The 57,671-nt window shown below is 69.7% G+C and carries 51 protein-coding genes and 2 pseudogenes (2 of these 53 running past the window's edge); 24 read left to right on the top strand and 29 right to left on the bottom strand.

Going from position 1 to position 57,671, the window contains the following annotated elements; all coding sequences use genetic code 11:
• The 4 genes in view from Q343_RS0108465 to mtrA are tightly spaced (each overlapping or abutting the next) and all read right to left on the bottom strand, a layout consistent with a single transcriptional unit that may run on beyond the window.
• Positions 1-88 carry the 5' portion of a ComF family protein gene (locus tag Q343_RS0108465; protein WP_081829726.1) on the bottom strand. Its footprint begins 671 nt before the window's first position, so only the first 88 of its 759 coding nucleotides appear in the window; it begins with the start codon at positions 86-88; its stop codon lies off the left edge, out of view.
• Entirely contained in the window at positions 85-1,815 is a 1,731-nt protein-coding gene (locus tag Q343_RS0108460; protein WP_029253147.1) for an LpqB family beta-propeller domain-containing protein, read from the bottom strand. The genes Q343_RS0108465 and Q343_RS0108460 overlap by 4 nt, the downstream gene beginning before the upstream one ends.
• A complete protein-coding gene (mtrB, locus tag Q343_RS0108455) occupies positions 1,812-3,566 on the bottom strand; it encodes an MtrAB system histidine kinase MtrB (protein WP_052367024.1) in 1,755 nt (584 codons plus the stop codon). The genes Q343_RS0108460 and mtrB overlap by 4 nt, the downstream gene beginning before the upstream one ends.
• Positions 3,563-4,246 (bottom strand): MtrAB system response regulator MtrA, encoded by a 684-nt coding sequence (gene mtrA, locus Q343_RS0108450; RefSeq protein ID WP_029253145.1) that lies wholly within the window; start codon positions 4,244-4,246, stop codon positions 3,563-3,565. The genes mtrB and mtrA overlap by 4 nt, the downstream gene beginning before the upstream one ends.
• Positions 4,247-4,416: 170 nt before the next feature.
• Between mtrA and Q343_RS0108445 the strand changes: the two genes are divergently transcribed.
• The 6 genes from Q343_RS0108445 to Q343_RS15695 all read left to right on the top strand — a co-directional run bounded on the left by Q343_RS0108445 (position 4,417) and on the right by Q343_RS15695 (position 9,958).
• The gene (locus Q343_RS0108445) at positions 4,417-5,613 is read left to right on the top strand and encodes a DUF7847 domain-containing protein (RefSeq protein WP_029253144.1); all 1,197 of its coding nucleotides are present in this window, start codon (positions 4,417-4,419) and stop codon (positions 5,611-5,613) included.
• Positions 5,610-6,275: a DUF4129 domain-containing protein gene (locus tag Q343_RS0108440; protein ID WP_029253143.1), complete on the top strand. Its 666-nt coding sequence runs from the start codon at positions 5,610-5,612 to the stop codon at positions 6,273-6,275. The genes Q343_RS0108445 and Q343_RS0108440 overlap by 4 nt, the downstream gene beginning before the upstream one ends.
• Positions 6,272-7,459 carry a DUF4350 domain-containing protein gene (locus Q343_RS0108435; RefSeq protein WP_052367023.1) on the top strand — a complete coding sequence of 396 codons (1,188 nt, stop codon included), beginning with the start codon at positions 6,272-6,274 and terminating at the stop codon, positions 7,457-7,459. Before Q343_RS0108440 ends, Q343_RS0108435 begins: the two co-directional genes overlap by 4 nt.
• Positions 7,460-7,467: 8 nt before the next feature.
• Positions 7,468-8,463, top strand: coding sequence for an AAA family ATPase (locus Q343_RS0108430; RefSeq protein ID WP_428829345.1), 996 nt, complete (start codon positions 7,468-7,470; stop codon positions 8,461-8,463).
• Positions 8,463-9,755: a DUF58 domain-containing protein gene (locus tag Q343_RS0108425; RefSeq protein ID WP_029253140.1), complete on the top strand. Its 1,293-nt coding sequence runs from the start codon at positions 8,463-8,465 to the stop codon at positions 9,753-9,755. The genes Q343_RS0108430 and Q343_RS0108425 overlap by 1 nt, the downstream gene beginning before the upstream one ends.
• A gap of 74 nt (positions 9,756-9,829) precedes the next feature.
• On the top strand, positions 9,830-9,958 hold the full coding sequence (locus Q343_RS15695) for a hypothetical protein (RefSeq protein WP_269457229.1): 129 nt from the start codon (positions 9,830-9,832) through the stop codon (positions 9,956-9,958).
• A 51-nt stretch (positions 9,959-10,009) separates the two neighbouring features.
• Here Q343_RS15695 and Q343_RS0108415 read toward each other — a convergent pair whose 3' ends face one another.
• Positions 10,010-10,999 carry a stage II sporulation protein M gene (locus tag Q343_RS0108415; RefSeq protein ID WP_029253139.1) on the bottom strand — a complete coding sequence of 330 codons (990 nt, stop codon included), beginning with the start codon at positions 10,997-10,999 and terminating at the stop codon, positions 10,010-10,012.
• A 76-nt stretch (positions 11,000-11,075) separates the two neighbouring features.
• Here Q343_RS0108415 and Q343_RS0108410 point away from each other — a divergent pair, with 76 nt between their 5' ends.
• On the top strand, positions 11,076-11,894 hold the full coding sequence (locus Q343_RS0108410; RefSeq protein ID WP_029253138.1) for an RDD family protein: 819 nt from the start codon (positions 11,076-11,078) through the stop codon (positions 11,892-11,894).
• Positions 11,895-11,912: 18 nt separating this feature from the next.
• Here the strand turns inward: Q343_RS0108410 and ahcY are convergent, their stop codons facing one another.
• The gene (ahcY, locus tag Q343_RS0108405; protein ID WP_029253137.1) at positions 11,913-13,415 is read right to left on the bottom strand and encodes an adenosylhomocysteinase; all 1,503 of its coding nucleotides are present in this window, start codon (positions 13,413-13,415) and stop codon (positions 11,913-11,915) included.
• Positions 13,416-13,894: 479 nt separating this feature from the next.
• Between ahcY and Q343_RS0108400 the strand changes: the two genes are divergently transcribed.
• The 3 genes from Q343_RS0108400 (at position 13,895) to Q343_RS0108390 (ending at position 17,021) form a co-directional block, all read left to right on the top strand.
• Positions 13,895-15,157, top strand: a complete 1,263-nt coding sequence (locus Q343_RS0108400; RefSeq protein ID WP_043109802.1) for a quaternary amine ABC transporter ATP-binding protein — start codon at positions 13,895-13,897, stop codon at positions 15,155-15,157.
• The gene (locus Q343_RS0108395) at positions 15,154-16,038 is read left to right on the top strand and encodes an ABC transporter permease (protein ID WP_029253135.1); all 885 of its coding nucleotides are present in this window, start codon (positions 15,154-15,156) and stop codon (positions 16,036-16,038) included. The genes Q343_RS0108400 and Q343_RS0108395 overlap by 4 nt, the downstream gene beginning before the upstream one ends.
• A gap of 68 nt (positions 16,039-16,106) precedes the next feature.
• Positions 16,107-17,021: a glycine betaine ABC transporter substrate-binding protein gene (locus Q343_RS0108390; protein WP_029253134.1), complete on the top strand. Its 915-nt coding sequence runs from the start codon at positions 16,107-16,109 to the stop codon at positions 17,019-17,021.
• Positions 17,022-17,113: 92 nt separating this feature from the next.
• Here the strand turns inward: Q343_RS0108390 and Q343_RS0108385 are convergent, their stop codons facing one another.
• Positions 17,114-18,040, bottom strand: coding sequence for a cation diffusion facilitator family transporter (locus Q343_RS0108385; protein ID WP_029253133.1), 927 nt, complete (start codon positions 18,038-18,040; stop codon positions 17,114-17,116).
• Positions 18,041-18,281: 241 nt separating this feature from the next.
• On the opposite strand from Q343_RS0108385, the gene Q343_RS0108380 reads away from it, so the two are divergent.
• Entirely contained in the window at positions 18,282-20,348 is a 2,067-nt protein-coding gene (locus tag Q343_RS0108380) for an acyltransferase family protein (RefSeq protein ID WP_052367021.1), read from the top strand.
• Positions 20,349-20,426: 78 nt separating this feature from the next.
• Positions 20,427-21,014: a hypothetical protein gene (locus tag Q343_RS0108375; RefSeq protein WP_029253131.1), complete on the top strand. Its 588-nt coding sequence runs from the start codon at positions 20,427-20,429 to the stop codon at positions 21,012-21,014.
• Between the two features lie 195 nt (positions 21,015-21,209).
• Here Q343_RS0108375 and Q343_RS15600 read toward each other — a convergent pair.
• A pseudogene (locus tag Q343_RS15600) lies at positions 21,210-21,407 on the bottom strand (IS5/IS1182 family transposase); the annotation flags it as partial.
• Between the two features lie 27 nt (positions 21,408-21,434).
• Positions 21,435-22,754: pseudogene (locus tag Q343_RS13995) on the bottom strand (ISL3 family transposase).
• Between the two features lie 425 nt (positions 22,755-23,179).
• On the opposite strand from Q343_RS13995, the gene Q343_RS0108365 reads away from it, so the two are divergent.
• From Q343_RS0108365 to Q343_RS0108340, 5 genes are all read left to right on the top strand, one after another.
• Positions 23,180-23,479, top strand: a complete 300-nt coding sequence (locus tag Q343_RS0108365) for a Stf0 family sulfotransferase (protein ID WP_029253130.1) — start codon at positions 23,180-23,182, stop codon at positions 23,477-23,479.
• A gap of 512 nt (positions 23,480-23,991) precedes the next feature.
• Positions 23,992-24,288 carry a hypothetical protein gene (locus Q343_RS15170; RefSeq protein ID WP_029253129.1) on the top strand — a complete coding sequence of 99 codons (297 nt, stop codon included), beginning with the start codon at positions 23,992-23,994 and terminating at the stop codon, positions 24,286-24,288.
• On the top strand, positions 24,281-25,090 hold the full coding sequence (locus Q343_RS0108350) for a polysaccharide pyruvyl transferase family protein (protein WP_029253128.1): 810 nt from the start codon (positions 24,281-24,283) through the stop codon (positions 25,088-25,090). The genes Q343_RS15170 and Q343_RS0108350 overlap by 8 nt, the downstream gene beginning before the upstream one ends.
• Positions 25,087-26,553, top strand: a complete 1,467-nt coding sequence (locus Q343_RS14540; protein WP_052367020.1) for a glycosyltransferase family 2 protein — start codon at positions 25,087-25,089, stop codon at positions 26,551-26,553. Before Q343_RS0108350 ends, Q343_RS14540 begins: the two co-directional genes overlap by 4 nt.
• Positions 26,554-26,607: 54 nt before the next feature.
• Entirely contained in the window at positions 26,608-27,981 is a 1,374-nt protein-coding gene (locus tag Q343_RS0108340) for a CDP-glycerol glycerophosphotransferase family protein (protein ID WP_081829722.1), read from the top strand.
• A 360-nt stretch (positions 27,982-28,341) separates the two neighbouring features.
• Here the strand turns inward: Q343_RS0108340 and Q343_RS0108335 are convergent, their stop codons facing one another.
• From Q343_RS0108335 to Q343_RS0108320, 4 genes are all read right to left on the bottom strand, one after another.
• On the bottom strand, positions 28,342-29,226 hold the full coding sequence (locus Q343_RS0108335; protein WP_029253125.1) for an ABC transporter ATP-binding protein: 885 nt from the start codon (positions 29,224-29,226) through the stop codon (positions 28,342-28,344).
• A complete protein-coding gene (locus Q343_RS15450; protein WP_029253124.1) occupies positions 29,219-30,127 on the bottom strand; it encodes an ABC transporter permease in 909 nt (302 codons plus the stop codon). The genes Q343_RS0108335 and Q343_RS15450 overlap by 8 nt, the downstream gene beginning before the upstream one ends.
• Positions 30,128-30,463: 336 nt before the next feature.
• Positions 30,464-31,162, bottom strand: coding sequence for a phosphocholine cytidylyltransferase family protein (locus Q343_RS0108325; RefSeq protein ID WP_029253123.1), 699 nt, complete (start codon positions 31,160-31,162; stop codon positions 30,464-30,466).
• Positions 31,163-31,173: 11 nt separating this feature from the next.
• Entirely contained in the window at positions 31,174-32,331 is a 1,158-nt protein-coding gene (locus Q343_RS0108320) for a CDP-glycerol glycerophosphotransferase family protein (RefSeq protein ID WP_052367018.1), read from the bottom strand.
• A gap of 354 nt (positions 32,332-32,685) precedes the next feature.
• Between Q343_RS0108320 and Q343_RS15165 the strand changes: the two genes are divergently transcribed.
• The gene (locus Q343_RS15165; RefSeq protein ID WP_162175476.1) at positions 32,686-34,437 is read left to right on the top strand and encodes a SpoIID/LytB domain-containing protein; all 1,752 of its coding nucleotides are present in this window, start codon (positions 32,686-32,688) and stop codon (positions 34,435-34,437) included.
• A gap of 19 nt (positions 34,438-34,456) precedes the next feature.
• Here the strand turns inward: Q343_RS15165 and Q343_RS0108305 are convergent, their stop codons facing one another.
• The 4 genes from Q343_RS0108305 to Q343_RS0108290 are packed head-to-tail and all read right to left on the bottom strand — an operon-like array spanning position 34,457 to position 38,181.
• Complete coding sequence (locus tag Q343_RS0108305) at positions 34,457-36,127, bottom strand: glycosyltransferase (protein WP_029253120.1); 1,671 nt, start codon at positions 36,125-36,127, stop codon at positions 34,457-34,459.
• Entirely contained in the window at positions 36,128-36,316 is a 189-nt protein-coding gene (locus tag Q343_RS0108300; RefSeq protein ID WP_029253119.1) for a Trm112 family protein, read from the bottom strand.
• Between the two features lie 8 nt (positions 36,317-36,324).
• Complete coding sequence (locus tag Q343_RS0108295; RefSeq protein WP_029253118.1) at positions 36,325-37,803, bottom strand: phosphomannomutase/phosphoglucomutase; 1,479 nt, start codon at positions 37,801-37,803, stop codon at positions 36,325-36,327.
• Positions 37,804-37,827: 24 nt separating this feature from the next.
• Positions 37,828-38,181 carry a DUF3499 domain-containing protein gene (locus Q343_RS0108290; RefSeq protein ID WP_029253117.1) on the bottom strand — a complete coding sequence of 118 codons (354 nt, stop codon included), beginning with the start codon at positions 38,179-38,181 and terminating at the stop codon, positions 37,828-37,830.
• 73 nt (positions 38,182-38,254) lie between these two features.
• On the opposite strand from Q343_RS0108290, the gene Q343_RS0108285 reads away from it, so the two are divergent.
• Positions 38,255-38,797, top strand: a complete 543-nt coding sequence (locus Q343_RS0108285; RefSeq protein WP_345940094.1) for a metallopeptidase family protein — start codon at positions 38,255-38,257, stop codon at positions 38,795-38,797.
• Positions 38,798-38,807: 10 nt separating this feature from the next.
• Here Q343_RS0108285 and Q343_RS0108280 read toward each other — a convergent pair whose 3' ends face one another.
• The 3 genes from Q343_RS0108280 to Q343_RS0108270 form a co-directional block, all read right to left on the bottom strand.
• The gene (locus Q343_RS0108280; protein WP_155990683.1) at positions 38,808-40,334 is read right to left on the bottom strand and encodes a DUF5719 family protein; all 1,527 of its coding nucleotides are present in this window, start codon (positions 40,332-40,334) and stop codon (positions 38,808-38,810) included.
• Positions 40,331-43,636 (bottom strand): glycosyltransferase, encoded by a 3,306-nt coding sequence (locus tag Q343_RS0108275; protein WP_081829717.1) that lies wholly within the window; start codon positions 43,634-43,636, stop codon positions 40,331-40,333. The genes Q343_RS0108280 and Q343_RS0108275 overlap by 4 nt, the downstream gene beginning before the upstream one ends.
• Before the next feature lie 79 nt (positions 43,637-43,715).
• On the bottom strand, positions 43,716-44,045 hold the full coding sequence (locus Q343_RS0108270; RefSeq protein ID WP_029253113.1) for a WhiB family transcriptional regulator: 330 nt from the start codon (positions 44,043-44,045) through the stop codon (positions 43,716-43,718).
• A gap of 148 nt (positions 44,046-44,193) precedes the next feature.
• On the opposite strand from Q343_RS0108270, the gene Q343_RS0108265 reads away from it, so the two are divergent.
• Entirely contained in the window at positions 44,194-44,931 is a 738-nt protein-coding gene (locus tag Q343_RS0108265) for a TIGR03089 family protein (RefSeq protein WP_248616786.1), read from the top strand.
• A 65-nt stretch (positions 44,932-44,996) separates the two neighbouring features.
• On the opposite strand, the gene glf is transcribed toward Q343_RS0108265, so the two are convergent.
• The 3 genes from glf to Q343_RS15440 are packed head-to-tail and all read right to left on the bottom strand — an operon-like array spanning position 44,997 to position 47,990.
• Complete coding sequence (gene glf, locus Q343_RS0108260) at positions 44,997-46,166, bottom strand: UDP-galactopyranose mutase (RefSeq protein ID WP_029253111.1); 1,170 nt, start codon at positions 46,164-46,166, stop codon at positions 44,997-44,999.
• 2 nt (positions 46,167-46,168) lie between these two features.
• Positions 46,169-47,014: a glycosyltransferase gene (locus Q343_RS15445; RefSeq protein ID WP_043109912.1), complete on the bottom strand. Its 846-nt coding sequence runs from the start codon at positions 47,012-47,014 to the stop codon at positions 46,169-46,171.
• Positions 47,007-47,990: a glycosyltransferase family 2 protein gene (locus Q343_RS15440; RefSeq protein WP_029253109.1), complete on the bottom strand. Its 984-nt coding sequence runs from the start codon at positions 47,988-47,990 to the stop codon at positions 47,007-47,009. The genes Q343_RS15445 and Q343_RS15440 overlap by 8 nt, the downstream gene beginning before the upstream one ends.
• Before the next feature lie 132 nt (positions 47,991-48,122).
• On the opposite strand from Q343_RS15440, the gene Q343_RS0108245 reads away from it, so the two are divergent.
• The gene (locus Q343_RS0108245; RefSeq protein ID WP_248616785.1) at positions 48,123-49,415 is read left to right on the top strand and encodes an LCP family protein; all 1,293 of its coding nucleotides are present in this window, start codon (positions 48,123-48,125) and stop codon (positions 49,413-49,415) included.
• 1 nt (position 49,416) lies between these two features.
• Positions 49,417-50,781, top strand: coding sequence for an LCP family protein (locus Q343_RS13985; protein WP_029253107.1), 1,365 nt, complete (start codon positions 49,417-49,419; stop codon positions 50,779-50,781).
• A gap of 42 nt (positions 50,782-50,823) precedes the next feature.
• Here the strand turns inward: Q343_RS13985 and purE are convergent, their stop codons facing one another.
• From purE to Q343_RS0108215, 5 genes are all read right to left on the bottom strand, one after another.
• Positions 50,824-51,366 (bottom strand): 5-(carboxyamino)imidazole ribonucleotide mutase, encoded by a 543-nt coding sequence (gene purE, locus Q343_RS0108235; protein WP_029253106.1) that lies wholly within the window; start codon positions 51,364-51,366, stop codon positions 50,824-50,826.
• A complete protein-coding gene (locus Q343_RS0108230) occupies positions 51,366-52,520 on the bottom strand; it encodes a 5-(carboxyamino)imidazole ribonucleotide synthase (protein WP_248616784.1) in 1,155 nt (384 codons plus the stop codon). Before Q343_RS0108230 ends, purE begins: the two co-directional genes overlap by 1 nt.
• Positions 52,521-52,612: 92 nt before the next feature.
• Positions 52,613-53,941, bottom strand: a complete 1,329-nt coding sequence (locus Q343_RS0108225; protein WP_029253104.1) for an ATP-binding protein — start codon at positions 53,939-53,941, stop codon at positions 52,613-52,615.
• A 25-nt stretch (positions 53,942-53,966) separates the two neighbouring features.
• Positions 53,967-54,653 carry a response regulator transcription factor gene (locus Q343_RS0108220; RefSeq protein WP_029253103.1) on the bottom strand — a complete coding sequence of 229 codons (687 nt, stop codon included), beginning with the start codon at positions 54,651-54,653 and terminating at the stop codon, positions 53,967-53,969.
• Between the two features lie 142 nt (positions 54,654-54,795).
• Entirely contained in the window at positions 54,796-55,215 is a 420-nt protein-coding gene (locus Q343_RS0108215) for a hypothetical protein (RefSeq protein WP_155990682.1), read from the bottom strand.
• Positions 55,216-55,449: 234 nt separating this feature from the next.
• Here Q343_RS0108215 and Q343_RS0108210 point away from each other — a divergent pair, with 234 nt between their 5' ends.
• Positions 55,450-55,698: a WhiB family transcriptional regulator gene (locus tag Q343_RS0108210; RefSeq protein WP_029253101.1), complete on the top strand. Its 249-nt coding sequence runs from the start codon at positions 55,450-55,452 to the stop codon at positions 55,696-55,698.
• Between the two features lie 61 nt (positions 55,699-55,759).
• Here the strand turns inward: Q343_RS0108210 and Q343_RS0108205 are convergent, their stop codons facing one another.
• Positions 55,760-57,232, bottom strand: coding sequence for a sensor histidine kinase (locus Q343_RS0108205; RefSeq protein WP_029253100.1), 1,473 nt, complete (start codon positions 57,230-57,232; stop codon positions 55,760-55,762).
• A gap of 83 nt (positions 57,233-57,315) precedes the next feature.
• On the opposite strand from Q343_RS0108205, the gene Q343_RS0108200 reads away from it, so the two are divergent.
• Positions 57,316-57,671: the 5' portion of a DUF2505 domain-containing protein gene (locus tag Q343_RS0108200; protein ID WP_029253099.1), read on the top strand. The gene runs 145 nt beyond the window's last position; only the first 356 of its 501 coding nucleotides appear in the window; the start codon lies at positions 57,316-57,318; the stop codon falls past the right edge of the window.

Raw genomic sequence — 57,671 nt, 5'->3', positions numbered from 1 at the left:
GGCACCGGTCGCACCACCGGACGTCCTCGAGTCCACACCCGGGACAGCTGACCGGGACGACGAGCCGAGCGAGCGCCGACAGGGTCATCCGGGGTAGGCGACCAGGTCGACGTCGACCGCGAGCGCCTGCCAGCTCGTGCCCTGCGTGGAGCGCCCGGACAGGTCGCCGTCCGCGTCGACGAGGAGGAGGCTCTGCTCACCGTTGCCCGCCGCGAGGTGCTCCGCACCGCTGACCTCGGACAACGACTCGGTGTTTCCCCCGACGTCGACGAGATGCACGACCGGGCTGTCCTGACCGGAGGAGGCCCCGAGCACCGCGAGCTGCGACGAGTCGGACCAGACCGCCTCCGTCGCCTCCACGAGGGCGACACCCACGCGGATCGGCTCGGCCAGCCCGGTCGGGACCCCGTCGCCGTCCCGGATCACGCCGGTGACATGGACCCGCACGCCCCCGCTGCCCGCCGAGACGACGACGATGCGGGCGCCGTCGGCCGACACGTCGATCGAGGTGACTGTCCGGTCGTCCAGCCATCCCGCCGTGACGTCCTCGGTGCTCTCGCCGTCGAGGGAGACGACGGACGGCGGACCGCTTCCGTTGGCGGTCCACACCCAGGAGAACCGGTCGACGGTCGGGGCGACGAGGTCGTCGCCGGTCCAGATCGCCGTCCGCTCGTCCTCACCCTGCCGGAGTGACACGAGCCGGTCGTCTCCGTCGCGGACGACGACGGCCGACCCGTCGGCGGCCCGTGAGACGTCACCGCTGAGCGCGAACGCCGTCGGGTCGAGGCCGTCGAGCGAAGGCGCGGACTCGAGCGTCTCGAGCCTGGTGCCCGACACCTCGACGAGCGATCCCTCGGCGACGGCCAGGGGCGACCCGATCACGCTCGCCACGGACGGGGCAGGCTCGGGGTCGACCCGCAGCGGCGTCCCCCCCGAGGTGAGCTCGACCGACCGGATCGGCTCGTAGGAGCGCGTCCGCGGGTACGACGCCAGCGTGGCGTCGATCTGGGCGAGCAGGAGCGCACGGTCCTCGGGCGATGCCGAGCTGATCGGGCTCGTGAGGTCCACGGTCGCCACGCCGTCCTCGACCGGCACCGAGGCGATCCCCAGCTCCGTCCCGGGCGGGGCGACGTCGATGACCGAGTCCTGCAACCACTCGACCGGACCGGCGAGCAGCGCCGTGACGGCCAGGGTCTGCCATCTCGAGCTCTTCGGCAGCCACCGGACGTCGGGGACGAAGTAGGTCCGGTCCGGCGTCGGGAAGTACAGGACGGACTCCTGGAACGACTGCTCGAAGTTGATGGAGGCCATCAGCGTCCCGTTCTCGAGCGCGTCGATGCGCCACCGCCCCTCGGCGTCCTGGGTGAGGTCGAAGTTCAGCTCGCGCGTCGCGTCGGGCGGCTCCACCGTGTAGACGCCGCGGTCGTCGACGCTCGCGAGGACGGAGAGGCTCCCGCGGGCGGTGGCCGTGTCACCGTCGATCTCGACCGTCAGCTGCGGTTCCCCGGTGTAGACGAGCACCTGCGTCGACGGGTCCCAGGCGGTCGCGTCGTCGGTCAGGTACGACTGGGCGATCTCGTAGGTCCCCGTGGCCGGTCCGGCCGCCTGCGCCTTGACGAAGCCGCGGACGATCTGTTCGGGGTCCGCGTCGTCGCGCGCGCGCTCCGGACTGACGAACAGCTGGTTCGGGGAGGCGACGTCGGCGTCGCCGTCCAGCACGGGGCCCGACGTCGGGATCGAGGCACAGGCGGCGAGCACGACGGCGAGCGCCCCTGCCACGATCGCGGCGACGGTCCTGCGGATGCCGGAGGTCACGACTCCTCCTGTCCCGGTGCCATCGCGGGCAGGCTGGTGGGGTCCGAGGCGTCCATCCGGATCGCGCCGGACGGCGGGTGCGGGTCGTCACGACGGTCTGCGGTGGCCGGCACGAGCTCCAGCGGTGACCCGTCGAGCACGATCCCGGCACGACGCGGCAGCGTGAGGCGGAACGCAGAGCCCTGGTCCGGCCGCGCCCAGACGTCGAGCCAGCCGCCGTGCAGGCGCGCGTCCTCCAGCGAGATCGCCAGGCCCAGACCCGTCCCGCCGGTCGTGCGGGCCCGCGCGGGGTCGGCGCGCCAGAAGCGGTCGAAGACACGGTCGACCTGCTGCACCGTCATCCCGACACCATAGTCACGCACCACCACCGCCACGGAGCGAGGCTCCGCGGCCACCCGGACCTCCACCGGTCCCTGCTCGGCGTGCTCGATCGCGTTGTTCAGCAGGTTGCGCACGACGCGCTCGACCCGGCGCGGGTCGATGTCGGCGGACGCCGGCTCGTCGCCGAGGTCGACCGCGAGCCACACCCCCTTGGACGCCGCGAGCGTCTGGGCGTTGTCGACCGCCCGGTCGACGACGTCGCGCAGGTCGCGCCGTTCGGCGTCGAGCATCGCGGCCCCTGCGTCGAACCGGCTGATCTCCAGGAGGTCCGCCAGAAGCTCCTCGAACCGGTCGAGCTGGGTCTGCATCAGCTCGGCCGACCGCTTGGCCGCGGGATCGAAGTCGTCACGGGACGCGTACAGGACCTCGCTGGCCATCCGGACCGTGGTCAGCGGTGTCCGCAGCTCGTGGGACACGTCCGAGACGAACCGCCGCTGCAGCAGCGAGAGCTCCTCCATCCGGTTGATCTGCTCCTGGAGGCTCTGCGCCATCTCGTTGAACGACCGCGCAAGCGTCGCCATCTCGTCGTGTCCCCGGACGGTCAGGCGTTCGTCGAGCAGCCCGTCCGCGAGCCTTTCCGCCACCCGCGCCGCCCGACGCACGGGGTCGACGGCCTGTCGGGTCACCATCCACGCGATCACGCCCAGCAGGACGACGAGGACGACGGCGCCGCTGAAGAGGGAGCGCTGCATGAAGTCGAGCGTCTCCTGCTCGGGCTCGAACGAGTACAGGTAGTACAGCTCGAACGTCCCCTCCACGGGCACGTTCACCGTGGTCCCCACGACGACGCCGGGCACCACCGCCGAGTCCGGGTCCCCGGGGTCGAGAGGGATCGCGACGGACTGGAGGACCTGGTTGACGGCCGAGTCCGGGTCGGCCGTCTCGACCGTCCGCTCGCGCATCTCCTCGGTGACGAGGTCGTCGTACTGCGGCGCGGTCGAGACGTCGATCACCCCGGACTGGTCGTCCTCGCTCCAGAGGAACACGTGCCGGCTGCCCGACCCCGACGCCTGGATGACCCACAGCATGTCGTAGAGCAGCGTCTGCACGCTGTCGGGGGACGTGGCCGGGGCGGCGTCGAACTGGGACTGGGCCTGTGCGGTGGAGCGGGCCGACTCGTCGTCGACCTCGGCGAGGCGCTGGTCGAAGACCCCGTCACGAATCGTGGTCGACATGTAGGCGCCCAGCGCGGCGACGGTCAGGATGCCGACCGCGAGCGCGGAGCTGACGACGCGCAGCTGGAGGGACGAGCGCCAGACCCAGACCGCGCGGGCACCGCCCAGACGGGCCCGCTCCGCCAGGGACCGGACGAGGTCCGAGGCCCGCCGCCGTGACGACCGCCCCGACGACGACGGGCCGTCGGTGCTCACGTGCGGGCCGCACCGGCCTTGTAGCCGACGCCACGAACGGTCTGCACGACCTCGGGGTTCTCCGGGTCGTGCTCGATCTTCGAGCGCAGCCGCTGGACGTGGACGTTGACGAGTCGCGTGTCGGCGGCGTGGCGGTAGCCCCAGACCTTCTCCAGAAGGACCTCTCGGGTGAAGACCTGCCAGGGCTTGCGCGCCAGGGCGACCAGGAGGTCGAACTCGAGCGGAGTGAGGGCGATGGCCTCACCGCCCCGGCTCACCCGGTGCCCGGGGACGTCGATCTCGAGGTCGCCGATCGAGAGCACCTCGGGCTCCGGCTCGTCGCTGCGGCGCAGTCGTGCCTTGATCCGAGCGACCAGCTCCTTCGGCTTGAACGGCTTGGAGACGTAGTCGTCGGCTCCCGACTCGAGCCCGAGGACGACGTCGACGGTGTCGCTCTTCGCCGTCAGCATGATGATCGGCACGCCGGACTCGCCGCGGATCTGACGGCACACCTCTGTGCCGTCCTTGCCCGGGAGCATCAGGTCGAGCAGGACGAGGTCGGGTTCGCTGTTGCGGAACGTCTCCAGGGCCTGGTCACCGTCGGCGCAGAACACCGGGTCGAACCCCTCGGAACGCAGGACGATCCCGATCATCTCTGACAGGGCCGTGTCGTCGTCCACGACCAGCACACGAAGCTTCATGCGTCCATACTGCCATCCGAGGGTTCGCGACGGGGGGATGCGCGGCACGCTGTGGAGGCGGCGTCGCCTGTGGATCACGACGCCTGCGGCGGCCCCCGACGTACTAGGCTCGCACGACCAGCACGTGACGCCGCCGCCACCATCAGCATCCTTCCCGGGAGACCCACCGCATGACGACGCCGGACCAGAACCCGCCCCCCGCCGACGGCCAGACCTCGTCCCCGGAGAGCGCGGACCCGACGCCGCAGCCCGTGCCGCCGGCCGCACCGACCCCGCCCGGATGGGGGCCGGCCCCGCAGTACGGCCAGTACGCCACCCCCGGCCAGGTGCCGCAGTACGGCCAGCAGCCGCCCCGGTACGGACAGCCCCAGGGGCAGTACGGCCCCCCGGTTCCCGGCTACACCCCGCCGCCTGCCGTCGCCAGGCCCGGAATCATCCCGCTGCGTCCGCTGCGGCTCGGCGAGATCTACGACGGCGCGTTCGGGGCGCTGCGCGCGAACCCCAAGGTGATGCTCGGCGTCTCGAGCGCGATCATGGCGCTGGCCACGATCGTCGCGGCCCTCGTCACCTGGTACCTCTCGGGCTACGTCAACGGCTGGGTGATGGAGCTCGACGCGGGCTTCGCCGAGGCGGGGGCCACCGCGACGGATGACGCCTCGGCGCTGCTGCTCCTCGTGGGCCAGCTCACCCAGGCAGCCGTGATCTGGCTCGTCACCCCGCTGGTGACGGGCCTGCTGATCGTGGCGGTGAGCCAGGCGGTCCTCGGCCGCAAGCCGTCCTACGAGGAGGTGCGCGAGAGCAGCCGAGGGCGTGTCTGGCGGCTCCTGGTGTGGACCCTCGCGCTCATGGCGGGGACGATCGTCGTCGCCGGGACGCTAGTCTTCGTGGTCGTGGCCCTCGCGATCGCCGCGAGCGAGGTGTCGATCGCGCTGGCCGTGATCGTCGGGATCGTCGGGCTGGTCGCCTACGTCGGCGTACTCCTGTGGCTCTCGACGCGGGTGCTGCTCGTCCCGGCGGCGATCGTCCTCGAGGGACAGACCTTCGGCAAGGCCGTCGCCCGTGGTTGGCGCCTGACCCGCGGGCACTTCTGGCGCCTGCTCGGCATCTCGCTGCTCACGCAGATCATCCTCGGGCTCGTCGCAAGCCTCGTCGTCCAGCCGTTCTCGCTGATCGCCGCCTTCGTCGCTCCTGAGTCGCTGACCCTGATGGTCGGGGCCAGCATGTTCGGCTCGTTGATCGCGAACATCCTGACCGTCGTGATCATGGCCGCCGTCGTCTCCCTGCTCTACATCGACGTGCGGATGCGTACCGAGGGGCTCGACATCGAGCTCGCCGCGGCGGCGACCCGGACGAAGGGCGAGGGATGACGGTTTCGTCCGTCGTCGTCCTGGGCGCCGTCCTGGACGTGCCGGTCGACCCGGACGCCGAGACCGCGCGGCAGTGGCTCGCGGACGAGCTGGCACGGTCCGAGTACTCGCAGGGCGGCGCGTCCCTGCTGGAGCGCTTCCTCCTGTGGCTCGGCTCGCTCACCGTCCCTGACGCGACGTTCAGCATCCCGCTCGCACTCGTCGTCTCCGTCGGTCTCCTCCTGCTCCTGATCGTGGGGTTCGTCGTGGGCGGCCGGATCCGCCTCGGCTCTGCGGAGCGCCATGCGTCGGACGCGGTGCTCGACGACGACCCGCGCACCGCCTCGGACATTCGCACGGACGCGCAGCGCTATGCGGACGACGGCCGCTGGGCCCTCGCCACGTCGGAACGGTTCCGCGCGATCGCCCGGAGCCTGGAGGAGCGGGCGATCCTCGACGAACGGGCCGGGCGCACGGCTCAGGAGATCGCCCGCGAGGCCTCCCCTGCGCTCCCCGACGTCAGCCGTGGGCTCGTCGAGGGCGCCCACCGATTCGACGGCGTCCTCTACGGGCATCGGTATGCGGGCGCCGAGGACTACGCCGCGATGTCGACGTTGGACGAGGAGGTCGCCCGCACGCGACCGGTGCGGCCCTCCTCGCCCGAGACGGTGGTCGTTCCGTGACGACGCCGACGCCGACGCCGACGCTTCCGTCGGCCCTCCACGCACCACCCCACACGGCCCCGGGTGCGCGGCCCTCGCGTACGCGCCGGGCGCGCCGGGCACGGACCTGGCTGACGGCCCTCGGCCTCGCGGGCGGTCTCGTCCTCGTCCTCCTCCTGCTCCCCCGCCCGAGCTCGACGACGCCGTTCTCCACGGAGACCGCGACGCCCGACGGGACCCGGGCGCTCGCCCAGGTACTTCGCGCCCAGGGCGTGACGGTGACCGAGACCGGTTCCGTCGACGTCGCAGCAGAGTCCGGCGTGACCGGGACGACCCTGGTGGTGGCTCCCGGGGCGTACCTGGAGGCGGAGCAGGTCGACCTGCTCGTCTCGACCGAGGCGGACCTGGTGCTGCTCGACCCGTCACGGACGCTCCTCGACGCAGCGACGGACGGCGCCGTCACACGGGCCTACAGTGCGCCCGCCTCGGTCAGGACGACGCCCGGCTGCGACGACCCCGACGCGGTCGCCGCCGGCTCGGTGCGCTCGGCGGGCGATCTGTCCTCCTCCGGTGACGGCGCCGTCGTCTGCTTCGTCGAGGACGGTGCCGGAGCGTACGCGGTGGTCGACGGGGACCGGACCGTCCGCGTCTTCGCGGACGCTCGCGCCGTCACGAACGAGCACGTCTCGACGGCGGGCAACGCGGCACTCGCGCTCCGGGCCGTCGGCGAGCGCCCCGAGGTGACGTGGCTCGTCCCTGCCCTCGTCCCCGTCGAGTCCGAGCCCGACCCCGGACTCCTGCCACCGTGGCTGATCCTCGTCCTTCTGCAGGGCGCGGTGACGGTCGTGGTGCTCGGGCTCTGGCAGGGCCGACACCTCGGCCGGGTCGTGACCGAGCCCCTCCCTGTCGTCGTGCGGTCCTCCGAGGCGACGCGGGGGCGCGCGCGGCTCTACCGCCGACACGGCGCTCGGGGCCATGCCGGCGCCGGACTTCGTGCTGCCACGGCCCGACGGCTTGCCGACCGGCTCGGCCTGCCCCGGTCGGCGGACCCGGCAGCGGTCGTCGCCGCCGTGAGCTCCGCCAGTGGGCGCTCGACCCACGAGATCTCCGCACTGCTGTACGGCCCCCCACCCGCCGACGACGCGAGACTCGTTGAGCTCGCGCGTCACCTCGACACGCTGGAGAGCGAGGTTCACCCGCTGTGACCGACGACGTGACCGACCCGAACGGCCCGATTCCCACGACCAAGTCCGACGTCGGTGCAGACGCGCACGCGGCGCTCGCTCGCGTTCGCGGCGAGGTCGGCAAGGCGGTCGTCGGCAACGACTCCGCCGTCACCACCCTGCTGATCGCCCTGCTCTGCCGCGGGCACGTCCTCGTCGAGGGGGTGCCGGGTGTGGCGAAGACGCTCCTCGTCCGGGCGCTGGCGTCGTCGCTGGAGCTGAGCACCACCCGGATCCAGTTCACGCCCGACCTGATGCCGGGCGACGTCACCGGTTCACTGGTCTACGACACCCGGTCCGCCGAGTTCTCCTTTCGCGAAGGTCCCGTCTTCACCAACCTGATGCTCGCGGACGAGATCAACCGGACGCCGCCGAAGACGCAGGCCTCCCTCCTCGAGGCCATGGAGGAGCGCCAGGTCTCGGTGGACGGCGCACCCCGTCCGCTGCCCGAGCCGTTCGCCGTGATCGCCACGCAGAACCCCGTGGAGCACGAGGGCACGTACCCGCTCCCCGAGGCCCAGCTCGACCGGTTCCTGCTGAAGATCGTCCTCCCGCTGCCGTCGCGCGAGGTCGAGGTCGAAATGCTCGGCCGCCACGCCGCGGGGTTCGACCCGCGCGACCTCGCGGCGGCCGGTGTGCGCGCCGTCGCGACGCCAGCCGACCTCGAGCGGGCACGCGCCGAGGTTGCCGCCGTGAGCGTCGACCCGGCCGTTCTCGGGTATGTCGTCGACGTCTGCTCGGCGACGCGCCAGTCGCCCTCCGTCGCTCTCGGGGTCTCGCCCCGCGGCACGACGGCGCTGCTCGCCACCGCTCGTGCGTGGGCGTGGATGTGCGGCCGCACGTTCGTGACGCCGGACGACGTGAAGGCGCTCGCTCACCCGACCCTGCGGCACCGCATCCAGCTGCGTCCCGAGGCGGAGCTCGAGGGCGTCACGACCTCGGCGGTGCTCGACACGGTGCTGAACGCCGTGCCCGTCCCCCGCTGATGGTGATCACCGGCCGGGCGGCCGCGCTCACGGCGCTGGGCGTCGTGCCGCTGCTCCTCGCGCCCTCGGGCCTCACGATCCTCGCGTGGGTGCTGCTCGTGGTGGTGCTCTGCACGCTGGACGGACTCCTTGCGGCGGCTCCCGGTTCGCTTGCCGTCTCCCGGTCGGTCCCCGGCGCGGTGCGGCTCGGCGAGCCGACACGCTGCACCCTGACCGTCGGCGCAGGCGATCGCAGGGTGCGCGGGGTCGTCCGGGACGCGTGGCCCCCGTCGGCCGGCGCGACCGCGGACCGGCATCGGCTCGCCCTGCCCGCGCACGAGACGCGGCGGTTCTCCACGACCCTGGTCCCGACCCGACGGGGCGAGCGGATCGCCGATCTCGTCACCGTCCGGACGTTCGGCCCCCTCGGGCTTGCGGGGCGCCAGCAGTCGCGCGAGCTCCCGGCGAAGGTTCGTGTGCTCCCGGAGTTCGCGGCACGCACCCACCTGCCGAGCCGGATCCAGCGGCTGCGGGAAATCGACGGTCGGACGGCCACGAATGTGCGCGGGCAGGGCACCGAGTTCGACTCGTTGCGCGAGTACGTCCCGGGCGACGACGTCCGGTCGATCGACTGGCGGGCGACGGCGCGGCGAGCCGACGTCGTCGTGCGCACGTGGCGGCCCGAGCGCGACCGACGCGTCGTCGTCGTCGCCGACACCGGCAGATCCTCCGCCACCCGCGTCGGGGCGGGACCCCGGCTCGAGGCGTCGATCGAGGCCGCGCTCCTGCTCGGGACGCTCGCGGGACGGGCCGGGGACCGGGTCGACTTCATCGCCTACGACACTCACCTGCGCAGCGCCGTCACCCGTGCCTCCGGCAAGGACGTCCTCTCACCGCTCGCGCGGGCGACGTCGACGATCGAACCTGCACTGGTCGAGACCGACTGGCGGGCGATCGCCGCGGAGATCCGGGCCAGAGTCTCGCAGCGCTCGCTCGTCGTCCTCCTGACCTCGATCGACCCGGCCGTCGCCCACTCGGGGCTCCTGCCCGTGGTCGGGAGCCTGACCGCACGCCACCAGGTCGTGGTGGCCTCGGTGGCCGACCCGCCGTTGGGACGGCCCGACGACGGCCGACCGTGGACGTCGGACGACGTGTACGACGCAGCGGCCTCGGCGCGCGTCGCACTCGAGCGGGACGGGATCGCCGAGCTGCTGCGGCTCCAGGGCGCGGAGGTCGTCGACTCGGACCCCGATGCGCTCGCACCGACCCTGAGCGACCGGTACCTCGCGCTGAAGGCGGCGGGGCGGCTCTGACGCTTCAGTCACGGTCGGCGTCCGCCGTCCGCGACGCGGATGAGACGATAGGTGCCCCGACTCCTGGAGGACCGTTGACCGACCCCGACCACCGCCCCGACGCGCAACGCCGAGCCGATCGTCAGCGCCGGACCGCCCTGATCGTCGTCGGTGCGATGCTCCTGACGTTCGTCGTCCCGTTCATCGCGATCGTCCTGACCTGAGCGATTCCGCCGCGTCGGTGCCCCGACGCGGTGGACGGCGCGCGGTACCTCTCACCCCGCGGTCGGCGCGAGCTCGCCGGCCTCCTCGGCACTGAGGTCGCCCGTCTCGCCCGCAGCGGCGGCCCGGCCGCCGAGCACGAGCGTGTAGACCCAGTACGCGGCGAGGACGACCGCACCGATGACGATCTTGAGCCACCAGGCGAGATCGGATCCGGTGACGAACCCCTCGACGAGTCCCGAGATCCCGAGGACGAAGACGAGACCGAGGGCGACGATCATCGTCGCCCGCCCCTCCTCCGCCAGGGCGCGGCCGCGCGTCCTGGGCCCGGGAGCGACGGCCGTCCAGAAGAGGCGAAGTCCCGCACCGCCGGCGACGAAGACCGCGGTGAGCTCCATGAGCCCGTGCGGGAGGATCAGGGCGAGGAAGACGTCCAGCTCGCCCTCCGAGGCCATGAGTCCGCCGGCCGCGCCCACGCTCACGGCGTTCGTGGCGAGGACGAAGACCGGCCAGACCCCGGTGATCCCGAGCCCGACGAGCTGCGCGGCGATCCAGGCGTTGTTGGTCCAGACCGTGACCGCGAAGTCCGTCCCGGGGTCGTAGTACGCGGCGAACGCGTTCTGGACGTAGTCCTCCCGCTGTGACGCCGTGCCCATCACCTCGACGGCGCCAGGAGCCGTGGCCATCCACCAGCCGGCCGTGACCGCGACGGCGAGGAACACGACCATGACGCCCACCGTCCACCAGCGGACGCGGTAGAACGCCGCGGGAATCGTCACGCCGAAGAGGCGAACCACGTCACGCCAGGAGCTGTCGGACGACCCTGTGAGCTTCGACCGCGACCGGGCGAGCAGCACCGAGAGCTCGCTGATCAGCACGGGGTCGGGCGCGCGCGTCCGCAGGACGGACAGGTCGGTCGCCGTGGACTGGTAGAGGCGGACCAGCTCGTCGGCCTCGGTCCCGTCGAGCCGACGGCGTCGCACGAGCACCGACAACCGCTGCCAGTCGCTCTCGTGCACCGCACGGTAGGCGTCCACATCCATGCCCGCATCGTTCCACAGACCGCTAGGCTTTCACCGGATCATCCACAGCGGTTCAGCACCGCGGTCAGGGGGAGCTTTGCGCGACGGAACGGTCATCGGCGAGGGCGTCGTCCTGGACATGCGCGTCTCGTCGTTCGTCGTGCGCGCCATGTCGACACTGATCGACGTCGCGGTCGTCGTCGCCGTGCTGATCGGCGTCGTGGTCGTCGCCGACGACAGCCTCGCTGCGCTGCTCGACTCGGCCTACGCGGTCCCGTTCGCGGTGACGCTCGTCGCCCTCGTCACCGTCGGCGTCCCGGTGATCGTCGAGACGGCGACGCGCGGACGCTCGCTGGGCAAGTGGCTCCTCGGCATCCGGGTGGTGCGGGACGACGCGGGCCCGGTCCGTGCACGCCATGCCGCCACGCGCGCGCTCGTGGGTGTCGGCGAGCTCTGGCTGACGGCGGGGTCGGTCGCGATCGTGGCATCGCTGTCCAACGACCGGGGAAAGCGGCTCGGCGACATCCTCGCCGGTACCTACGTGGTGCGCGTCCGGTCCGGCGCACGGGATCACGGGCCGGCTCCGATGCCGATGCTCCTCGCACCGTGGGCACGGACGGCGGACGTGGCCCAGCTTCCGGACGACCTCGCGCTCGCCGCGCGGACCTTCCTGGGCCGCGCCGAACGGCTCGCACCGCTCTCCCGCGCCCGTCTCGCGGACGACCTGGCACGACGCACGCTGCCGTTCGTCGCACCGGGCCCCCCGCCGGGCACGCCGCCGGAGGAGTTCCTCGCCGCCGTCGTCGCCACCCGCCGCGAGCGGGAGCTTGTGGCGTCCACGCGTGCCCGCGAGCTCCAACAGCTCCGTGTCGACCGCGTCCGCCGACTGCCGCACGAGGTCCCGGACGTCGGCTGACGTCCGGGACCGCTCCGGTCAGTAGCGGTAGTGCTCCGGCTTGTACGGACCGCCCACGGGCACGCCGAGGTACTCCGCCTGCGACGTCGACAGCTCGGTGAGACGAACACCCAGGGCGTCGAGGTGGAGACGGGCGACCTTCTCGTCCAGGTGCTTGGGAAGGCGGTACACGTCGCGCTCGTATCGAGCCTCGCCGCCGTCGGCCACGCGCTGCACGTCTTCCCAGAGCTCCATCTGCCCGATCACCTGGTTGGAGAACGAGTTGCTCATGACGAACGAGGGGTGACCGGTCGCGTTCCCGAGGTTCAGCAGGCGCCCCTCGGACAGCACGATGATCGACCGTTCGTCACGGTCGGCGCCGGAGGCGTCGGGGCCAGCCGGGAACGTCCACTCGTGCACCTGCGGCTTGATCTCCGTACGGCGCACGCTGCCGACCTCGGCGAGACCGGCCATGTCGATCTCGTTGTCGAAGTGCCCGATGTTGCCGACGACGGCCTTGTTCTTCATGCGCGTCATGTGCGCCGCGGTGACGACGTCGCGGTTTCCCGTGGTGGTGATGAAGAAGTCTGCCTCGTCGAGGACGTCCTCGATACGGACGACCTGGAAGCCGTCCATCGCCGCCTGCAGGGCGCAGATCGGGTCGACCTCGGAGACGACCACCCGGGCGCCCTGGCCGCGGAACGCCTCGGCGGCCCCCTTGCCGACGTCGCCGTACCCGGCGACGAACGCGACCTTTCCGCCCATCAGGACGTCGGTGGCACGGTTGATCCCGTCCGGCAGCGAGTGCCGGATGCCGTACTTGTTGTCGAACTTCGACTTGGTCACCGAGTCGTTGACGTTGATGGCCGGGAACAGGAGCGACCCTTCGGCCGCGAGCTGGTACAGGCGGTGCACGCCCGTCGTCGTCTCCTCCGTCACGCCGCGCAGCTGCTCCGCAATCGTCGTCCACCGCAGCGGGTCGGCGTCGAGCGAACGACGCAGCACGGCGCGGACGACGTTCGTCTCCTCCGCGTGCTCGGGCTCACCGGGCCGGGTGTCCGCGGGGACGGCGCCGAGGCGCTCGTACTGCAGGCCGAGATGCACGAGGAGCGTCGCGTCGCCGCCGTCGTCGAGAATCAGGTTGGGCCCCTGCTCGGAGGGCCAGACGAGAATCTGCTCGGTGCAGTCCCAGTACTCCGTGAGCGACTCGCCCTTCCAGGCGAAGACGGGGACACCCTGAGGGTCCTCGGGCGTGCCGTGCGGACCGACGACGACCGCGGCCGCCGCCTCGTCCTGCGTCGAGAAGATGTTGCAGCTCGCCCAGCGCACCTCGGCACCGAGGGCGACGAGGGTCTCGATGAGCACCGCCGTCTGCACGGTCATGTGCAGGGAGCCGGCGATCCGTGCGCCGGACAGCGGTCGGCTCGCACCGTACTCCTCGCGCAGGGACATCAGGCCCGGCATCTCGTGCTCCGCCAGACGGATCTGATGCCGTCCTGCCTCGGCGAGGGAGAGGTCGCGGACCTTGTACTGGCCCGCCACCTCCGCGAACTCGGGGGCGGTGTGCTGGGTGGTCGTAGACATGCTGCTCCGAGGGTTGTGGGTCGACGTCGATTCTCTCTCCAGCCTACTCGGGACACCCCCGCGGCCCAGGTGTTGCCCAGGTCACGTCCTGGCCGTCGAACCGTCAAGTCCCACGCCCGCCAGACCCTGCGATAGTTACGAACGAGTAACAATGCGGAATGTGGGTGTCTTCGCAGGACAGAGCCGCTTTCTGCCGCTCGAAATACTCTCGGACACCCGTCCAGATGGGGGGTAGCCACTGGAACTATCGTCCCGATTCAGGCACGGTAGAGGCCGATCGCTTGACCGCCGGGCTCCCGACGAGCCCTGCCTCGGCCACGCCGGCGTCGACGCCGCACTCCTCGTCATCAGGATCTCGTCCTGGACGACGCAGTGCGCGAGCCCGGTGCTGACGACGAGGAGTGTGCGTCAGTGGCACGACTCGTGGAGAACACCACATGACAGCCGTACGCGTCGAAAACGTCTACAAGGTCTTTGGCCGCAAGCCGGCCGAGGCCGTGAAGCGCCTGAAGGCCGGCAAGACCCGCGACGACGTCGCGAACCTCGGGACGGCCGCCGTCATCGACGCCTCCTTCGAGGTGGCCAAGGGCGAGATCTTCGTCGTCATGGGCCTGTCGGGCTCGGGCAAGTCCACCCTGATCCGCATGCTCAACGGCCTGTGGGACCCGACCTCCGGGCACGTCTACCTCGGCGACGACGACCTCACGGCCGTCGACGGCGCGAAGCTCCGCAAGATCCGACGCGAGCGCGTCTCGATGGTCTTCCAGCACTTCGCGCTGCTCCCCCACCGATCCGTGATCGACAACGCGGCCTACCCGCTGGAGATCCAGGGCGTCGAGCGCGAGGAGCGTCGGCGCCGCGCGCAGGAGTCGCTCGACATGGTCGGTCTCTCCGACTGGGCGGACTCGCTGCCGTCGCAGCTCTCCGGCGGCATGCGCCAGCGCGTCGGGCTCGCCCGCGCTCTCGCCGCCGACACAGACATCCTCCTGATGGACGAGGCGTTCTCCGCCCTCGACCCGCTGATCCGCCGCGAGATGCAGGAGCAGCTGCTCGAGCTCCAGGACAAGCTGGGCAAGACGATCATCTTCATCACGCACGACCTCAACGAGGCCATGCACCTCGGCGACCGGATCGCCGTCATGCGCGACGGCCAGATCGTCCAGATCGGCTCGGCCGAGGAGATTCTCTCCGACCCAGCCAACGACTACGTCGCCAAGTTCGTGGCCGACGTCGACCGCACCCGTGTGCTGACCGCGGCCTCGATGATGCAGGCGCCGCAGATCAAGGTCACCCTCGGCGCGGGGCCGCGCGTCGCCGCCCGTGAGCTGCGCGAGGCCGCACTCCCCAAGTCGTACGTCGTCGACCGCAAGCGTGTGCTGCGCGGCGTCATCACCTCCGACAACGCCGTGCGCGCCGTCAAGGAAGGCGCCGAGACCGTCGCCGAGTACCTGGAGGCCGACTACACCTCGGTCCACCAGGACACGCCGCTCGCCGAGCTCTTCGCGCCCGCGACCGAGTCGGCGCTGCCGATGGCTGTGACGGACGACGAGGGCCGCCTCGTGGGGGTCATCCCCCGCGTCACGCTCCTTGAGGCCATGGCCCCGTCCGAGGCCGTCGAAGAGCTCACGGCCGACGCCGACACCGTCGCCCCGGGTGACGCGGTCGATACCGACACCTCGACGGAAGGGGCATCGGCATGATCGCCGCAGCATCTGACACCGGAACGTTCGTCCCCCGTCTGCCCTTCGGCGACTGGATCGAGTCCTTCATCGACTGGCTCACGGCCACGTTCGACGCCTTCTTCGACGTCGTCAAGACGATCTTCGAGGGTATCTACGACGGCCTGGACTACGTGCTCAACAGCCCGCCGTTCATCCTCGTCGCCGTGGTTCTCGCGCTGATCGCCTTCTGGGCGAAGGGCACGAAGCTCGCGATCGGCGTCCTGATCGGGTTCATCATCATCGCCGGCATGGACCAGTGGGAGAACGCGATGGACTCCCTCGCGCTCGTCCTGCTCTCCGCGGCCGTCGCACTCCTGATCGGCATCCCGCTCGGCATCTGGGCCGCGCGCAACGACCACGTCTCGCGGGTCCTCCGGCCGATCCTCGACTTCATGCAGACGATGCCCGCCTTCGTCTACCTGATCCCGACCGTCGTCATCTTCCTGACCGGACCCATGCCGGGCATCGTGGCGACCGTCATCTTCGCCCTGGCACCCGGCGTCCGCTTCACCGAGCTCGGCATCCGCCAGGTCGACTCCGAGGTCGTCGAGGCAGGCCGCGCCTTCGGCTCGACGGACGGCCGCATCCTCCGCCAGATCCAGATCCCGCTCGCGATGCCGACCATCATGGCCGGCGTCAACCAGGTGATCATGCTGTCGCTCTCGATGGTCGTGATCTCCGGAATGGTCGGTGCCGGCGGGCTCGGGAACGACGTCGTCGCCGCCCTCCAGCGCGTCGACGTCGCCCTCGGATTCGAGGCCGGTCTCTCCGTCGTGATCCTCGCGATCTTCCTCGACCGCGTGACCTCCGGTCTCGCGGACCGCTCCCCCGTGGCGAAGGCGCTCAAGGCAGCTCGCTGAGCGACTCCCCTCACTGTGCACGACCCCCAACCCCCGGCGGAGGTTCTCCGCCAAAGGAAGGACAACCAATGTTCACCCGTACCCACCGCCGCACCACGGCGATCGCCGGCACCACCGCAGCCCTCGCGCTGACGCTGAGCGCCTGCGCCTCGGACGACTCCGAGAGCTCGGCCGACTCGACGACGTCGGGCGACGAGACCGAGATCTCGATCGGCATCCCCTCCGGCTGGGACGAGGGCATCGCCGTCTCGAACCTCTGGGCCAGCATCCTGGACGAGAAGGGCTACGACGTCGAGACCGAGACCGCCGACGTCGGCGTCGTCTACACCGGCCTCGCCGGGGGCGACTTCGACGTCACCTTCGACGTCTGGCTGCCGTACACCCACGCCTCCTACCTGGAGGAGTACGGCGACGACGTCTCCGACCTCGGTGTCTGGTACGACCAGGCGAAGCTCACCATCGCGGTGAACGAGGACTCCCCCGCACAGACCCTCGAGGACCTCGCCGGCATGGCCGACGAGTACAACAACAAGCTCGTGGGCATCGAGGCCGGCGCCGGCCTGACCGCGATCACCCAGGACGAGGTCATCCCGACCTACGGCCTGGAGGACATGGACTACGCGATCTCCTCGACCCCCGCGATGCTCGCCGAGCTCAAGGGTGCGACGGAGAAGGGCGACAACATCGCCGTCACGCTGTGGCGCCCGCACTGGGCCTACGACGAGTTCCCGATCCGCGACCTCGAGGACCCGGAGGGTGCACTCGGCGAGGCCGAGGAGATCCACATGTGGGGCACCACGGACTTCGCCGACCGCTACCCCGAGCTCTCGGGCTGGCTCGAGAACTTCACCCTCACCGACGAGCAGCTGTTCTCCCTCGAGAACATGATGTTCAACGACGAGGCGTACGAGGGCGACGAGGCGGCAGCCGTCGACGCATGGCTCGAGGAGAACCCCGACTTCGTCGACTCGGTCACCAGCTGAACCTCCCGTTGACACGCCCCGTAAGGGCGTAGCAACCACGACGGCCCGGCACCTCCCTCGCGGAGGTGCCGGGCCGTCGTCGTACCCGTCGCCTACGACGTCGCGGGTGCGTCACGCAGGTCGGGCTCCAGGTAGATCACGAGCGTCAGCGGGACGGCCGCTCGGCATCGCGCCTCGGCCTCGTCGATGGCGTCCGCAATCTCGGTGGCACTCTCCCGGGTGTCGATCTCGATCTTCGCGGCGACAAGCAGCTCGTCGGGACCGAGATGAAGAGTCCGGAGATGGATCACCGACGGCACACCCGGTCCGACGAGCGCAGCCCGGATGGCCGCGACATGCGCCTTGGTCGCGGACTCCCCGAGAAGCAGCGACTTGGTCTCGATCGCGAGGACGATCGCAATCAGGACGAGGAGAACACCGATACCCGCAGTGCCGGCCGCGTCCCACCGGCCGTCGTCCGTCGCGAGGGTCATGCTCACACCTCCGAGCGCCAGCACCAGTCCGATCAGCGCGCCGAAGTCCTCGAGCAGCACGACCGGGAGCTCCGGCGATCGTGCGGTCCGGACGAAGGACACCCACGACTGCTTGCCCCTCGTCCGGTTCGACTCGACGACCGCCGTACGGAACGAGAGTCCCTCGAGGGCGATCGCCGCGAGGAGCACAGCGAGCGGCACCCACCACCACCGGCCCTCGATCGGATGCGGGTCCTGCCACTTGTGCCACGCCTCGTACAACGCGAACAGCCCACCGACGCTGAAGAGCACGATCGAGACGATGAAGGCGTAGATGTAGCGTTCACGGCCGTAGCCGAACGGGTGCTGAGCGTCCGCCTCACGCCGCGCCCTCTTGCCGCCGAGAAGGAGCAACGCCTGATTGCCGGTATCGGCGACGGAGTGCACGGCCTCGGCGAGCATCGACGAGGCTCCCGTCAGGAGGTAAGCGCCGAACTTGGTGACGGCGATTCCGAGGTTCGCAAGAAGCGCCGCGATGATGGCCTTGTTGCTGCCGTGCGATGACATGGAGCTCCGATCGATTGATATCCCTCGGGCGAACAAACTCGTGCGCCGGCCCACCGGTCGTCTCACGCACCGACCGGATGGAACTCTAACCCCGCGCACGGCGACCGACACGGGCTGGTCCCGAGTCGGTGCGTGAGCTCTCCGGGTTGCCACCGGCGGACATCACCCGCGCACAGGTCGAATACCATTTCTCCGTGCGCGTCCGACATCGCGCTCCCCGATCGCAAGCAGGAGCTCTCTCGTGACCCAGGACGTGCAAGCCGCCGTCGAAGCGCGTCCGACCACGACGGTGCGCAAAGACATCCAGGCGCTCCGAGCGCTCGCGGTCGGCGCGGTGGTCATCTATCACGTCTGGCCCGGCGCCCTGCCCGGTGGATTCGTGGGCGTCGACGTCTTCTTCGTAATTTCGGGCTTCCTCATCACCTCGCACCTCCTCAGGAGGCCACCAAGGTCTGCGTCGGACCTCGCCACGTTCTGGGCCCGGCGCGTCCGACGACTACTTCCCGCCTCGTACGTCGTGCTGGCCGCCACCGTGCTCGCGACGGTCATTCTCGCGCCAGCGACAGCACTCGTTCCGACGCTCCGAGAGGTCGGCGCGGCAGCCTTGTACATCGAGAACTGGTCGCTCGCCGCGCAGTCCGTCGACTATCTCGGTGCGGAATCCGCGGCCACACCCGTCCAGCACTTCTGGTCGCTCTCGGTCGAGGAACAGTTCTATCTTCTCTGGCCCCTGGTGCTTCTCTTCGCAGCCTGGGTGGCCACGAAGCGGCGAACCACGCTCGCGTCCACGGCCCACGTCGCGATCCTCGCCCTGGTGGGAGCCAGCTTCGTCTGGTCTGTCGTCGCAACGGCCACGAGCCCCGCGTCCGCGTACTTCATTACCCCGACCCGGATCTGGGAACTCGGGGCGGGGGCAGCACTGGCGACGCTGGCTGCGACCAGCGCATGGCGCCTCCACCCGGCTCTTCGTGTCCCGACGGCGTGGACCGGGATCGCACTGATCGTCGGGTCAGCCGTCCTGATGAGCGGTTCTACGCCGTTCCCCGGCTGGGCAGCCAGCGTTCCCGTCGTCGGCGCCGCGCTCGTCATTCTGGCGGACGTGACACGGGGCCGCGGTTCTCCGCGCCTTGTCGGAGATCTACGCCCGGTCCAGTGGGTCGGCGACATCTCCTACTCTCTGTATCTCTGGCACTGGCCGATCGTCGTCCTCGCTCCGTTCGTCGTCGCCGGGAACCCGGATCTGCTCGACCGCATCGCCATCCTCACGCTCTCGGTGGCGCTCGCTGCCGTCACCAAGCCGCACGTTGAAGACCGGTTCAGACGTCACCGAGGCCGTGCTCCAACGACGCTGCTCGTGACCGTGGGTGTGTCGCTCGCGGTCGGCGTCGCATGCTTCTTCGCGGCATCGACACTTCAGGACAGGTCCGACGCGCGTCTCAACGCCGCCGAGGAGAGTCTCGACAATCCGTGCGTCGGGGCCGCTGCGCTCGACCGGGGAGTCGAGTGTCCAGCAGATGTGCCGCTCATCCTGTCCCCCGCCGACGCGGCAGCCGACAAGCCCTCCGCCTATGAGGACGATTGCTGGGAGTCTCCGCCGTTCGAGGAGACCACGAAGTGCGCATACGGCGACAAGGACGGAGACGTCCGCGTCGCCCTGATCGGCAACTCGCACGCCGGCGGGCTGCTTCCTTCGTTGCAAGAGCTGGCGAAAAAGAATGCGTGGTCTTTGACCACGTATGTCGCATCACAGTGCCCGACGTCCGATGCTCTGTGGGAGTTCGAGAGCGCCGAAGACGCGCAAGGCTGCCTCGACTGGGGAGAACGCGTCCGAGACGCTGTGACCTCCGGCGATTTCGATCTCGTCGTCACGGCCCAGCTGACCCCGTTCCGGGCCGCCGGGTCGACGGACGAGACGAACGACGGGCTCGTCCACCAGGGGTACGCAAGCTATCTCGAGAGCATCGCCTCAGAGACGACGGACGTCCTTGTCGTGCGCGACACGCCCTACCCCAAGCACACGCTCGAGACCTCGGTCCCGGAATGCCTATCGATCAACGAAACAGCACCCGAGAACTGCAGCGGAGCTGCATCGGCTTGGCTGCCTTCGGATCCGCTCTATACTGCCGCTCAGGAACTGAATGAACCGTCGATTTCGACTCTTGACCTCACGGACCACATCTGTGGCGATGTGTGCCAGCCGACAGTTGGAGGAGTCATCGTCTACTTCGACGCTTCGCACCTCACGGCGACATACTCACGCACCCTGACTCCGTATCTGGAACCGACGGTGACAGGCCTGGTCGAATAGTTCGCAGTGCAGCAGGTCCTACCGGATTGACCACGCATTGCCCCTCCTTTCACTACTCAGCACCGAAGGATCCCTGCAATGAAGAGGTATATCAGCGCTGCAGTCGCCTGCCTTCTCGCGCTCTCCGTCTCCGCGGTCGCGGCCCCCGCAGCCAACGCAGTACCGTCCCGAATCGTCACGTCCTCGGAGTTCTATTCGGTCCATCAAGGGAACTCGATTGCCCACGTGCGTGCGCGGTTCGGGAACAACGGCACCGTGACGGCTCGGTACGACACGTCCGGCTGGAAGTATGACTGGGTCAGCCTGGACTTTCCCACCTACTACGACTCAGGCTGGGTGACGGTCGATTTCGTCCGCAACAGTTCGGGTACGTGGGTACTTGACACGAAGTACGCATACTGGGGGCTTACCGCCGTCCAGACCAAGGACAAGGCGACCAAAGCCGAATTCAACCGAGTCAAAGAGGGCAACTCAATCGACTACGCGCGATCGACGTTTGGGACTAACGGCACGATAATCTCGTACATCGATGCTCCGGGTTACGCCTACGACCTCGTCACAATCGAGTGGCCGACAGCATCGCCATATGGCTACGTGTCACTCGACTTCGGCAAGCGCAGTTCGGGTTCGTGGAAAGTTGAAACTCGGTCTGCATACTGGGGATAGATCGACTCGATCATGACGTGAGCGTTGTCGCGTTGGGCGAGAAGGTCTCGATCATCGGCGTGTCTCACCGCCAACGAAAGAGGCCTTCTCGCCCACCGTCGGCAATCCGTATCGAATCAGTCAAGGCTCAATCCGAGTCGTGACAGTCAGGGTAGAGCAGGAACACGATCTGCTCACGCCTAGTAGACTAGCCCGTTCCTCACAAAGCTCAGGCCATGGGATGACGTTGTTGAGGACGGTGGCGGCACGGTAGATCAGGGCGTGTTTGTCGTAGCGGGTCGCGAGGCCTCGCCATTGCTTGATTCTGCACTGGCCGCGCTCGATGACGTTCCCGTTGCGGTAGTCGGCAGCATCGAGCCCGACGGGGCGAGCGCCGCGCGCGGCGTGTCGTTTTCAGGCTCTTCGCCGATTCGGTAGGGATCACCGTGTGAGGCCTCCGCCGGCGAGGGGCATCCGCAGTGGGTAGTTGTCGCGGTTGCGGTAGCCGCGGGCGAGTCGTCGGTGGAGCTCGATGACGCCGTTCACGGCTTCGGTGCCGCCGTTCGAGGAACGCCCGGTGGTGAAGTAAGCCAGGAACGCGGTACGCCACTTGCGCAGGGTTCGGCCGAGGCGCGCGACGTCGGGGATCGGGCAGGTGTGGAACGAGGCGAGGACTTTCTCGGCCAGGCGTCCTCCGTCGGCCAGGTCCTTGGCCTGGTAGGCGGCTCTTAGTTGTTGGGCGCACTGCCAGGCGACGAAGACTTCCTCGTGGCGGTCGTCGGCGTTGATCGCCCGGGCCAGGCGGGCCTGCTGCTTCTCGGTGAGCTTCTCGGCGCCGGCGCGCAAGATGGCCTGGATGCCGAACAGAGGGTCGCCCTTGCGGCCGCGGTGGCCGGTGGTGTCCTGCTGGACCCGGCGGCGCACCTCGTCGGCGACCTGGGTGCCGAGCTTGCCGACGTGGAACGCGTCCAGGACCGCGGTCGCGTCCTCGAGGTGCTCATCGATGGCGGACTTGTAGCCGCCGAACGGGTCCAACGCCGCGACGTCGATGTTCTTGCGGAAGTCGTCGCCGCGCTCGTCAGGCCAGCCGGCGTAGGCCTTCTTCGACCGGCCCGGGACCAGGTCCAGCAGTCGGGCGTGCACGCATCCGTCGTCGTCGCGGGTGAGGTCGACCATCCCGGTCAACTACTTGGGCCCCTTCGTGCACTGGTCTCCGTGATGCCAGATGTGCTCATCGACCCCGAGGCTCCTGACGCCGGCGAAGCGGGACTCGTTGGCGGCAAGGTGTTCGAGCTCGGACCGCACCAGGCGCCACAGCGCCCACCAGGACACGCCCAGTCGGCGGGCCAGGCCGGCGATCGTGGCGTGCTCACCACGCAGCTGTCCGATCGCCCAGGTGATCGCCCGACCAGTGATCGAACCGCGGGGCGTGACCAGTCCCGGGACCTGCTCGACGAACGACCCGCGAGGGCACGCCGGATCCGGGCAGCGCCAGACGCGTTGCCGCCACACCACTCGGACCCGCACGTCACCGTGGGGAACGTCGTGCAGGACCCGCCGGCGCCGGCCACGGCTCGGAGCCGAGACCCCGCAATCCGGGCAGCCCTGCAGTTGCCAGTGCGTCGAGACCGTCGCCGCCATCAGCGTCTGCGTCCGCTGGACCTCCTCGACGCGGACATCGGGCAGGCCGAGCGGCACGTCACAACGGTCACAGGGGTCAGTGGTAACGGGCGCGCCAGCGCACCCCGTAGCGTTGGACAACGTCGAGGTCCTCGAAATCGATCAGTGGTTGGCGCTTCTGATCATCGGGGACCTCGACCCCTACACCCAGCCGCTCACCCAGCCCGGGCTACTCCCCACCGGATCGGCGAAGAGCCCGATATCTACGCTGTACGAGCGACCGGAACCGGCGCGCCTATTTCATGGGTTTCATGATTCCAGCGCAGCCCCTCCTCTGGTACCGCCATTCGATCGCGAAGAATACCTGACCTGAATTGGCAATACGACCGCGAACGCGCAGTTTGGACCTCAGACCAGTCTGACGGATTTTTGCACAACGAAGAACCGAAAAGCAATCGGGTCGAGCTCCGATTCATTCAATGTATTGAGACTGTCGTCGTTCGCCTGCTGGCAACATCTATCTAGGAATCATCTGAAACGGTCCCGACCGGCCGCGCGCCGCAGGGATGGCGAACGCACCAGACGGGGAGAAGAAGGAACCCCAGTACGACCGGCACGCGATCAGGACGTCTATCCGAGGCCTCGAGAACCAGGAGCGAGCCTGGAACGAGCATCTCCCGTCGATCGATGCCGATCCGTTCGTTGTCGAGTACGAGGACCTCGTGGCGGACCCGCGCGCAGTCGTCCAGCGCCTGGGCGACTACATCGGTGTTGACCTGACCGGGCTGCCACCGACCACGAACACCCGACGGCAGGCCACAGCCCGAAACGCCGAGTGGCAGGCACGGTACGTCGCCGGGGAATAGGCCCCACCCGGCGAACGACCTTGATCTCGGCGACGACACCGTCGTGATCCGTTGCGCTGTCGGTGCTGCGCTGCGCGCTCGAACGACGATCGGGTCTGCCAGGGCGGCAAATCACCCGAGATCCTCTCGTTTCCTGTCGCCGTCTTGCGTTGTACGATCATGGTCAGGCGCCGACCACCGGCCGTGCGCCGCCCTGCCGTCCAGGACCGGCCACGCGAGGACGTCAAGCGTGACGAAGCAATCGCAGTGACCAGCGCCTCCCGAGCATCGACCAACGCCTTGCACGTAGAGCTCGAACCTACTCAACCCAGGAGCCTGCCATCACCGAAATCGCCGACGCCTCTGAGCGCAACGCGCCCCGCGTCATCGGCCTGACCCACGACTCAACCGGCGACCCGATCCTGATTGTCACGTGCGACGATTCGCAGCTCGGCACGATCACGATCCACGCCTCTGTCGTTCCCGACGGTGCTCGCCATGCTCCGCGCCATCTGCCGCTCGTCCGGATCGGCGTGGCCCTCTACGAGGCGCGACTCCCCCACCCGGACGGAAAGAAGCACGAACTTCGCATCTTCATGCGGGCAGGTACAGACGAGACGGTGCTCCCGCTCGCCTCGATCCGCGGCGTGGACGTCCGCTCGGACACCACTCGGGCCGTCTGCAACGGCACGGTCGTGACGGTGACGTCGATCGATCCGCAGCACCACCCGGCTCGGCGGATGGACTGGCTGCCTGATCCCGTGCGAGCACCGTTGGTGCGCGTCGCGCGTCGTGCTCAGGCCAAGGTGGCGGGGGCGAAGCGTGGCTGACACGAGACAGCCGATCGAGTTGTACTGGTGGCGATGGAAGTACCCGAACAGACTGAACTTCGGGGACGAGATCTCCAGCCCCATCATCGAGCGACTGACAGGGCGTCGAGTTCGATGGACGAGTGCCGAGACCTGTGACATCGTCGCGGCCGGTTCCGTCATCCAGCAGATCACGAAGCTCAAGCGTGCACAGTTGCCGGTCTTCTGGGGATCTGGCCTGATCAGTCCCCCGAAGGACAGCTCGAGGCCCGTTTCTCTCCCGGCTGTCGCCGTCCGGGGTCAGTTGACCCGGAGCAGAGTACGCACGACGGCCAGCGAAGACCTTGTCCTCGGCGACCCCGGAATCCTCGCCAACCTTCTACTCCGTCGAGCGCCACGAAAGCGCTTTACCGTCGGCGTGCTGCCTCACTACCAGGATGCGAACGACCCGTTTCTCCAGACTCTGCTCGCTCTCGGGCCTCGGGTCCGGCGTATCGAAGTCACGTGGACCCCGGAGGAGGTCGTCAACGAGATCGCCAGTTGCGACGTCCTCCTGTCATCGAGTCTCCACGGCCTGATCGTCGCCGACTCGCTCGGAGTACCGAGCCTCCACCTCAAGTTCTCGGAGAAGCTGTTGGGCGGGGAGTACAAGTTCCGTGACTACAACTCGATCTACACACCGGGGCGGCAGAAGTCGTACGCCCCGAAGGACCTCCCCGTGAAGTCACCCACCGCTGTCGCAGACTTTGTTCGAAAGTCCTGGATCGCCCCCGTGGGGATCGAACGCCATCAAGAGAAGCTAGCGAAAGCCCTTCCGCTATGAAATGGGAAAACTTCAAGACCGCAGGCGTTCTCGCCCGCAGTACCCGAGCGACCCGTCAGTCAAGTGCGCCGACCGTTCACCAGCCCGATCGTGATCTCGGTCTGGCTGTCTCGGTCGTCATCCCCGTTTACAACGCGGTCAAGTACCTGCCGATCCTGCTCGACTCGCTGGTGGCCCAGGACATCGATCCCGAGCTGATGGAGATCATCGCGATCGACGACGGCTCGACCGACGGCAGTGGAGCGGTCCTCGACGAGTATGCGGAGCGACACGAAAACATCCGCGTCTTCCACGAGCCGAACAGCGGATGGCCCGGGATTCCTCGAAACCAGGGCTTGGCTGTCGCCGAGGGCCGGTACGTGTTCTTCTGCGACGCCGACGATATTCTCGGACCTGAGGCCATGCGCCGGCTCGTAAACTACGGTGACAAGCATCGCTCAGACGTGGTCGTCCCGCGGATGTGCAGCCTGAACGGGCGATTCGTTCCGGATGTCTTTCGCACCAACCAGGTCGACGCGGACCTTGAAAAGTGCTTCAGGACACTCTCGCCGTGCAAGCTGTTCCGACGTGAGTTTCTCAGGCTCGAGAAGATCAGCTTCCCGACCGAGAAGGTCCGTCTCGAGGACGGCATGATGGTGACGAAGGCCTACCTCACGGCCTCTCGCGTGTCCTTCCGAGCCGACTATGACTTCTATTTCGTCCGGAGCCGGGACGACTCGGGGAACATCACGCGGTCTGGCCTCGATCCCGAGGGCTACGCCTGGTCCATCGGAGAGGTCTCGCGGCTCATCCGACTGCATGACCACGACCCCGATCGCGCGGATCGGGTGATCGTCGATCTCTACCGCCGCAAGGGTCTGAAGATATATGGACCGCAGCGATGGGCGAGGTACTCGAGCGCCCGCAAGACGGCCTGGATCGAGGCTCATCACAAGCACGTCCTGCCGCATGTTCCAGAGGGGCTCGACGAGCTGCTGCCGGTACAATCACGGCCGCGGTCACAGGCACTTCGGGTCGGCACGCTCGAGGCTCTGGCGGCAAACGCGCGCTTCGAGGACAAGCTGGACATCACGCCGGTGGCCGTCGAGGTGGTCGCCAACCCAGATGGCCTCTACGACGTCCAGATCCAGTTGCCCGGGCAGCTCGACGACCAGACCTTCAACGTGGCGCTCGTCGAGAGGGGCACGGGTCGCGAGCTCGTTCTGCAGGCGCGGACCGCGGCTCTCACCGCGACATGCGATGTCACCGACTCGGACCTCGCATTCTTCGCGCCCGAGTCCGTCATCGACGTCTACACGTTCCTAACGATCGACGGAGTGCCGGGCTATCGCGCCCGCTTGCATGTCGACGGTGCCGGGGAAACAGGGTACGAGCACCTGCCGGGCGTCGCGGAGAACGTCTCCTGGTACTTCACGAAGCGGGGGAATCTCAGCGCTCGCCGGCACTCCCAGAGCACGGCCTGACGTGGAACCGACGCAGTGTCGTGCACACGGTAGAACGAATGGAGCGAACTCTCGATGACCACCCAACCCGCAGGATCTGAGACACGACCCAAGGCTGCTGCGCCAGGGCCCGACCTGCGCCGGATCCGCCACTCGACGGGCACGGTCATCATGGCCGGTGGCGCGAAGGTGAAGAAGTGGGTCCGCCGGCGACTGCTCGGCATTGAGCCCGTCCCGCTCCACTCTCCCGAACTGGAGGAGCTGGAGGGCCACGAATACCCTATCGTCGTCTACTTCGCCGAGACCCCGGTACGCGGCTACCAGGTACGGCAGTGGCTGCCGGTTCTCCAGGGGGTCGCCGACGAGTTGCCCGTGACGATCGTGACGCGCAGCTGGGCGATGACGAAGTTCCTTCGACAGGAGACCGATCTCCCTGTCGCTTTCGCCAAGACCCTGAACGGCCTCATGGGCGTCTACGAGATCATCGACCCCAAGGTCGTCGTCTACGTCAACAACGGCATGAAGAACTTTCAATCGTTGATCTACCGCCAGGCCATGCACGTGCACGTCAATCACGGGGAGTCCGACAAGATCTCCATGGTGTCCAACCAGGCAAAGGCGTACGACTATGTCGTCGTCGCCGGCCAGGCAGCGATCGACCGCCACAAGTCAGCCCTCGTCCACTTCGACTTCGACAAGCTGGCAACGTGTGGCAGGCCGCAGCTCGACCTTGACTTCGACGCCAGCCTCGAGCGCGCCGACGCCGAGGTTGGAACAGTCCTGTACGCGCCGACCTGGTCAGGCGAGAACGACGCCAACAACTACACGTCGCTCGACCTCTACGGCGTCCAGATCGCGAGGAGCGTGATCGAGCGGCCCAAGACCCGTCTCGTTTACAAGCCACACCCCCGAGTCTTGTCGTCGACCGACCCGGACATCGCGTCGGCACACGAGGGCATTCTCGAGATGATTCGACAGGCGAACGCCCGTGGCGGTCAGCTTCACGAAGCCCCGATCGAGTCGGATATCCTCTCCCTCTTCGACTCGACCGACCTGCTCGTGACCGACATCTCGTCGGTCGGCCTGGACTTCCTCTACCTCAGAGCCGACGCTCCGATTCTGCTGACGGACAGGCGCTCCGATCGCGCCCGTCTCGAGGACGAAGCACCGATCGCACGTTCCGTCGACGTCATCGACGAATCGAGCGTCGGCGATTTCGGGGCGATCTTGGACAGCAACCTCAGCGAAGACCTCAGGGCGGGTAGCCGCGGGTCTGCCCGCGACTACTACTTCGGTTTCGACCGTGGTGAGAGCAGCGCACGGTTCCTCCGCTTCCTGACGAGCGTCGCAGAGCAGCGCGACGAGCTGGTGCAGGTCGGTTCACGGCCTGAAGCGCAGGCAGGCGAGGCAATCGACGACGAGGATGACGAAGCCTCGTTGGGCGCGTAGCAGACGGAGTGCAACGTCAAGGTCGGATGGGGTCGACAGATCCCGACCGATGCCCGCCGTCCGGCGAGCCACGGTGCGCTCCGAGTCTGCCCGCGGGAAGCGCCGGACGAGGAGCGGCCGGTTCTCCGTCCTCGGCACCGCTTTGACACGTACTGGGATCGGTCGCCGCGCTCACGACCGCAGACGTCGGTGGGCCGGGGACCTTCGCGCGACAAGATGCCGTCCTGGGGCCTCGGCCGGCACGACGTCATGACTGCGACACAGGCGACCACACGTTCCACGGACCCGAGGAGCGACAGCGAACCAGCAAGCTCGGACGAGAGGTGTCCGTCGGCACTCCGAGCAGGCGGCGTGGAACCTCTAACCCCGCCTGCGGCGCTGCGCGCGTTGCGCCTTGGCCTCGAGTCGCTTGGATCTCGCGAATCGACCGTACGCGTCCGCGACCACCTCGGACGGACCGTCCATCACCAGATTCCCCTCGTGCAGCCAGAGGACCCTCGTACAGATCGCCTTGACGGTGGCGAGTGAGTGGCTGACGAGGAAGATGGTCCCGGCTTCTGATCGCACGACCTCCATGCGGGCCTTGCTCTTCTGCCGAAAGGTCGCGTCTCCGGTCGCGAGCGCCTCGTCGATCATGAGGATGTCCGGAGTCGCGAACGACGAGATGGCGAATCTCAGACGAGCGCTCATCCCGGACGAGTAGGTTTTCATCGGGAGGTATACGGCGTCGCCTATGCCAGCGAAGTCGACGATTTCGTCGAACCTATCGCGGACCTGCTGCGGCGTCAGTCCAAGCGCCAACCCGCCGATCATGATGTTGCGCTCGCCAGTGAGCTCCCGCATCAGCACGGCGTTCACGCCGAGAAGCGACGGCTCGCCGGAAACATGGACCGTGCCCTTGGTCGGGGGGATCAGCCCCGCCACGGCCCGCAGCAGCGTACTCTTCCCTGACCCGTTCGTACCCACGATTCCGATCGACTCACCGTGCCGCGCCACAAAGGACACGCCTCGGATCGCGCTCACCGTCTGGACTGCGCCGACGTGTTCCCGGCTCTGGCTCACGAGTCGTGTGAACCACGACTTCTTCCCGTACTGCGCTCCGACCTTTTTGCCGCCGAAGACCCGATAGTTGATGTGAAGGTCGTCGACGACGAGGGACGGACCACCGATCGGCACGTCCGGCTGGTCGGATATCTCGGGCAGGTCCTCAGGGTCAACCTCGAAGTCGATCTCCGCCTCAGTCACGCCCGTACCTTTCCTCTCCACGCCAGAAGACCACGAACCCGATGACGAAGAACAGGACTGCCCATCCCGCTCCGAAGGCCCACATGACCGGATCGTGAGGGATGGACGGCTCCTGGAGCAGAGAGGCTCGCGCCAGATAGAGGTAGACCGCCACGGGTTGGTATTGCAGCAACGTTCCGAAGAGCCCGTCTCCGGCATAGTGGCTGATGCTGAAGATGACGCCGGACCCGTACATCCCGAACCGAAGCAGGACGGGGATGATGTTCTGGATGTCCGGCGTAATGGCAACGACGCGGGCGACGATGAACGCACACCCGGTGTTGAACATCCACATCAGGAGGATGGCGAATGGCAGCAGCAACCAGTACCAGGTGACGGAGACGGACGGGTAGGCCGGGAGCAGCCCGGATGCCCAGGACACGACGCACATGACGACGAACGCGGGAATCGCCGTGGTCAGCTCGGCCATCACCGTCGACGCCGGCAGCACCGCTCGCGGGAACCGTAGAGATCTCATCAGGTGCGCGTTCGACTGCACAGATTTCGCGCCGCCACTGATGGACCGTTCGAAGAACCTGAACATGAAGGTTCCGACGACGATGAAGGCGATGACGTTCTCAAGACCACGAGAAGTCTCGAGCACGATCCCGAAGATGATCGCGTAGACGAGCGCGTTCAAGGTTGGTGTCAGGACCGACCAGACCTGGCCCAGGTACGAGTTCTGATTCTTCGCATAGGCCTTCGACTGTGCAAGGACAGTGATGAACGACCTGTGCTCCCAGAGCTCGGTGACGTACTTCTTGAAGCTCGGACGCCTACCGAGCTCGGTCAGACCGTTCTCGTCGACAAGTTCCCTGACCCGCTGCTGCCCGATCGATCCTGCCAAGGGCGGTGGCGGCACCGTCGGATCGTCGGGGATCTCACCGACCAACGGTATCCCCTCTCGATCAGCAGTACTGGAGGACATGTTCACTTCCAACGGCACCAATCTGTCAGGGGATGAATCGAGCGCGGGCTCAGCCGGAACGCAGACAAGCATAGCCCGCCCGGACTTGGCGCCCGCGCGGGCCTACCCCCTAGCGTATGCGTAGTGCCAGGACCGCCCTCATACCGGCTCCGGTCTCGTGCGACCGAGTCCCCGAGGTTCCCTGGAACCCCGCCGTGGATTGGGAGCCGCACCCGTCCGACGAGATGCGAGGGACCGCTCCGGGTGACGCCGCCCCTCGCATCGCTCCGATCAGAGCTGCTCGTTGGCGCGCTCGAGATCCTCGTCGAAGTCAACCTCGACGGCGTAAAGGTCGGAGATGTCGACCGGCGTGACCTTGAGACCGTCTTCCGCGATCGCGATCTCGATCCCCCGCTCAAAGTAGTCCTGGTCGTCAACTGCGACGAGCTTCTCGACCAGGAGCTTCTTGTCGCTTCCGGCGATGAAGTTGATCCCGACAGCCTCGCCCAGGGCCTGCCCGGTGGGGACCTGCTTCGAGAGGTCGGCGATGAAACCGTCTGCGTCGACCGTGTACTTCACCTCTTCCTCGGCAACAGACGAGGTGTTCACACAGACGAACGACTTGCCCGCCTCGATGAGCGGCTTGACCCGCCGGAGCACCTCAGGGTGAAAGACGACGTCGCCGTTCATCCAGAGGACACCCCGCTCGCCGGTGGCGCGCAAGGCCTTGAGCAGGGACTTCGAAGTGTTTGTCTGGTCGTACAACTCGTTGTAGGCGAAAGCGACCTCGGGCGCCGCCTCCATCACCTGCTCAAGCTTGAAGCCGACGACGACCATGACCTCGGCGTCACCGTCGAAGACGCTCCGCACGTTGCCGAGTTGCTGGGCCATGATCGTGCGCCCGTCCTTCAACGGCGTCAGCGGCTTCGGGAATGGGCGCCCCAGTCGCGTCCCCATCCCGGCCGCCAGAATCACAACCTGCACACTCATCTGCATCTCCTTCAGTCGTTCGTCTCGCGGGAATCCGCGGACTTCTCACCGGGAAGTGCACCGGTGGCCACGCGCGCCACCTCTGCCTCCCGTATCCGGAACAGTCTCTCGCATGCCTCGATGAATCGGCGGGTCGAGGCCCCCGGCGTGGTGTCGCCCAGGTAGAACTCCTGCAGCGCACGCCTCTCGGCACCCGTCGGGTCTTCGTCCAGCTCTCGTGCGACGAGATCCGGAACTCCGTCCACGTCCCCGACGGGCAACCGCGGGACGAGATCGGTCAGGGCACTTCGAGCGACGACGACGTCTGCGGTCGGCAGGGTCACGATCAGGGGCTGACCTGTCGCGAGCCAGTCCATCGCGACACCTGAGACGTCACAGATCAGCACGTCCGCGTGCCCGAAGGCGACGGCCAGGTCTCCGTCCCCGTCCACCGTGTGTCCGACGTCCGGCAGCTCGTCCTGCGCACGTCGAATCAGGTCTCGGATCGTCGAGTCTCCGTCGCCGTATGCGGCATCGCGGACTCCGGTCAGAGGGTGGGGTCTGTAGATGAGCCTGAAGCGGCCGTCGTCGAGGATCGCCCGGACGATCGCTGCGCCGTGGGTCGCGACCGACCCGTACGCCGCGGACGGCTGCCCGCCTTCCCATGTCGGCGCGTACAAGACCGTGGGCCGGTCATCGGTGGGCCTCGACAGCGTCACCGCCTCCCGCTCTCGGGCCTGTTCGTCCAGCTGCGGTCGACCCACGGGGATGCACCGCTCGTCGGCATCGAAGAGCGTCGCGTAGCGCGCCATGCGCTCGACGGCTGCGCGCCCTGCCACGAACGAGAAGTCGTACGCCTTCGTCTGGTTGGACACCGTGACGATCTTGTCGCTGTCGCCGTGCATCAACGAGACGTGCAGCAGGTTTCCGAACCGCAGTGCGCCGAAGTTCTCCGGGTTGTGGTTCACGTAAAGGATCAGCTTGGTCTTCGATCGCCCGAGGATGTCGTCGAGCGTCTCCGCCCGAGCGATCGTCCGGACCTCGAGCATCGACCCGTCGCGGATCAACCGCGCCGTGCGGGAGTCGCGAGTGACGACGACGACTCGATGCTCTGCGTCGAGCGACTCGAAGGCGCGGTACCACTGCTCGATCTGATAGATCGCCTCGGTGGTGTCCGCGAAGTAGACCATAACCTCGAAGGGCCACGGCCTGCCGAGGAGGTGGTCGTCCTCACCGACGCCGTCCGGGGTGCCAGCCGGAACCAGTCCCCACCTCCGGATGAGCTGCCCACCGAGAGAGCGGACCTTGCGTGCAACGCTTGACTTCCGAGCGTCGACTGGCATCTTCAATTACCTCCGTTGACGATGCGCTCATTGTAGGGCGGGAGTCCTCTCCCGAGTGCAGCCTGCCGGGACCGTGTGCACACTTGCTAGATGTTCTTCGCCAACACGCACCGGGCAGGTGCGGCCGCGCTGGTCCTCGCGCTCTGCCTTGCGTTCCTGCCGGGAGCGACAGGTGCGGAGGCGGCGTCTCGAACGCCCGCGGTGACGGGCGAGATCACCGGTCCGACGACAATCTCCCCAGGCGGCACCACCGTCGTGCACAGTCGATACACAAAATCTGGGACCAACGTCGCCGCCGCGACCGTCATGCTCCAGAAGTACTCCGGCGGCAAATGGGTCGACGCTGCGCCCATCATCATCAAGGACGGTTGGGGCAAACGAACGATCTACCCCAAGGGAACGACGAGGTACCGGATACGAAACTACGACGGGTCGGCAATATCCAGCAGCTTCAACGTCACCGTGCGGTCTGCTGCCGTGACGGGCAAGATCACCGGTCCGACGACAATCTCCCCAGGCGGCACCACCGTCGTGCACAGTCGATACACAAAATCTGGGACCAACGTCGCCGCCGCGACAGTCATGCTCCAGAAGTACTCCGGCGGCAAATGGGTCGACGCCGCACCCATCACCATCAAGGACGGTTGGGGCAAACGAACGATCTACCCCAAGGGAACGACGAAGTACCGGATACGAAACTACAACGGCTCGGCAATATCCAGCACCTTCAACGTCAAGGTCACCGGCGTCCCCTCGTCGTTCACGATCCGCGGTTCCGGTTTCGGACACGGTGTCGGAATGTCGCAGTACGGTGCGTATGCCCAAGCCCTAGCGGGGCGGCAGGCAACGACCATCCTCGAGCACTACTACAGCGGTTCGGACGCGTCGTGGCGATCCACGGAACGCAACGTGGCAGTCCAAGTCTTCGGCCCCGAGCCCTACGGGTACTCCAAGGGGCAGTACTCGGACGAGAAGTCAACGACGACGACGACGGTGTCCGGCGGAACCTGGCGTCTCAGGTCGTCGAGCGGAACGACCCTGACATCGGGCTCTGGGCGGACGACCATTGCATGGCGAGCCATGTCGGACGGCAGGACAAAGGCTTGGGTCAACGGCAAGGCCTACTACGACCGGTCGGGCGTTGCCCTTCAGTGGTCCGGGACCCGTTACCTCAGCTCGAGTGGCACCAAGGCAACCATTTCCATACCAGGCACGCACGGCATCTACCGTCACGGTCAGTTGACAGTGAGCGAAATCAATGGGCGAATCAACGTCGTCAACAACCTTCTTCTCAACACCGAGTATCTCTATGGGATCGCCGAAATGCCGTCGTCCTGGGGCACGTCTGACCGCTCGGCACTAGCGGCTCAGGCCATTGCGGCGCGAAGTTACGCGATGGCCCAGACGATGAAGACAGCGTGCGCATGCCAGGTGGTCGATGACGTCCGCGACCAACAGTTCAGCGGTTGGGTCAAGGAGAACGAGGGGACGAACGCGTACTACGGGAAGATCTGGAAGGCGGCGGTGAACGACACGGTCAAGTCGTCGACCAACGCGCTTCTCCTCACGTACGGCGGCAAGCCTGTGGTCACCCACTACTTCTCCTCGTCCGGCGGTCGGACCGTCAACAGCGAAGACGTGTGGAGCTCTGTCGTTCCGTACGAACGCAGCGTGGCCGACCCGTGGAGCCTGAGCGCGCCCGGCAACTCGATGGCCTCCTGGACCCGGACCATCACTCAGTCCTCGGCGCGGTCACTTTTCGGGCTCTCCGACGTCGCGTCGATCTCGGTCTCGAAGAAGTCGTCCGGAGGCACGATGATGGCTCTGACCGCCCGGTCGAGCACCGGTGCGACGTCGACGATCTCGGGTAAGTCCGACTCGCTTCGCGTTCGACTCGGACGGGCGACGACCCATGGCAGCCTCCCGGCGGCGTGGGTCAGTTCCATCGGTTAGTCAGACTCGCCCGCCGAGGTCAGCCATCGAACCGCGCCTCCCACGCCTCGGCAGCCGCCTCCTGCGGCAGCGCGGCGGCGTACGCGGACCGTAGCGAGCGCCAACGCCGCAGTGCTCGCCCGTGGAGCCTCAACGTCGTCGACAGCAACCTCCGTGCCCGCGCGCGGTCACGGACGAGCGGCGCAGAACCGTCCTCGAAGACGACCGCCGACGCTCGCAGGCCGTCGCGCCAGCCGAACTCCGCCGGGGACGGGAGGCGCACGACCCGACCTCCGTCGGGCACGCTGCGCGCGGGCGGCAGCTCGTCGAGGAGCGCCTGCGCCCGCGGCCGGACGGCGGTCAGGTCGCCGGACATCCAGCCCGGTCCGTCGAGAACCTCCGCGAGCGCCGCGTTCCAGAGCTCGACGGTCGTGTACTGCAGCGAGAGAACGTGCTTGACCTGGTGCAGCAGGGAGTCGCGCACGACCCCGCGGCCGGACCCGTAGGCCGCGGCAGTCGCGAGCCGGTTGCGGTGCATGGGCCAGGAGGACCACGACGAGAGAGACCCCTTGGCGGCCCAGGTCGGGTGCCAGACGTTGATGCCCGGCACGGCGGCGACCAAGACCCCTGCACGCCGGGCACGCAGCCCGTACTCGGCGTCGTCCCACTTGAGGAAGTAGGGGGCGGGCAGTCCGAGCCGTGCCACGGTGCCGGCCGGGAGGAAGGTCCCCCACCAGCCGGTGTACTCGGCGCGGTCGGACGCGTGGGTGAAGGACCACCGGTCCGGTGAGCCGGTGTCGACGGGCTCGGACGCGACGCAGTCGGCCGCGCCCCAGTGGAAGGTGCGCCGGTCGACCTTCTCGGCCAGTGCCTCGAGCGTGGTGCCGTCCTCGGCCGAGACGAGTCCGGTCCCGAGGATCGTGGGTTCCCGCGTCTGCATCGAGAGTGCGTGCAGCCGCCGGAGGGACTCGCCGGCGATCTCGGCGTCGTCGTCGAGGAGAAGTACGGGGTCGTCGGGCCAGCGGAGCGACTCGCGCATGCCTCGCCCGTACCCTCCCGAACCACCGAGGTTGGGCTGCTCGATCAGGACGACTCTCGCGTCGTCGAGCACGCCGTGCGTGTCGGCCGCCCGGAGCGAGTCGCCCTGGTCGACGACGACGACATGACCGACGGTCTCGGCGAGCGCGGGGTCCAGCAGCCGGACGACCTGCTCGAGACAGTCGGTCTCGCGGCGATAGGTCGGTGAGACGACGGTGACCCGGGTCGCCCGGCCCCGGTTGCGGCCGAGTCCCCCGCCCGACGCCCACTCGACGGCCTCGAGCCGTCCGCCGTCGGCGCCCCCCTCGAGCGCGATCCAGTACCAGTCAGTGCCCTCGGTCCGCGGGAGATGAAGCTCGCGGGTGCCGTCGAGGTCGTAGCGCCCGACGACGTCTCGCGTCCCGGTGGTCGGCGTCCGCCCTGCCGTCCCGGCGAAGACGGTCAGGGCCCCGCGGCCGCGCACGCGCAGGCGCAGGTGCCCGGACCCGAGGAGGGACCGCCACCAGCCGACGGGAGCGGCGTTGAACCAGGTCCCGAGGTCGAGCGTGCCGCCGGCGGGTACGAGGAGTGCGTCACCGTCGCGCGTCACCGACTCTCCGCGCCAGTAGAGATCCGTGGACCGGTCCTCGCCGTCGCGCGGCAGCTGGAGCCGCTGGAGATCGGTGTGCGGCACTCAGAGCTCCCGCGCGTCCGTCTCGAGGAGCACGGGGATCCCGTCGCGGACGGGGTACGCCAGCGGGCGGTCGGGGTCGGTCGAGCGCAGCTCCGGTGAGCCGTCGGGCCCGGTGGCGGGGACGAGCGTGGCACCCGTGACAGGGCAGCGCAGGATGTCCATGACCCAGGGGTCGACGTTCTCGGTCATCGTGGTCCTCAGTTCTCGTCGGTGGTGGCTCGCACGAGCGACAGGACGTCGTCGCGCACCTTGATCATGATGTCCTCGTCGGCCGCCTCCACGTTGAGCCGCAGCAAGGGTTCGGTGTTGGAGGCGCGGAGGTTGAACCACCACTGCGGGTGGGAGTCCCAGTGCGAGACGGTCAGCCCGTCGAGCTCGTCGACCTCGACCTCCCCGCCCCCGGGGTTCGTCACGTAGGCGTCGACGACACGCTCTCGTGCCGCGACGACGTCGTCGACCGTCGAGTTGATCTCCCCCGAGGACACGTACGGCTCGTACATCTCGGCGAGGTCGGAGAGCGCGTGGGGCTGCTCGCCGAGCGCAGCGAGGACGTGCAGGGCGGCGAGCATGCCCGTGTCGGCGAAGAAGAAGTCGCGGAAGTAGTAGTGAGCGCTGTGCTCTCCTCCGAACACGGCGTCGTTGTCCGCCATCTCGGCCTTGATGAACGAGTGCCCGACGCGCGTGCGGACGACGCGAGCACCCGCGGCACCGAGGAAGTCGGGGACCGCCCGCGAGGTGATCAGGTTGTGGATCACCGTGGGGGTGCGCCCCTCGGCCTTCTCGCGCTCGACCTCGCGGAGGCCGACGAGGGCCGTCACGGCGGACGGCGAGACCGGGTCGCCGTGCTCGTCGACGACGAAGCACCGGTCCGCGTCCCCGTCGAACGCCAGACCGAGGTCGGCGTCGTGCTCGACGACGGCGGCGCGAAGGTCCTCGAGGTTCTTCGGCTCGAGCGGGTTCGCCTCGTGGTTCGGGAAGGAGCCGTCGAGCTCCCAGTACAGCGGGACGACGTCGAGCGGCAGAGGGTCGAGGCCGGCCGCGTCGCCCAGGACGGCGGGCGCGGTCAGGCCGGCCATCCCGTTGCCGGCGTCGACGACGACCTTGAGCGGGCGGATCCCGCGGATGTCGACGAGCGCGCGCAGATACGCCGCATACTCCGCGAGCATCTCGCGGTGGCCGACGGCACCGGGCGTCGGCGACGGCGCGGGGAACCCGGAGTCGAGGTACTCCTGCGCGAGCCGCCGCACCTCGGCGAGCCCGGACGCGAGTCCGACCGGGCGGGCACCGGCGCGACACATCTTGATCCCGTTGTACTGCGCCGGGTTGTGGCTCGCCGTGAACATCGCCCCCGGACGCTCCAGGACCCCGGCGGCGTGGTAGAGCCCGTCGGTGGAGCAGAGACCGATACGCACGACGTCGACTCCCGCGGACACCACGCCGTCGGCGAACGCCTCGACGAGGGCGTCCCCGGACTCGCGCATGTCCTGCCCGATCACGATGCCGGGGCGGTCGGCGGGCTCGGCGGGTTCACCGTCCGCGGGAATGTGCGCCCACTCCGGGATCACCACCGCACGCGCGAACGCGGCACCGATGGCGCGGGCGACCTCCGCGTCCCACTGGTCGGGGACGACGCCGCGCACGTCGTAGGCCTTGATGATCTGCGTCAGGTCGCTCACGCACCCACCCTATCCGTGCGTGGGTCAGGAGCCGTCGGCGCGCAGCACCCGCAGGTGTCCTCGACGACCGACCTCGGCCACGTTCTCCGGCTCCGGGGAGTCGGTCCGCATCCCGGCCTCGCGCACCGCGTCGGCGAGCGCCGACAGGTCGTCCTGGCTGGGCCCTGACTCGACGAACTCCGGAGAGAGGCGGACGACCTCCCATCCGCGGGGCGCTGTCAGACGCTCGGCGTGGTCGGCGCATAGGTCGTAGGAGTGCGGCTCGGCGAGGTGCGCGAGGGGACCGAGCACGGCGGTCGAGTCCGCGTAGACATAGGTGAGCGTGGCGACCGCGGCGCGGGTGCACGCGGTGCGAGAACACTGACGGACCGACTTCACGGGCCGACCATACGCCCCTCGCGGAGCGGCCGTTGCCCGCACACGCCGGACGGACCTGGCCTAGGCTCGGTCCGTGCCCTCCTTCCGTCGACGCCAGCAGCAGTCGCCCGAGCCTCCCAGGCCGTCGACACCCGTGTGGGCGGCGCGGGCCGAGCCGTCGCCGGACCTCGCCTACGTCGTCCCGGCGGAGGTCGCGGGCCCCCGCAGGCGGCGGGACCGTCGTGGGCGAGGCGTCCGCGGACCGTTGATCCCCCCGTCGGTGCCGGCACACCTGAGCCGGAGCGACCGGTTCGACGGCTACGTGCTGGCGGCGGTCGAGCGGGTGGAGGCCGCCTGGGGCGACGAGCTGCGCGGTACGGAGTTCGCCGTGGAGACGGTCCCGCCCTCGGACCCGCACCCGTGGGAGCCGATCGGTGTCCGCCTCGGACGGTGCCACCCCGCGGAGTCGGGCCAGCCGGCACGGATCGTCGTCTTCCGTCGTCCGATCGAGAGCCGCGCCACCGGCCGGGCGGACCTCGCCGACATGGTCAGCGACGTCGTCGTGCAGCAGGTGGCCGAGCTCCTGGGCCGGAGGCCGGAGGAGATCGACCCGATGTTCGGGCGCGAGGACCCGTAGGCGAACGGGCTCAGCCCTGTCCGACGGTCTCGTCGACGCGGACGACGACGTCCTGCGGCCCGGCGCCGGCGGGCACGGGCGTGAGCGCCGAGAGGAGGGAGCCCGGGGCGCCGTCCTCCGCGTCCGGGGCAGGATCCCCGGCGTCGAGGAGCACGTTCCAGGTCGCTCCCTCCACGGTCACGAGCGCGACGTCGTCGCCGAGGCCGGAGACCGGCACCTCGACGGACGACTCGGCGACCAGCGAGAGGTCGCTCGTCCCGGCGACCTCGCCCGCGTCGTCGTACCCCGTAAGGGTGGCCGTGGTGGCGTGCTCGCCGGCGACGACGACGCGCGCGCGGGTCCCGTCGGGGATAGCCGCGGTCCCGCCGGTCGTCCCGGCGGCCTGCGCCGAGATCCACGCGCGGTCGACCTGGACGCCGCCGCGGGTCGAGTCGGGGTCCGGGTCTCCGTCGCGCAGAAGCTCGACGCCGGCGACGACCGGTTCGTCGGCCGAGACCCGGACGGTGTACGGGCCGGGTTCGAGCCCTCCGAGCCCCACGTCGACCACCCGGCCCGCCGGCAGGTCGATCGACTCGATGCCGGGGACCGCGCGTTCGCCGTCGGGCCCGTAGAGCGTCAGCGTGGCCGTCGCGTCGACCTCCGGCGCCAGCAGACGGAGGGTGGGCTCGGTCTCGGCCCCGACATCCTCCCCGAGGCTCACGACCCCGGGCACCACCAGGTCGGTCGCGGGCTCCGCCCCCTGGGTGACGAGGTCGACGCCGGCGGCGACGATCCCGTCGACCGTGGAGTGCTGCAGGTAGGACGTGACGAGGCCGCCCTCCGCCTCGACGTGGACGACGGTGCGCGGCTGCTCCGGCGCACCGCCCTCGAGCAGCGTGACGATCTGCTCGCCGGGCGGCACGACGAAGCGGTCCGAGCCCGTCACCGCCACACGTCCGGCAGGCCCCCACACCGACACGGCGATCGCCGCCGGGGTGGTCCCCGGGTTCTGGAGGACGAGCTGCGAGGAGCTGCCGACCTCGGTGCTGCCCCCGACGAGCCACTGGCTGATGCCGGCGGTCCGGCACTCCCCTGCCGCGAGCCCGCGAAGGTCACCCGTGGTGGTCGTCGACCGTGCAGCTCCGGCGGCGAGGTCACCGCCGCCGTCGGGCTCGATCGTGATCCACGACGCCGACGTCGCGGGCGAGGTCTCGACGACGGCCGCGCCGCCCCCGCGCGGTACGTCGGCGCCGTCCTCCCCGAGCGCTCCGGCGGTGGCCGGAGCATCCCCGACGACGCCGGCGACGGCCGCGCTCGTCGTGTCCAGCTCGGTGGTGAAGGCACTGTCCCCGACCGACTCGTCGTCGGTCATCCGTACCTGCGCAGGGCACACGAGCGTGCGAGCGAGGGGCGGGACGGTGATCGACGTCTGCTCGACGGCCAGACCGGGCGGGTCCAGCGGGACGTCGTCGCCGAACGCCGCCACGGCGCCGGCGCCGGCGAGCACGAGGACACCGGTGACGGCGGAGACCACGGTCGTGCGCGTGGGCCGCCTCATCGGGCCACCCCCCGCCGTCGCGCGACCGGGAGCGCGAGAAGTCCGATCACCACGAGCACCAGTCCTGTCCCGACCAGCCACGGCAGCCGCCACGGCCAGTCGTACGCGATGTCGAGCTGCCCGCCGTCGGCACCCAGCTCGAAGGCCTGCACCCCGTCCGCGTCGACCGCGGTCAGGGCCCGGCCGTCCAGGTGTGCGGTCCATCCGGCGTCCGGGTGCTCGGCGATGATCACGCGACGGTCTGCGGCCCCCGGGGCGACGAAGCCCTCCACCGTCGAGGACCGGGCGTCGAGATAGCTCTCGACGGTGCCGTCCCCCGCCTCGATCCGCGCCCACGCCGGGCCCACCAGGTCGTCCGAGGCACGTGTCGCCTCGGGAGCGACGACGCGCCAGAGCACAGACGAGCGGCCCTCGGTCACACGCTCGAGACCTGAGACCGTGTCGATGCGCGCGATCATCTCCGAGCGCGCACGGGTGGACTGCTCCACCTCGGGAACCACGACCCCGCCGACGCCCAGGTGCGTCAGGAGCTCGGGAGCCTGCGAGGAACCGGCCGTGGCGAGGTCGGCGACGACGTCGGCCAGCCCGTCGTCGGCACCCGCCTCGCGGACGTCGCGCAGGTGCACCGCGGCCGACGAGTCGACGAGCTGGCTGCCGTCCGCCCGCAGGAGCGCATAGGTGACGGCTCCGTCGTCGGCGATCTGCAGAGTGAGCACACGGGCCTGCCGGGGCGCCTGCTGCATCTGGCGGCCGACCGGCGGCACGACGGTGGAGTCGGTCGCGACGAGCTCACCCACGGACCCGGTCGACGGGTCGACGACGTCGCTCTGCCAGGCCCAGACGGTCGCGGCCGGGACGACCACACCGACGGTGCCCACGACCGCGGCCACCAGGCCGTGCACCCGTCGCGCGCGGCGGGTGCGGTCGACGGGCTCCGGGGCCTGGCCGTCGCGGCGTCCGCGCAGGGCGAGCAACGTCGCGCCGAGGAGCCCGGCGACCACGAGGGACGCCCCGACCCCCGGCCAGCCGCGCACGGGACCGTCGACGTCTGCCGCCACGGTCACGAGCTGGGCCCCGAGCGCAGCGACGGCCCCGAGGACGACGAGCAGCCACAGCACGCGGGCCCCGGCCGTGCGACCACGCCGGACGAGCGCCACGACGGCACCGAAGACCAGCGATGCGCCGAGAAGGTAGGGCGCGATCCCGGCGGCGGTCCCGACCGCACCGTCCTCGAGGCCGAACCACGGGGTCGGTCGCGCCGGCAGGCCGAGCAGAACTTGCCAGGGTTCGACCTGAGCGGACGCCACCGGTACGCCCGGACTGGCTGCGAGAAGCCGCCACCCTCCTTCGGTCCACGTCACGACGACCTCGACGAGCAGCGGGACCGAGACGAGCACCGCCGGGAGCGGGACGAGCAGGAGCAGTCGACGACCCACGGAGGCGGTGAGCGCGACGGGCACGAGCGCGAGCAGGCCGACGGGCAGGAGCATCGGCTCGGCGGCGACGGCCACCGCGAAGGCGAGGGCCGCCGCGGCAGCGGCACCGATCGACCCGGTCCGGGTCTCCACGGCGGGCTCGTCCTCGTGGGGGGTCACCGCGGCGACCCGGTCGACGGCCTGCGCGCCGACCGTCCGGACCACGCCGAGGATCACCCACGGGAGCATCACGTGGGCGAGGACCGCGCCGAGCCTGCCCTCGCCGAGACCGATGAGCAACGGCGGCGCGGCCGTCCAGACCAGAGCCGCGAGCGCACGGAGCCAGACCGAGCGCGTCGCCGCGCCGGCAGCCGCCCACGCACCCAGGCCGGCGAGGAGCAGGGAGGCCGTGAGCAGCAGGTTGACGGACGCCTGGAGTCCGAGGACGGCGGAGAGCGGGACGAGCGACAGGAGGAGCGGGTCGGCGGGTCCGGCCGCACCCAGGCCCGTCGAGACCCACCCCCCGGTCGCCGCGTTCCACAGGTCGCCGAGATCGCTCTGAGCGGTGAGGACCGAACCACCGACCAGGCGTCCACCCGCGGCCAGCAGCCCCAGGACGGGCCCGAAGATCCACGCCGTGAGCCCGACGAGCGCGACGGCGACCACCGAGAGCGCGGTCCGGCGCCGCACGGCGAGCTGACGGAGCTCGGCCCGCTCGATCTCCGTGGGAGCACGCCGGGTACGGCGGCGTTCGTTCCAGGCCAGCCGGGCGTCCCTGCGAGCGCGCAGCACGTCACCCCACGTCGCCTCGAGCGGACGGAGTGCCCCCCGGCGGATCACCGAGGTACGACGCCGCCGCGACCGTGCGCGGAGCGCCGCGACCGTGGAGGTGGCAGCCAGCCACGGGGCGACGATCTCGTCGGCCGCGCGACGCGGCTGCTTGATCGCCAACCGGTACATGGCGGCCACCGGACCCCACAGCAGCATCGCCAGGAGCGCGACGGGCATCAGGTAGCCGCGCACCCAGGTCAGGCGCTGGTAGAGCTCGGCCCGCCGCCGACGGCGGAAGGACGGGTCGTCGTCGCGGTGTCGATGGCGACCGGACGTCAGGACCTGTCGGTCGCGGAGGGTCACCTGGGCGTGGTGGACGACGGCCCCGGGGACCACGACGACGCGGTGGCCGGCCAACCGCACCCGACGGCACAGGTCGAGCCCGTCCCCGAACGGTCCGAGCTCGGGATCGGTCCCGTCGAGGTCTTCCCAGACGTCGCGCCTGACGAGGGCACCGACGAGGCTCACGGCCAGGACGTCGGAGCGTCCGTCGTGCTGGCCCTGGTCGATCTCCCCGGGCTGGATCCCGGTCATCCGGCGCCCGAGCGGCGACGTCGTGATCCCGACGTGCAGCAGGCGCGGGGTCTCGCCGTCGTCCCACAGGACCTGCTTGGCGCCGGCGACGGCGACCGTCGAGCTGTGCTCGACCGCGTCGAGGAGCCGCGCCAGGGCGTCCGGGGCGGGAGCGGCGTCGTTGTGGAGCACCCACAGCCAGCGGTACGACGAGCCCTCGGCGAGCGCGGAGCTCACGGCGGCGCCGAAGGTACGGGCGCCGGGGGCGGCGACGAACCGCGTCTGCCCGAGCGAGAGGTCGTCGTAGTCCCCGGTGGAGTCGGCGGCTCCGACGTCCACGACGACGATCTCGTGCGGAGAGGTCTCCTGGGCCGCGAGTGCCGCGAGCGTGCGCGACAAGAAGGGGCTGGGGCCGTCGGTGACGACGACCGCGGTCACCGTGGCCACGCACGGTACCGCTCCCGTCAGCGCTGCGACAGCGTCGTACGGGGCGTCGGTCGAGTCTTCCGCTCGGGAGTGGCCGAGCATGTCCGAGGTAGTCATGCTGCGTTCATCATGCGCCCCGAACTTCGTGGTGCAAGGGATTTCAGGTCCGCGCGTCGCACGGGCCGAAGCCCCCGGATCAGACGGCGCGGCGCTTCAGCTTGCGGCGCTCGCGCTCGGAGAGTCCGCCCCAGATCCCGAAGCGTTCGTCGTTCTCGAGCGCGTACTCCAGGCATTCGACACGGACCTCGCAGCCCATGCAGACCTTCTTGGCCTCCCGGGTCGATCCGCCCTTCTCGGGGAAGAACGCCTCCGGGTCGGTCTGCGCGCAGAGGGCGCGCTCCTGCCAGCCGAGCAGCGTCTCGTCGACGGCGTCGTCGCCGAAGATCGAGAGGACCGGCGCGACCGGCTCGGCCGGTGTCATGGTGTCGGACGGAAATCCGTCCGCCCCGTCAAGAACGTTCCACATGCTGTGCCCCTTCATGGTTGTGGAAACCCCAATAGGTGAATTACACGTGTGTCATGCGGAGTCGTCAAGCCGAACGTGTGATATCGCCGTGCGTTCCGGACATCCTCGACAGAATCTTCACCCGGACCGACGACGATAGGCTCTCCGGGTGACGACTCCACTGCCTCCGCACATCACTGACCTGCTCGTCCGTCTCCGCACCCGTGCAGGGCGTCCCTGCGTGACGTGGTACGGCGACGGCGGCGAGCGCGTCGAGCTCTCCGCAGCCGTGGTCGAAAACTGGGTCACGAAAACAACGAATCTTCTCGTCGAAGAATTCGACGCGAGTTCAAGTTGCGTGATTGCAATTGATGTGATTCCGCATTGGCGCTCGCTCGTCTGGTCTCTCGCCGCGTGGCGCACCGGCGCCGAGGTCGTCGAGGGTGACACCGGCGACGTCGTCGTGACGACCTCCCCCGCGACCGTCTCCGGGCGCGACGTCGTGGCGGTCGCGCTGCCGGCCCTGGCCCGGTCCCTCGACGGCGAGCTGCCCGCCTCGGCCGTCGACGCCGCGAGCGCGGTCATGACCTACGGCGACCAGCTCGGATGGGCACCGCCGGTCGACCCCGACGCTCCGGCGGTCACCGCCCCGAGGCGCATCACGCACGGCGAGATCGTCGCCGCGGCCGACGACGCCGCGACGGGCGTCCCGGCCGGTGCGCGCGCACTGCTGGAGGCACCGGACGCCGGCCTCGTGCCCTGGCTCCTGCGCGTGGTCGGCGTGCTCGTCCGGGACGGGTCGCTCGTGCTCGCGTCGGCGTCCGTCGCCGCCGAGCTGCGCGCCGACCCCGACCGCCGCGCACGCCTGGTCGCGACCGAACGGGTCGACACCGACCTGCTTGGCTGACCGCCGCGCCCGCCCGTGCGACCGCCGCGCCCGCCCGTGCGACTGCCGTGCGGGCGCCCCGCGGGTCAGTGCAGCGGTACGCCCGCGGTCAGGTACGGCGTGAGCTTGTTGTCGACCATGGAGAGCGCCGAACCGATCGCCATGTGCATGTCGAGGTACTGGTACGTACCGAGGCGGCCACCGAAAAGCACGTCCTTCTCACCCTTGGCGAGCTCGCGGTAGGCCTTCAGGCGCTCGCGGTCGACGGCGGTGTTGATCGGGTAGTACGGCTCGTCCCCACCCTCGGCGAACCGCGAGAACTCCCGCATGATCACCGTCTTGTCCGTCGGATACTCCCGCTCGGGGTGGAAGTGGCGGAACTCGTGGATCCGCGTGTACGGCACGTCCGCGTCCGCATAGTTCATCACCGGCGTCCCCTGGAAGTCCCCGACCGGCAGGACCTCCTCCTCGAAGTCCAGCGTCCGCCAGGACAACTCACCCTCCGCACCGTCGAAGTACCGGTCCACCGGCCCGGTGTAGACCACCGGCACGTTGCCGACCACGTTCGCCTTGTGCACAGACTGGCTCAAGTCGAAGAAGTCCGTGTCCAGACGCACCTCGATGTTCGGATGGTCCGCCATCCGCTCGATCCACGCCGTGTACCCGTGGGTCGGCAACCCCTCGTGGGTGTCGTTGAAGTAACGGTTGTCGTACGTGTACCGCACCGGCAGGCGCGAGATGATCGACACCGGCAGCTCACGCGGGTCGGTCTGCCACTGCTTGGCCGTGTACTCACGGATGAACGCCTCGTACAACGGGCGCCCGATCAACGACACCCCCTGCTCGTCGAGGTTCTGCGGCGTCCTGCCCCCCAGCTCGGCCGACAGCTCCTTGATCAACGCACGCGCCGCCGTCGGACCGTGCGCCGACCGGAAGAACTGGTTGATCGTGCCCAGGTTGATCGGCATCGGGAAGACCTCGCCCCGGTGCGTGGTGTACACCCGGTGCTCGTAGTCCGTGAACGACGTGAACCGGTTCACGTACTCCCACACACGCTCGTTCGACGTGTGGAACAGGTGCGCACCGTACCGGTGCACCTCGATCCCCGTCTGCGCCTCCGCCTCCGAGTACGCGTTCCCACCGATGTGCGAACGCCGGTCGATCACCAGCACCTTGCGCCCGTGCTCGACCGCCAACCGCTCCGCCACGGTCAGACCGAAGAACCCAGAACCTACGACCACCACATCGGCGTCCACTGCTACTCCTCTCGGGCCGCGGCCGGGGCAGCGGCGTCATGTCGGACGACGGCACGGTAGGCCGCGCGACGGATCCGCTCAGGGACGTACCGGTACGCGCCGCGCACGACGACGTTGCGCACGTACCCCCACCGCGACGTCATCCCGGCCGCGTGCATCTTGCGCTGCAGCTCGAGCTCCGACCTGAACAGCCGCGTGCCGCCACGCCGTGCATACGCCCCGGCGCCGACGCGGTACTGCACGAGCGGCTCGGCGACGTTCCGGGCCCGCGCCCCGCCGGCGATCATCCGCGCGAACAACCAGTAGTCCTCCATGAGCCGGAGGTCCTCGTAGCCGCCGGCGCGCGCGACCGCGCTCTTGCGGTAGACGACCGACGGGTGGTTGAAGGGCGACCGGAACCGCGCGTAGCGCTCGATGGCTACCTGGTCGACCGGGACCACGCGCAGCAGGCCCAGGTCGCCCTCGACGGCGAACTCCCGGATCGCGGAGCCGACGACGTCGGCGCCGTCGACGACCATCGGAACCTGGACCTGGAACCGGTGCGGGACCGAGATGTCATCGGCGTCCTGGCGTGCCACGATCTCGTGGGAGCACCGGGCCAGACCCTCCTCGAGCGCGAGCGCGAGGCCACCGTTCTCGGGCAGCTCGACGAGCACGACCGGGATCTCGGAGCCGTCGCGCAGCGCCTCGAGGGTCCGCTGCAGGGCGGGACGGACGGGTCCGTCCCGGACGACCACGATCTCCGTCGGCCGCAGCGTCTGCTCCACCGACACCGACGCGAAGGCGCGCTCGACGAACTCCGCGTCGTCGCCGTCATAGACGGGCAGGAGGACGGAGAAGTCAGGCACGCCCTGCTCCACGCTCGACCGCTGCGACGTCGTCGCTGACGTCCCCCATCCCGGCGAGGACGGTCGTCGAGCTCTTCGGACGCCGCAGGGCCCCGTCACGCAACCCGCGCGAACCGGCACGGACGAGGACGCCGCGCGCCTTGGACGCGGAAACCGTGCGCGCCCAGCGCCGCATCGCGGCGCCGGTGTACAGCACACGCTCCCCCGGGGTCAGCGCCGACGACCGCGTGATCATCCAGACCTTGTTGCGCACCTCGTAGTAGAACCGCTCGCCCGGGTCGACGTCCGTGGCACCGAAGACCTTCGTACGGTGCTCGACGACGGACGTGGGCACGTGCAGTCCGGTGCCGTCGCGCAGCAGGCGCGCCGAATACTCGAAGTCGTCGTTCCAGATGAAGTAGTCGGCGACGGGCAGACCGAACCGCCGGATCGCCCCGCCGTCGATCATCATCGAGACGAACGAGGACGAACGCACCGGGACCGAGGACGTCGCCTCCCCGGCGACCGTGTCGCCGTCGCGCTCGTAGGGACGCCGGCGCGGGGTGTTCATCGGGTGCTCGCGCCCGTCGACCCACTCGACCCGGCTGCCGAGGATCGTCACGGGCACCGGCGACGCCTCCCGCGCCTCGAGGAGCCCGGCGAGCGCATGCGGGCCGGGAATCGTGTCGTCGTCCATCACCCACACCAGATCGGCGTCCAGCCGACGGACGGCGTGCGCCATCCCGACCGCGAACCCGCCCGCACCACCGGTGTTGCGGGGAAGGGTCAGCAGGACGGGCCCGCTCGGGTGCTCGACCGCGACCCTCGCCGTGTGGTCCGTCGACGCGTTGTCCACCACGAGGACGGCGTCGACCGGACGGTCCTGCCCCGCGAGCGCGTCGAGCGCCTCCCGCAGCAGGTCAGCGCGGTTGAACGCCACGACGACCGCGACGACGCGGGGTTCGTGGGCGGACGAGGTCGGCGAGGAATCAGGCACCCACGCAGGGTACCGGGCAGGGCGCCGATCGCGGCAGCGACGGACCAGGAACGGCCTACCTGCACGGTTCCTCCACGACGTGTACGCCACGAACGTGCCATCTTTCGCGCGATGGCATCTATGCTCGTGGCCGTGCCTTCTCACCGCAACGACCGTTCCGCGCGCCAGGTGGCCGCCGAGACGACGCGCGGACCCGCCCATGCAGCGCAGCTGGGCCGCACCTCCGTGATGCGCGGGGTCGCCCTCGGGCTGACGGGTGTCCTCGCCTTCGGCGCGACCGCCGGCGCCCTCGGCGCGAGCCAGCTCACCGGCAACATCCAGACCAGCGACATCTCCGGGCTCACGGGAGACCTGGAGAAGCCCCCGCCTGCCGACGCGAGCGCCGGAGAGGCGCAGAACATCCTCATCCTCGGCTCCGACTTCCGCGGCGACGAGAACGCGGACTTCGCCGTCGCCGGTGTCGAGGGCATGCGCTCGGACACGGCGATCGTCGCCCACATCTCCGCGGACCGCGAGCGGGTCGAGCTCGTCTCGATCCCGCGCGACTCGATGGTGGAACGTCCCACGTGCGAGATGACGGACGGCACCACCGTCGCGGGCGGTCGCTCGATGTTCAACTCCGCGTTCGCCACGGGCGCCGACTACGGCGGAGACCTCGAGTCCGCCGCCGGCTGCGCGGTCAAGACCGTGCAGGAGACGACCGGCGTCTACATCGACGACTTCGTGATCGTCGACTTCGCAGGGTTCGAGTCGATGGTCGACGCGATCGGCGGCGTGCCGATGTGCATCCCCGAGGCCGTCGACGACCCCAAGGCGGACCTGGTCCTCGACGCCGGATTCCAGACCCTCGACGGTGCGGACGCCCTCGGGTACGCCCGGGCCCGCTACTCCCTCGGCGACGGCGGCGACCTGAGCCGGATCGGCCGCCAGCAGCAGCTGATCGCCGCGACGCTCAGCCAGGTGCTCAGTCAGAACCTCCTGACCGACGCCACCGGGCTCTACTCCTTCCTCGACGCGGCGACGAGCTCGCTGACCGTCAGCCCCGGACTCAGCTCGGTCACCGACCTCACCGGCCTCGCCTACAGCCTTCGGAGCATCCGGTCGGGCAACATCTCCCTCATGACCATCCCGACGTCACCGGACCCCGCGGACCCGAACCGACTCGTCTGGACGTACGAGGCCGACGAGGTCTGGGACAAGCTCGCGACCGACACGCCCCTGATCGAGGACGCCACGCCCGTCTCGGACGAGGCGGACCCGGGCACCGGCGGCACGACGGACGACACCTCCACGGAGGACGGGGCCGGGACGACCGAGGCGGCAGCCGAGACCGCGGACGAGACGGACACCACCGACGTCGGAGAAGAGAAGGAGGCAGGTCAGGAGGCGTTCGACCTGAACGACACCACCTCGACCTGCGAGTGACATGAGCGACGACGGATCTCTCCCGCCCAGCTTCACGCCACCCGGCGGCCGCTCTCGCCCCTCGGACGCCGACAAGGCGATCCCGGTGGGCTCGGACCGTCGCCGTTCGCGCCAGGGACCGACGCACCCACCGACACCGAACGGGATCCCCGCCTCCGGCACGTCGGGCGAGCCGCGGATCAAGCGGCAGTCCACCCGGGGCACGGGCGAGCAGCCGGTGACGCCCACCCGCAGGTCGGCCCGCGCGGACACGCCGCGGTCGGGGCGGACGCGAGCGTCGCAGCCACAGGCCCGCTCGGCGCAGCAGCAGCCGGCCTCGTACGCGCCCCGCAGCCAGCAGGGGCAGTCCCGCGCCGCGGCCCCGGCGGCGACCCGGTCAGCCACGGCCCCGAGGACGCAGGGCACCGGATCGTCGGGCATCCGCATCCGCAAGGGTCGCGTCACCGCCGTCATCCTCGTGTTCGTCCTGATCCTGCTGCTCGCGTGGCCGATCGGGCTGGTCATCTGGGCGAACGGCAAGATCCAGCACGTCGACGCGCTCTCGGGCGCGAGCGACACGGCGGGGACGACGTACCTGCTCGCCGGCTCGGACGCCCGTGACGGAGGCGTCGCCGAGGACGGGACCGAGGGAGCACGCACCGACTCGATCCTTCTTCTGCAGAAGCCGACCTCCGGTCCCGTCTCCCTGATCAGCCTCCCGCGCGACACCTACGTCGACATTCCCGGCTACGGTGCCGGAAAGCTGAACTCGTCGTACTCCTACGGCGGTCCCGCGCTGCTGGTCCAGACCGTCGAGGGTCTCACCGGTCTCACGGTCGACCACTACGCCGAGATCGGCTTCACCGGGGTCGAGGACGTCGTCGACGCCATCGGCGGTGTGGAGCTCTGCCTGGACTACGACGTCGACGACGAGAAGAGCGGCCTCGTCTGGGAGGCCGGCTGCCACGTCGCGGACGGCGAGACCGCCCTGGCCTTCTCGCGCATGCGCTACTCGGACCCAAAGGGCGACATCGGCCGCGCGGAGCGCCAGCGTCAGGTCATCGGAGCCATCGCGGACGAGGCGATCACCCCGTCGCTGCTGTGGCATCCCGGACGCCAGGTCGAGCTCATCACCGCAGGAACGGACGCACTGCTGGTCGACGAGGACACCGGCATGGTGAATCTCGCCTCGCTCGGGCTGGCGTTCGTGAACGCCACGGGCGAGGAAGGCGTGACGGGGACTCCCCCGATCGCGAGCCTCGACTACCGGCCGGGCGGGATCGGCTCGACCGTCCTGCTCGACGAGGAGCTCGCCCCCCAGTTCTGGACGGACGTGCGCGACGGCAACTTCGAGCCGGGGACGACGGTCGGCGACGACGAGGCGTAGCCGCGGCGCAGAACGGCCCGGCGATCCGCCGGGCCGTTCCCGTCAGGCGGTGAAGCCCGTCGACCCCTGCGAGGAACGCGAGGCACGCAGCCGGGCACCCTTGGCACGAGCCTGGTCACCGAGCTCACCCTGGAACGCGACCATCTTCTCGCGCAGGCGCGCCGCGTCCTCGCCCTCTCCTGCACCGAGGATGCGTGCCGCGAGGAGACCCGCGTTCCGGGCACCCCCGACAGAGACAGTTGCGACCGGGACGCCCGCGGGCATCTGCACGATCGAGAGCAACGAGTCCATGCCGTCGAGGTGGCGCAGCGGGACGGGAACCCCGATCACCGGCAGCGGCGTCACGGCCGCGAGCATGCCGGGCAGGTGCGCGGCACCACCGGCGCCCGCGACGATCACACGGATCCCGCGTCCGGCGGCCTCGCGCCCGTAGTCGATCATCTCGGTGGGCATCCGGTGCGCCGAGACGACGTCCACCTCGACGGGGACGCCGAACTCCTCGAGCGCCTCAGCCGCGGCCTCCATCACGGGCCAGTCCGAGTCGGATCCCATGACGATCCCGACGAGCGGGTTCTGAGCGGACATCACGCCTCCTGGGTGGGGTTCTCGCCGCGCAGGATCGCAGCGGCGGCAGTCGCACGACGACGGACCTCGTCCAGGTCGTCGCCGCTCACGTTCACGTGGCCGAGCTTGCGGCCGGGTCGCACGTCCTTGCCGTAGAGGTTGACCCTCGCGTCGGGATAGGCGGCCAGGACGTCCGGCAGGGCGTCGGTCAGGTCACCGAGCGACGAGCCGAGCACGTTCGCCATGACGGTCCAGCGAGCCGTCGCGGAGGTGTCGCCGAGCGGAAGGTCGAGCACGGCACGCAGGTGCTGCTCGAACTGGCTCGTCACCGCACCGTCGATCGTCCAGTGCCCGGAGTTGTGCGGTCGCATCGCGAGCTCGTTGACGAAGATCTCAGGGCCGCTCTCGTCCGTGCCGGCGACCTCGAACATCTCGACGGCGAGCACCCCCGTGACGTCGAGCCCTTCGGCGACGTCGACGGCGATCGCCCGCGCCCGTGCGGCAAGGTCGTCCCCCAGCCGCGGGGCGGGGGCGAGGACCTCGGAGCACACCCCGTCCCGCTGGATCGACTCGACGACAGGCCAGGTCCTGATCTCCCCCGACGGGCGACGCGCGACGAGGACCGCGAGCTCGCGGGTGAAGGGAACCTTCTCCTCGACGAGAAGAGGCGGTCCGCCCGTCGACGACGCGGCGAGCCAGTCCGCGGCGGCGTCGGCCGAGTCGACGACCCGCACTCCCTTGCCGTCGTACCCGCCGCGCGACGTCTTCACGACGGCGCTGCCGCCGACCTCGGCGAGGAAGGCCTCGAGCTCCTGCGCACCGGTCTCGGGATCGGTCGCGAGCGGGCGCCACCGCGGGCACGGGGCGCCGAGAGCGGTCAGCCGCTCGCGCATCACGATCTTGTCCTGGGCGTGCCGCAGCGCGTGCGCGGCCGGGTGCACGGGCGTCCCCTCGGCGACGAGGGCGTCGAGGAGGGCGTTCGGCACGTGCTCGTGCTCGAACGTGAGGACGTCGGCCCGGGGGCCGGCCTCGGGGACGACGAGCGCCCGGAGATCGGCCTCGTCGCCGGCCGCGCCGACGGGTGCGTCGACCACGACCTGCGCCGCCGCCGTGCCCGCCGACTCGACGAGGACCCTCAGGTGCACACCGAGCTCTCCCGCCGCGGGTGCCATCATGCGGGCCAACTGCCCGCCACCAACTACTGCAATCACTGGAGCTGCCACGATCCCCGAGCCTATCGGTACTCGGCGGTTGCTCGCCGACGTGGTCAGGGGCGGCCGAACCAGCCCTTGCGGCCGTGGGCGAGGGTGCGTCCGGTCGGGAGCACCGCGTTGGGGTCGAGAGTGCGCGGCACACCGGCCAGGAAGATCGAGAAGACGGCGGGGACGCGCTGGGAGAGCTTGATGCGTCCACCGTCCGCGGCGACGAGGTCGCGGGCGAGGGCCAGACCGAGCCCGGTGCCCGCCCCGGAGGTGACGGACCTCTCGAAGATGTGCGGGGCGAGATCTTCGGGGACACCGTCCCCCTCGTCAGCGACCTCGATGACCACGGTGCCGCGTTCACCGCCCGACCGCGTGCGGACCGTCGTCGTGCCACCGCCGTGCTTGAGGGAGTTCTCGACGAGCGTCGCCAGCACCTGCGCGAGCCCACCCGGGGTCGCGAGAGCCTGGGCGGAGTCGGGGATGTCGATGACGAGCCGGCGCTCGCCGCGCTCGAACGTCGGGCCGTACTCTTCCTCGAGCTGGCGCCCGATCTCGATCAGCAGCACGGGCTCGGTCGTCCCGCCGACCGCACTGCGCGACCGCAGCAGCAGGTCGTCGACGACGCCGACGAGTCGCTCGATCTGCTCGAGGGAGATCCGTGCCTCCTCCTGCACCGCCTCGTCGTCCGAGGCCATCGAGATCTCCTCGAGGCGCATGCTCAGCGCCGTCAGCGGCGTCCGGAGCTGGTGCGAGGCGTCCGAGGCGAACTGCCGCTCGGCGGCCAGTCGTGTCGCCATCCGGTCGGCGGACCGCGCGAGCTCGTCCGCGACGAGGTCGATCTCCTCGACACCGGAGTCCTCGAGCCGAGGACGGACCTGCCCGGAGCCCAGCTGTTCCGCCGAGGCCGCGAGGTAGACGAGCGGTGCCGAGAGCCGGTTGGACTGCCACACGGAGACGGCGATCCCGGCCCCGAACGCGACGACGGTGGCCACCGCGACGAGGAAGACGATCTGCGCCTCGCGGAGCGTGATCTGGTACGACGGGACACTGAGGGTGACCAGCGAGCCGTCGTCGGTGGTCAACGTCCGGGTGACGGTGTCGCCCGACAGCTCCTCACCGGCGTAGAGCACCTGGCCGTCGCTCGTGAGCACGGTGATGTAGGCGTCCAGCCGACCCGTGCCCGTGGCAGCGTTGTCGACGGTGCTCTGCGGCACCTCCTCGCCCGCCTCCGTGCGGCTGTCGATCTGACGGCCGAGGGCCTCGGACCGTGCCGTGAGCTCACGCAGCTCGATGTCCTCGACGAAGCGTGCACCGATGAAGGCCAGGGGCAGCCCGAGGAGCAGCACCGCGACGAGCACCGCGGAGACGGTGGCCGTCAGAAGCCTGCGCCTCATGCGAGCGCACCTTCCAGCCGGAGGATCAGGACTCGACGCCCAGCTCGAAGCGGAAGCCGAGGCCCCGGACCGTCGAGACGTAGCGCGGCGACCCGGCGTCGTCGCCGAGCTTGCGCCGCAACCAGGAGACGTGCATGTCGAGCGTCTTGGTCGAGCCCACGGGCTCGGATCCCCAGACGTCGCGCATCAGAGCGTCGCGCACGACGACGGAGCCCGCGTTCTGCACGAGGACGCGCAGCAGCTCGAACTCCTTGGTGGTCAGGTGCAGCTCACGGTCTCCCTGGAACGCGCGGTGCGCGGCGACGTCGACGCGCACGTCCTGGGCGTGGAGCTCCTCCTCCTCGACGGTGTCCGCGTGGGTGCGACGCAGGAGCGCCCGCACGCGCGCAAGAAGCTCGGCGAGGCGGAAGGGCTTGGTCACATAGTCGTCGGCACCGGCGTCGAGCCCGACGACCAGGTCGACCTCGTCGGCGCGCGCGGTCAGCACGAGCACCGGTGTGGTCAGGCCCTGGTTGCGGATCTCGCGGGCGACGTCGAGGCCGTCCATGTCCGGCAGGCCAAGGTCAAGGACGACGATGTCGGCCCCGCCGGCCGCATCGACGGCACCTTGCCCGGTGCCCTGCACGACGACGTCATAACCCTCACGCGTGAGCGCGCGGGCCAACGGCTCGGCAATTGCGGGGTCATCCTCCGCCAGCAGTACGTGGGTCATTCATCCATGTTAGGGCATCGAAGGTCCCAAGAGATCCCCCTGGGCCATCCTGTGGACGGTTATGTCCACGACAAGTTTCGTCACGGCCCGGCGGCCTCGCGGGCCGACACCGCGCCGGCACGCCACGGGGAGAGTCCCGATCCTATCCGGCGGCAGACCGCTCCGTGTCCGCGGCGACGCGCAGGACACCGACCACGACGGCCACGGCGACGACCACCAGCGGAACTCCGACGACCGGGTTTCCTGACTGCACGGCGCCGACCCCCACGATCACCTGGAAGATCTGCCAGGTGATCGTCGGTGCACGACCACGCCGGCTCCCACGGACGAGCGCGCGCCCGGAGAAGTAGAGCGCGGCGGCGAGGCCGAGCGCGCACACCACGAGGAAGAGCGTCATGGCGACCAGCTCACCCGGCACGTCCGCCAGGCCGACGAGCAGGAGCACGGCGCCGGCGACCGCCGCGACCACCTCGAGCCCGAGCCCGACGAGGACGACCGTCAGCGCGCGGCTCCGCGGTGCGGACGGACTCTGCGGCGTCGCCGCGGGATCGATGTCAGACACGGTCACCCAGCCTACCCGGCGGCCGGAACCGAGCCTCAGCGGGCTGACCTGCGGCGACGCAGCCGTGTGACAAATACCTCACAAGTCATCTACAAGAAACCTCCGTGTTACCTCTTGTGCAGGGATTCTCGAGGTGTGAGGCTTGATCCAGCACATCCCCCCGAACGAATCTCCTGACCGTGGTGCGCCTACATGCGCCCGGGCCACGGAGTTCCCCTGCCAAGGAGACTGAGAATGGACTGGCGCCACCGCGCATCTTGCCTGGACGAAGACCCCGAGCTGTTCTTCCCCATTGGCAACACGGGTCCCGCGATCTTGCAGATCGAGGAGGCAAAGGCGGTCTGCCGTCGCTGCCCCGTCGTCGACACGTGCCTCAAGTGGGCCATCGAGTCCGGTCAGGACGCAGGCGTCTGGGGAGGGCTGTCCGAGGACGAGCGCCGGGCGCTCAAGCGTCGCACCGCCCGGGCCCGCCGCGCCGGCTGACACTCCGCCTCGAAGGGCCGACACCCCACGCGGGTGTCGGCCCTTCGTGCGTCCGGGGCGGTCAGTCGCGGTTGCGCGACCGCAGCTCGATGTCGATCACGACCTCGGTGCCGCCGCCCTCGCGCGCCGACCAGTCGATGGTCCCGTGCATCTCGTTGAGCACCAGCGTCGAGACGATCTGCGTGCCGAGCCCGCGCTGCCCCGCCGTCCCCGGCGTCGGCGAGTCCCCGAGACCGACGCCGTCGTCGGCGACGACGACGTGGATCGCCTTCCCGTCGCGCTGGGCCTCGATCGTGACCCGCCCCTCGGTCCGCCCCTCGAGCCCGTGCTCCACCGCGTTGGTCACCAGCTCGGTGAGCACGAGGGCGAGCGGGGTGGCGACCTCGGCCGGCACCCGCCCGAAGGTCCCCTCGAGCGCCGTCGTGACCCGGGTGTCGGCCGAGGCGACGTCGGCGGCGAGGCGGAGCGCCCGGCTCGCCATCTCGTCGAACTCGACCTCCTCGTCCAGGGTCTGCGACAGGCTCTGGTGCACGAGGGCGATGGTGGCGACACGCCGCATCGCCTCCTCGAGGGCAGCCTTCGCCTCGGGGATCTCCATACGCCGGGCCTGGAGCCTCAGGAGCGCCGCCACCGTCTGCAGGTTGTTCTTGACCCGGTGGTGGATCTCCCGGATGGTCGCGTCCTTGGTGATCAGCTCCCGCTCGCGCCGACGCAGCTCCGTCGCGTCGCGGCAGAGCAGGACGGCGCCGATGCGCTGGCCGTGCTCCGTGAGCGGCAGGGCGCGCAGGGACAGCGAGACGCCCCTCGACTCGAGATCGGTCCGCCACGGCGCGCGGCCCGTGACCACGAGAGGCAGCGACTCGTCGACCGGGGCCTGCTGCTCGACGAGGTCGGTGGTGACCTCGGCGAGCGATCGCCCGACCAGCGGCCCGAGAACCCCGAGACGGTGGAAGCAGCTGAGGGCGTTCGGGCTCGCGTAGAGCACCTCGCCCTCGGAGTTGAGCCGCAGCAGGCCGTCCCCGACGCGCGGGGCACCACGACGCGGTCCGGTCGCAGCGTGCGCCATGGGGAACTCGCCGCGCGAGATCATCCCGATCAGGTCGTCCGCGGCTTCGACGTAGTTGAGCTCGAGCCGGCTGGGGGTCCGGCCGCTGCCGAGGTTCGTCTGGCGGGCGACGACGGCGATCGCACGGCCGTCGTGCACCACCGGCACCGCCTCCTCGCGGACCGCGTACGCGCCGAACCACCGCGGCTCGCGCGAGCGCTGCGGCGCGATCTCGGACAGCGCACGGCGCAGTTGGGCGAGCTGCCCGTCCGGCGCCTTGGACCCGACGATGTCGTCGTAGTGGACCGTCGCGCCCGTGCTCGGCCGGCACTGGGCGACGGCCACGAAGCCGTGCTCGGCCGTCGGCAGCCACAGGACGAGATCGGCGAAGGCCAGGTCGGAGATGACCTGCCAGTCGCCGACGAGCTGATGCAGCCAGTCGTTGTCCGCGTCGGACAGATCGGCGTGCTGGGAGAAGAGGTCACTCATGGCGGACACGGCACCAGCGTACGCAGGCGTGAGGGGTGCGGCGCCCGATAGAGTCCAGGGATACCCCGGCGAAAGGCATCCGCATGCACCTCACGGTGACCAGCACGTACCCGGCTCCCGTCGCGGAGGTCGCCGCCATGCTGGCGGCCGAGCCCTTCGTCCGGTGGCGTGCGGGACGGACGAGCCCGGGCGGCACGGTGGACCAGGCGGACGTCAGCGGCAGCCTCGACGGCGGGTTCACCTCGACCGTCCGTCGGACCGTGCCGACCACGGACATCCCGTCCCAGGTCCGCAGCTTCGTCGGTGACCACGTGGAGATCCGCCAGGTGGAGGTCTGGGAGCCCGGGACGGCGTCGCCACGGGGGACGGTGACGCTGGAGATCACCGGCGCGCCCATCCGGCTCACCGGGACGGTCCGACTGGAAGATCTTCCCGACGG

It is taken from the genome of Paraoerskovia marina DSM 21750 (genome assembly GCF_000701465.1).
GTDB classification, from domain to species: Bacteria; Actinomycetota; Actinomycetes; order Actinomycetales; family Cellulomonadaceae; genus Paraoerskovia; species Paraoerskovia marina.
Note: the sequence above shows the minus strand (reverse complement) of the source record. Positions and strands in the feature narration are given on the sequence as shown.

What these genes read in the sequence shown, in the direction of transcription:
- mtrA (WP_029253145.1), bottom strand. Translation starts at nt 4,246, where the DNA reads ATGAAGCTTCGTGTGCTGGTCGTGGACGACGACACGGCCCTGTCAGAG.
- Q343_RS0108445 (WP_029253144.1), top strand. Translation starts at nt 4,417, where the DNA reads ATGACGACGCCGGACCAGAACCCGCCCCCCGCCGACGGCCAGACCTCG.
- Q343_RS0108440 (WP_029253143.1), top strand. Translation starts at nt 5,610, where the DNA reads ATGACGGTTTCGTCCGTCGTCGTCCTGGGCGCCGTCCTGGACGTGCCG.
- Q343_RS0108425 (WP_029253140.1), top strand. Translation starts at nt 8,463, where the DNA reads ATGGTGATCACCGGCCGGGCGGCCGCGCTCACGGCGCTGGGCGTCGTG.
- Q343_RS0108415 (WP_029253139.1), bottom strand. Translation starts at nt 10,999, where the DNA reads ATGGATGTGGACGCCTACCGTGCGGTGCACGAGAGCGACTGGCAGCGG.
- Q343_RS0108400 (WP_043109802.1), top strand. Translation starts at nt 13,895, where the DNA reads ATGACAGCCGTACGCGTCGAAAACGTCTACAAGGTCTTTGGCCGCAAG.
- Q343_RS0108395 (WP_029253135.1), top strand. Translation starts at nt 15,154, where the DNA reads ATGATCGCCGCAGCATCTGACACCGGAACGTTCGTCCCCCGTCTGCCC.
- Q343_RS0108390 (WP_029253134.1), top strand. Translation starts at nt 16,107, where the DNA reads ATGTTCACCCGTACCCACCGCCGCACCACGGCGATCGCCGGCACCACC.
- Q343_RS0108385 (WP_029253133.1), bottom strand. Translation starts at nt 18,040, where the DNA reads ATGTCATCGCACGGCAGCAACAAGGCCATCATCGCGGCGCTTCTTGCG.
- Q343_RS0108375 (WP_029253131.1), top strand. Translation starts at nt 20,427, where the DNA reads ATGAAGAGGTATATCAGCGCTGCAGTCGCCTGCCTTCTCGCGCTCTCC.
- Q343_RS0108365 (WP_029253130.1), top strand. Translation starts at nt 23,180, where the DNA reads ATGGCGAACGCACCAGACGGGGAGAAGAAGGAACCCCAGTACGACCGG.
- Q343_RS14540 (WP_052367020.1), top strand. Translation starts at nt 25,087, where the DNA reads ATGAAATGGGAAAACTTCAAGACCGCAGGCGTTCTCGCCCGCAGTACC.
- Q343_RS0108340 (WP_081829722.1), top strand. Translation starts at nt 26,608, where the DNA reads ATGACCACCCAACCCGCAGGATCTGAGACACGACCCAAGGCTGCTGCG.
- Q343_RS0108325 (WP_029253123.1), bottom strand. Translation starts at nt 31,162, where the DNA reads ATGAGTGTGCAGGTTGTGATTCTGGCGGCCGGGATGGGGACGCGACTG.
- Q343_RS0108320 (WP_052367018.1), bottom strand. Translation starts at nt 32,331, where the DNA reads ATGGTCTACTTCGCGGACACCACCGAGGCGATCTATCAGATCGAGCAG.
- Q343_RS0108300 (WP_029253119.1), bottom strand. Translation starts at nt 36,316, where the DNA reads ATGACCGAGAACGTCGACCCCTGGGTCATGGACATCCTGCGCTGCCCT.
- Q343_RS0108280 (WP_155990683.1), bottom strand. Translation starts at nt 40,334, where the DNA reads ATGAGGCGGCCCACGCGCACGACCGTGGTCTCCGCCGTCACCGGTGTC.
- Q343_RS0108275 (WP_081829717.1), bottom strand. Translation starts at nt 43,636, where the DNA reads ATGACTACCTCGGACATGCTCGGCCACTCCCGAGCGGAAGACTCGACC.
- Q343_RS0108270 (WP_029253113.1), bottom strand. Translation starts at nt 44,045, where the DNA reads ATGTGGAACGTTCTTGACGGGGCGGACGGATTTCCGTCCGACACCATG.
- Q343_RS13985 (WP_029253107.1), top strand. Translation starts at nt 49,417, where the DNA reads ATGAGCGACGACGGATCTCTCCCGCCCAGCTTCACGCCACCCGGCGGC.
- purE (WP_029253106.1), bottom strand. Translation starts at nt 51,366, where the DNA reads ATGTCCGCTCAGAACCCGCTCGTCGGGATCGTCATGGGATCCGACTCG.
- Q343_RS0108230 (WP_248616784.1), bottom strand. Translation starts at nt 52,520, where the DNA reads ATGATGGCACCCGCGGCGGGAGAGCTCGGTGTGCACCTGAGGGTCCTC.
- Q343_RS0108225 (WP_029253104.1), bottom strand. Translation starts at nt 53,941, where the DNA reads ATGAGGCGCAGGCTTCTGACGGCCACCGTCTCCGCGGTGCTCGTCGCG.
- Q343_RS0108220 (WP_029253103.1), bottom strand. Translation starts at nt 54,653, where the DNA reads ATGACCCACGTACTGCTGGCGGAGGATGACCCCGCAATTGCCGAGCCG.
- Q343_RS0108210 (WP_029253101.1), top strand. Translation starts at nt 55,450, where the DNA reads ATGGACTGGCGCCACCGCGCATCTTGCCTGGACGAAGACCCCGAGCTG.
- Q343_RS0108205 (WP_029253100.1), bottom strand. Translation starts at nt 57,232, where the DNA reads ATGAGTGACCTCTTCTCCCAGCACGCCGATCTGTCCGACGCGGACAAC.